55 protein-coding genes and 9 pseudogenes (1 of these 64 only partly in view) are annotated in these 56253 nt (G+C 69.3%); 31 read left to right on the top strand and 33 right to left on the bottom strand.

From position 1 onward, the window contains the following. From AOK01_RS14190 to AOK01_RS14170, 5 genes are all read left to right on the top strand, one after another. Positions 1-195: the 3' portion of a carboxymuconolactone decarboxylase family protein gene (locus tag AOK01_RS14190; RefSeq protein ID WP_107099813.1), read on the top strand. Its footprint begins 228 nt before the window's first position; 195 of the gene's 423 nt are visible here — the last part of the coding sequence; its start codon lies beyond the left edge, outside the window; its stop codon occupies positions 193-195. Between the two features lie 237 nt (positions 196-432). Beyond that, on the top strand, positions 433-1353 hold the full coding sequence (locus AOK01_RS14185) for an NAD(P)-dependent oxidoreductase (RefSeq protein WP_055511423.1): 921 nt from the start codon (positions 433-435) through the stop codon (positions 1351-1353). Positions 1354-1557: 204 nt separating this feature from the next. Further along, positions 1558-2616 (top strand): NADH:flavin oxidoreductase/NADH oxidase, encoded by a 1059-nt coding sequence (locus AOK01_RS14180; RefSeq protein WP_055511465.1) that lies wholly within the window; start codon positions 1558-1560, stop codon positions 2614-2616. Between the two features lie 38 nt (positions 2617-2654). Further along, on the top strand, positions 2655-3956 hold the full coding sequence (locus AOK01_RS14175) for an MFS transporter (protein WP_079103408.1): 1302 nt from the start codon (positions 2655-2657) through the stop codon (positions 3954-3956). Positions 3957-4020: 64 nt separating this feature from the next. Beyond that, complete coding sequence (locus AOK01_RS14170; protein WP_055511420.1) at positions 4021-4824, top strand: alpha/beta fold hydrolase; 804 nt, start codon at positions 4021-4023, stop codon at positions 4822-4824. 358 nt (positions 4825-5182) lie between these two features. Here the strand turns inward: AOK01_RS14170 and AOK01_RS43530 are convergent, their stop codons facing one another. Both AOK01_RS43530 and AOK01_RS14160 read right to left on the bottom strand, forming a co-directional pair. Next, on the bottom strand, positions 5183-5467 hold the full coding sequence (locus AOK01_RS43530; protein ID WP_157871303.1) for a hypothetical protein: 285 nt from the start codon (positions 5465-5467) through the stop codon (positions 5183-5185). Between the two features lie 1018 nt (positions 5468-6485). Then, positions 6486-7478: a LacI family DNA-binding transcriptional regulator gene (locus AOK01_RS14160; RefSeq protein ID WP_055511416.1), complete on the bottom strand. Its 993-nt coding sequence runs from the start codon at positions 7476-7478 to the stop codon at positions 6486-6488. A 327-nt stretch (positions 7479-7805) separates the two neighbouring features. Between AOK01_RS14160 and AOK01_RS14155 the strand changes: the two genes are divergently transcribed. The 3 genes from AOK01_RS14155 to AOK01_RS14145 all read left to right on the top strand — a co-directional run bounded on the left by AOK01_RS14155 (position 7806) and on the right by AOK01_RS14145 (position 11633). Then, a complete protein-coding gene (locus AOK01_RS14155) occupies positions 7806-9524 on the top strand; it encodes a discoidin domain-containing protein (RefSeq protein WP_055511414.1) in 1719 nt (572 codons plus the stop codon). A 187-nt stretch (positions 9525-9711) separates the two neighbouring features. Further along, a complete protein-coding gene (locus tag AOK01_RS14150) occupies positions 9712-11046 on the top strand; it encodes a DUF1996 domain-containing protein (protein WP_245702245.1) in 1335 nt (444 codons plus the stop codon). 11 nt (positions 11047-11057) lie between these two features. Then, a complete protein-coding gene (locus AOK01_RS14145; protein ID WP_169800136.1) occupies positions 11058-11633 on the top strand; it encodes a DUF305 domain-containing protein in 576 nt (191 codons plus the stop codon). A 202-nt stretch (positions 11634-11835) separates the two neighbouring features. On the opposite strand, the gene AOK01_RS45000 is transcribed toward AOK01_RS14145, so the two are convergent. The 8 genes and pseudogenes from AOK01_RS45000 to AOK01_RS14105 form a co-directional block, all read right to left on the bottom strand. Further along, positions 11836-12411 (bottom strand): FAD-dependent monooxygenase, encoded by a 576-nt coding sequence (locus AOK01_RS45000; RefSeq protein ID WP_055511408.1) that lies wholly within the window; start codon positions 12409-12411, stop codon positions 11836-11838. Then, positions 12363-13253: an FAD-dependent monooxygenase gene (locus tag AOK01_RS44995; RefSeq protein WP_169800135.1), complete on the bottom strand. Its 891-nt coding sequence runs from the start codon at positions 13251-13253 to the stop codon at positions 12363-12365. Before AOK01_RS44995 ends, AOK01_RS45000 begins: the two co-directional genes overlap by 49 nt. Before the next feature lie 57 nt (positions 13254-13310). After that, a complete protein-coding gene (locus AOK01_RS14130; protein WP_055511404.1) occupies positions 13311-14228 on the bottom strand; it encodes an RNA polymerase sigma-70 factor in 918 nt (305 codons plus the stop codon). Continuing rightward, positions 14225-15418: an NAD(P)/FAD-dependent oxidoreductase gene (locus AOK01_RS14125; protein WP_055511402.1), complete on the bottom strand. Its 1194-nt coding sequence runs from the start codon at positions 15416-15418 to the stop codon at positions 14225-14227. The genes AOK01_RS14130 and AOK01_RS14125 overlap by 4 nt, the downstream gene beginning before the upstream one ends. A gap of 244 nt (positions 15419-15662) precedes the next feature. Next, the gene (locus AOK01_RS14120; protein WP_055511400.1) at positions 15663-16427 is read right to left on the bottom strand and encodes an alpha/beta hydrolase family protein; all 765 of its coding nucleotides are present in this window, start codon (positions 16425-16427) and stop codon (positions 15663-15665) included. A 377-nt stretch (positions 16428-16804) separates the two neighbouring features. After that, positions 16805-17400, bottom strand: a pseudogene (locus AOK01_RS14115) (TetR/AcrR family transcriptional regulator). Between the two features lie 176 nt (positions 17401-17576). Next, a complete protein-coding gene (locus AOK01_RS14110) occupies positions 17577-17954 on the bottom strand; it encodes a hypothetical protein (protein ID WP_055511398.1) in 378 nt (125 codons plus the stop codon). Beyond that, positions 17954-18193 carry a hypothetical protein gene (locus tag AOK01_RS14105; RefSeq protein WP_055511396.1) on the bottom strand — a complete coding sequence of 80 codons (240 nt, stop codon included), beginning with the start codon at positions 18191-18193 and terminating at the stop codon, positions 17954-17956. Before AOK01_RS14105 ends, AOK01_RS14110 begins: the two co-directional genes overlap by 1 nt. 137 nt (positions 18194-18330) lie before the next feature. Between AOK01_RS14105 and AOK01_RS14100 the strand changes: the two genes are divergently transcribed. After that, a complete protein-coding gene (locus tag AOK01_RS14100) occupies positions 18331-18888 on the top strand; it encodes a TetR/AcrR family transcriptional regulator (protein ID WP_055511394.1) in 558 nt (185 codons plus the stop codon). 15 nt (positions 18889-18903) lie between these two features. Continuing rightward, on the top strand, positions 18904-19809 hold the full coding sequence (locus tag AOK01_RS14095; RefSeq protein ID WP_055511392.1) for a PNPOx family protein: 906 nt from the start codon (positions 18904-18906) through the stop codon (positions 19807-19809). Positions 19810-20264: 455 nt separating this feature from the next. Here AOK01_RS14095 and AOK01_RS14090 read toward each other — a convergent pair whose 3' ends face one another. After that, on the bottom strand, positions 20265-21149 hold the full coding sequence (locus AOK01_RS14090; protein ID WP_055511390.1) for a LysR family transcriptional regulator: 885 nt from the start codon (positions 21147-21149) through the stop codon (positions 20265-20267). A gap of 233 nt (positions 21150-21382) precedes the next feature. Between AOK01_RS14090 and AOK01_RS14085 the strand changes: the two genes are divergently transcribed. Continuing rightward, a complete protein-coding gene (locus AOK01_RS14085; protein WP_245702244.1) occupies positions 21383-22519 on the top strand; it encodes a M20 family metallopeptidase in 1137 nt (378 codons plus the stop codon). Positions 22520-22565: 46 nt separating this feature from the next. Continuing rightward, positions 22566-23366, top strand: coding sequence for a DUF6585 family protein (locus tag AOK01_RS14080; protein ID WP_055511388.1), 801 nt, complete (start codon positions 22566-22568; stop codon positions 23364-23366). Here AOK01_RS14080 and AOK01_RS46135 read toward each other — a convergent pair. The 6 genes from AOK01_RS46135 to AOK01_RS46315 all read right to left on the bottom strand — a co-directional run bounded on the left by AOK01_RS46135 (position 23357) and on the right by AOK01_RS46315 (position 25429). After that, positions 23357-23482 carry a hypothetical protein gene (locus tag AOK01_RS46135; RefSeq protein ID WP_281181351.1) on the bottom strand — a complete coding sequence of 42 codons (126 nt, stop codon included), beginning with the start codon at positions 23480-23482 and terminating at the stop codon, positions 23357-23359. The two genes, AOK01_RS14080 and AOK01_RS46135, sit on opposite strands and share 10 nt — an antisense overlap. Positions 23483-23861: 379 nt before the next feature. Beyond that, the gene (locus AOK01_RS14075; RefSeq protein WP_157871301.1) at positions 23862-24173 is read right to left on the bottom strand and encodes a hypothetical protein; all 312 of its coding nucleotides are present in this window, start codon (positions 24171-24173) and stop codon (positions 23862-23864) included. Positions 24174-24183: 10 nt separating this feature from the next. Beyond that, positions 24184-24516, bottom strand: coding sequence for a hypothetical protein (locus AOK01_RS43525; RefSeq protein ID WP_055511384.1), 333 nt, complete (start codon positions 24514-24516; stop codon positions 24184-24186). A 38-nt stretch (positions 24517-24554) separates the two neighbouring features. Then, positions 24555-24923, bottom strand: coding sequence for a hypothetical protein (locus tag AOK01_RS46325; protein WP_342671042.1), 369 nt, complete (start codon positions 24921-24923; stop codon positions 24555-24557). A gap of 81 nt (positions 24924-25004) precedes the next feature. Further along, positions 25005-25208, bottom strand: coding sequence for a hypothetical protein (locus tag AOK01_RS46320; RefSeq protein ID WP_342671041.1), 204 nt, complete (start codon positions 25206-25208; stop codon positions 25005-25007). Next, a complete protein-coding gene (locus AOK01_RS46315; RefSeq protein WP_342671040.1) occupies positions 25205-25429 on the bottom strand; it encodes a hypothetical protein in 225 nt (74 codons plus the stop codon). Before AOK01_RS46315 ends, AOK01_RS46320 begins: the two co-directional genes overlap by 4 nt. Before the next feature lie 253 nt (positions 25430-25682). On the opposite strand from AOK01_RS46315, the pseudogene AOK01_RS46545 reads away from it, so the two are divergent. Beyond that, a pseudogene (locus tag AOK01_RS46545) lies at positions 25683-25925 on the top strand (ISKra4 family transposase); the annotation flags it as partial. Between the two features lie 1138 nt (positions 25926-27063). Here the strand turns inward: AOK01_RS46545 and AOK01_RS14055 are convergent. Beyond that, the gene (locus AOK01_RS14055; protein ID WP_055511380.1) at positions 27064-27243 is read right to left on the bottom strand and encodes a hypothetical protein; all 180 of its coding nucleotides are present in this window, start codon (positions 27241-27243) and stop codon (positions 27064-27066) included. 170 nt (positions 27244-27413) lie between these two features. Between AOK01_RS14055 and AOK01_RS14050 the strand changes: the two genes are divergently transcribed. From AOK01_RS14050 to AOK01_RS14025, 6 genes and pseudogenes are all read left to right on the top strand, one after another. Beyond that, positions 27414-28097, top strand: coding sequence for a S1 family peptidase (locus AOK01_RS14050; protein ID WP_055511461.1), 684 nt, complete (start codon positions 27414-27416; stop codon positions 28095-28097). Positions 28098-28327: 230 nt separating this feature from the next. Further along, complete coding sequence (locus AOK01_RS14045) at positions 28328-28654, top strand: glycine-rich domain-containing protein (protein WP_245702243.1); 327 nt, start codon at positions 28328-28330, stop codon at positions 28652-28654. 173 nt (positions 28655-28827) lie between these two features. Further along, positions 28828-29541: pseudogene (locus tag AOK01_RS14040) on the top strand (class I SAM-dependent methyltransferase). Positions 29542-29628: 87 nt separating this feature from the next. Next, entirely contained in the window at positions 29629-29763 is a 135-nt protein-coding gene (locus AOK01_RS46130; RefSeq protein ID WP_281181353.1) for a hypothetical protein, read from the top strand. A gap of 76 nt (positions 29764-29839) precedes the next feature. Further along, a pseudogene (locus AOK01_RS42675) lies at positions 29840-30772 on the top strand (IS5 family transposase). Positions 30773-30881: 109 nt separating this feature from the next. Next, positions 30882-31313, top strand: a complete 432-nt coding sequence (locus AOK01_RS14025) for a hypothetical protein (protein WP_055511374.1) — start codon at positions 30882-30884, stop codon at positions 31311-31313. A 359-nt stretch (positions 31314-31672) separates the two neighbouring features. On the opposite strand, the gene AOK01_RS14020 is transcribed toward AOK01_RS14025, so the two are convergent. Next, positions 31673-32509, bottom strand: a complete 837-nt coding sequence (locus AOK01_RS14020; RefSeq protein ID WP_063792788.1) for a helix-turn-helix transcriptional regulator — start codon at positions 32507-32509, stop codon at positions 31673-31675. Between the two features lie 191 nt (positions 32510-32700). Here AOK01_RS14020 and AOK01_RS14015 point away from each other — a divergent pair, with 191 nt between their 5' ends. Then, complete coding sequence (locus tag AOK01_RS14015) at positions 32701-32886, top strand: hypothetical protein (RefSeq protein ID WP_055511370.1); 186 nt, start codon at positions 32701-32703, stop codon at positions 32884-32886. A gap of 169 nt (positions 32887-33055) precedes the next feature. On the opposite strand, the gene AOK01_RS14010 is transcribed toward AOK01_RS14015, so the two are convergent. From AOK01_RS14010 to AOK01_RS41070, 4 genes and pseudogenes are all read right to left on the bottom strand, one after another. Then, positions 33056-33307, bottom strand: a complete 252-nt coding sequence (locus tag AOK01_RS14010) for a hypothetical protein (RefSeq protein WP_245702242.1) — start codon at positions 33305-33307, stop codon at positions 33056-33058. A 5-nt stretch (positions 33308-33312) separates the two neighbouring features. Further along, positions 33313-33360, bottom strand: coding sequence for a hypothetical protein (locus tag AOK01_RS44990; RefSeq protein ID WP_245702252.1), 48 nt, complete (start codon positions 33358-33360; stop codon positions 33313-33315). A gap of 262 nt (positions 33361-33622) precedes the next feature. Beyond that, positions 33623-34123 (bottom strand): hypothetical protein, encoded by a 501-nt coding sequence (locus AOK01_RS43520; RefSeq protein WP_157871299.1) that lies wholly within the window; start codon positions 34121-34123, stop codon positions 33623-33625. A 273-nt stretch (positions 34124-34396) separates the two neighbouring features. After that, positions 34397-35207 (bottom strand): annotated as a pseudogene (locus AOK01_RS41070) (IS5 family transposase). 191 nt (positions 35208-35398) lie between these two features. Here AOK01_RS41070 and AOK01_RS14000 point away from each other — a divergent pair. Then, a pseudogene (locus AOK01_RS14000) lies at positions 35399-36189 on the top strand (TetR/AcrR family transcriptional regulator). Positions 36190-36697: 508 nt separating this feature from the next. Here AOK01_RS14000 and AOK01_RS13995 read toward each other — a convergent pair. Next, entirely contained in the window at positions 36698-38050 is a 1353-nt protein-coding gene (locus AOK01_RS13995; protein ID WP_169800134.1) for an FG-GAP repeat domain-containing protein, read from the bottom strand. Between the two features lie 122 nt (positions 38051-38172). Between AOK01_RS13995 and AOK01_RS43515 the strand changes: the two genes are divergently transcribed. The 3 genes from AOK01_RS43515 to AOK01_RS13980 are packed head-to-tail and all read left to right on the top strand — an operon-like array spanning position 38173 to position 39722. After that, complete coding sequence (locus AOK01_RS43515) at positions 38173-38523, top strand: hypothetical protein (RefSeq protein ID WP_157871297.1); 351 nt, start codon at positions 38173-38175, stop codon at positions 38521-38523. Positions 38524-38576: 53 nt separating this feature from the next. After that, on the top strand, positions 38577-39065 hold the full coding sequence (locus tag AOK01_RS13985) for a helix-turn-helix domain-containing protein (RefSeq protein WP_055511364.1): 489 nt from the start codon (positions 38577-38579) through the stop codon (positions 39063-39065). 33 nt (positions 39066-39098) lie between these two features. Continuing rightward, on the top strand, positions 39099-39722 hold the full coding sequence (locus tag AOK01_RS13980) for a transposase (protein ID WP_055511362.1): 624 nt from the start codon (positions 39099-39101) through the stop codon (positions 39720-39722). A 73-nt stretch (positions 39723-39795) separates the two neighbouring features. Here the strand turns inward: AOK01_RS13980 and AOK01_RS13975 are convergent, their stop codons facing one another. Beyond that, the gene (locus AOK01_RS13975) at positions 39796-40137 is read right to left on the bottom strand and encodes a hypothetical protein (protein WP_055511361.1); all 342 of its coding nucleotides are present in this window, start codon (positions 40135-40137) and stop codon (positions 39796-39798) included. Between the two features lie 166 nt (positions 40138-40303). Here AOK01_RS13975 and AOK01_RS13970 point away from each other — a divergent pair. Next, positions 40304-41745, top strand: a pseudogene (locus AOK01_RS13970) (NF041680 family putative transposase). Positions 41746-41887: 142 nt separating this feature from the next. On the opposite strand, the gene rox reads toward AOK01_RS13970, so the two are convergent. Then, positions 41888-43315 carry a rifampin monooxygenase gene (gene rox, locus AOK01_RS13965; RefSeq protein ID WP_055511358.1) on the bottom strand — a complete coding sequence of 476 codons (1428 nt, stop codon included), beginning with the start codon at positions 43313-43315 and terminating at the stop codon, positions 41888-41890. Between the two features lie 543 nt (positions 43316-43858). Between rox and AOK01_RS13960 the strand changes: the two are divergent. Further along, positions 43859-44441, top strand: a pseudogene (locus AOK01_RS13960) (YceI family protein). Between the two features lie 39 nt (positions 44442-44480). Here AOK01_RS13960 and egtA read toward each other — a convergent pair. Continuing rightward, positions 44481-45728, bottom strand: a complete 1248-nt coding sequence (egtA, locus tag AOK01_RS13955; RefSeq protein WP_055511356.1) for an ergothioneine biosynthesis glutamate--cysteine ligase EgtA — start codon at positions 45726-45728, stop codon at positions 44481-44483. A 112-nt stretch (positions 45729-45840) separates the two neighbouring features. Beyond that, entirely contained in the window at positions 45841-46233 is a 393-nt protein-coding gene (locus tag AOK01_RS13950; RefSeq protein WP_198427970.1) for a DUF427 domain-containing protein, read from the bottom strand. On the opposite strand from AOK01_RS13950, the pseudogene AOK01_RS44985 reads away from it, so the two are divergent. Beyond that, positions 46187-46457, top strand: a pseudogene (locus AOK01_RS44985) (hypothetical protein); the annotation flags it as partial. The gene AOK01_RS13950 and the pseudogene AOK01_RS44985 sit on opposite strands and share 47 nt — an antisense overlap. A 167-nt stretch (positions 46458-46624) precedes the next feature. On the opposite strand, the gene AOK01_RS13945 reads toward AOK01_RS44985, so the two are convergent. Next, entirely contained in the window at positions 46625-47371 is a 747-nt protein-coding gene (locus AOK01_RS13945; RefSeq protein ID WP_079103402.1) for an SDR family NAD(P)-dependent oxidoreductase, read from the bottom strand. Positions 47372-47557: 186 nt separating this feature from the next. On the opposite strand from AOK01_RS13945, the gene AOK01_RS13940 reads away from it, so the two are divergent. Continuing rightward, positions 47558-48466, top strand: a complete 909-nt coding sequence (locus tag AOK01_RS13940) for a LysR family transcriptional regulator (protein WP_055511354.1) — start codon at positions 47558-47560, stop codon at positions 48464-48466. Positions 48467-48533: 67 nt separating this feature from the next. Here the strand turns inward: AOK01_RS13940 and AOK01_RS13935 are convergent, their stop codons facing one another. Continuing rightward, the gene (locus AOK01_RS13935) at positions 48534-48893 is read right to left on the bottom strand and encodes an ArsR/SmtB family transcription factor (RefSeq protein WP_055511352.1); all 360 of its coding nucleotides are present in this window, start codon (positions 48891-48893) and stop codon (positions 48534-48536) included. Positions 48894-49043: 150 nt separating this feature from the next. On the opposite strand from AOK01_RS13935, the gene AOK01_RS13930 reads away from it, so the two are divergent. Next, positions 49044-50447: an MFS transporter gene (locus AOK01_RS13930; RefSeq protein WP_079103401.1), complete on the top strand. Its 1404-nt coding sequence runs from the start codon at positions 49044-49046 to the stop codon at positions 50445-50447. Between the two features lie 137 nt (positions 50448-50584). On the opposite strand, the gene AOK01_RS13925 is transcribed toward AOK01_RS13930, so the two are convergent. Further along, on the bottom strand, positions 50585-51001 hold the full coding sequence (locus AOK01_RS13925) for a (2Fe-2S) ferredoxin domain-containing protein (protein ID WP_055511350.1): 417 nt from the start codon (positions 50999-51001) through the stop codon (positions 50585-50587). Beyond that, the gene (locus AOK01_RS13920; protein WP_055511348.1) at positions 50998-53067 is read right to left on the bottom strand and encodes a heavy metal translocating P-type ATPase; all 2070 of its coding nucleotides are present in this window, start codon (positions 53065-53067) and stop codon (positions 50998-51000) included. Before AOK01_RS13920 ends, AOK01_RS13925 begins: the two co-directional genes overlap by 4 nt. Before the next feature lie 95 nt (positions 53068-53162). On the opposite strand from AOK01_RS13920, the gene AOK01_RS13915 reads away from it, so the two are divergent. Continuing rightward, positions 53163-53552 (top strand): ArsR/SmtB family transcription factor, encoded by a 390-nt coding sequence (locus AOK01_RS13915; RefSeq protein WP_055511453.1) that lies wholly within the window; start codon positions 53163-53165, stop codon positions 53550-53552. A gap of 424 nt (positions 53553-53976) precedes the next feature. Here AOK01_RS13915 and AOK01_RS13910 read toward each other — a convergent pair whose 3' ends face one another. Then, positions 53977-55017, bottom strand: a complete 1041-nt coding sequence (locus AOK01_RS13910; RefSeq protein ID WP_245702241.1) for an FHA domain-containing protein — start codon at positions 55015-55017, stop codon at positions 53977-53979. A 212-nt stretch (positions 55018-55229) separates the two neighbouring features. Here AOK01_RS13910 and AOK01_RS13905 point away from each other — a divergent pair. Beyond that, positions 55230-56253: serine/threonine-protein kinase (locus tag AOK01_RS13905; RefSeq protein WP_245702251.1), on the top strand; the 1024-nt coding region annotated here is incomplete at its 3' end.

The raw sequence follows: 56253 nt of genomic DNA, 5'->3' as shown, positions 1-56253 counted from the left end.
CAGAGCCACATCAGGGTCGCTCTCGACCTGGGGGTCACCGCGCAGGAAATACTCGAAGCGATCGAGATCAGCCTGCCCGAGGCCGGTGTCGTCGCCTTCCAGGCCGGCTTCGACGCCTGGCGCGAGGTCGTCGGCGCCGACGGCCTGGAACCGACCGTGCAGGCCTTCCAGGGAGGGTCAGGTGCCGGCGCCTGACATCCCGGCGCCCCGGAGCCGCCCGCGTCAGTCACCACGCCGTGGTGACTAGGCCGTCCTCGCCGGCCCGCCCACGGATCCGGCACGGTCGCGTCACCATGGCCCCGTCTGTCCGGGCATGAACGCGTTCGCCGGTGATCAGCGTCGTGAATCCCTTCCGGCGGCCGGGCCGTCAGCAAGTGTCGGGGCGGCCGGCTCCCAGGCCGCCCCGAAACCGACAAGGAGAGTAGGACAGTCATGCCGGACACAGTCACCTTCATCGGACTGGGCACGATGGGGCAGCCCATGGTCCGCAACCTCGCGCGATCCGTGCCGGTGGCGGTCTACGATGCCGACCCCGATGCGATCGCCGCCGCCGCCAGGAACGACGGTGTGACGGCGTTGGCGAGCCCCGTCGACGGAGCCGGAGCCGGTGCCGGAGCCGGTGCCGACACCGTGATCCTCATGCTGCCGAACAGCGCGGTCGTCGAGCGCGTGCTCGGTGATCCGGGAACCCCCGGAAGCCTCGCCTCCCATGTGCGGCCGGGCACGCTCGTCATCGACATGGGTTCCTCGGCGCCCCGGGCGACACAGGAGCTGGCCGATCGGCTCCGGGAGCGCCAGGTGGCGATGATCGACGCACCGGTCTCCGGCGGCCCGCGCAAGGCCGCCACCGCGGAGCTGACGATCATGGCCGGTGGGCCGGTCGCGGACTACGAGCGGGCCCTTCCCCTGCTGCGCGCGATGGGCACGTCGGTGACCCATGTCGGCCCGACCGGGTCCGCACACGCGTTGAAGGCCCTCAACAACCTGCTGTCGGCCATCGGCCTGGTCGGGGCGCTCGAAGTGCTCACCACGGGAGCCAAGTTCGGTTTGGACCCCCGGACCATGCTCGACGTCATCAACCGGTCCACGGGCCGTAACCAGTCGACCGAGGTCAAGATCGGACCGGAGGTGCTGGACGGACGTTTCCAGGTCGGGTTCTCCCTCCCCCTGACGGTCAAGGACATCACCAACGCCCTGGACCTGTCGACATCGCTGGGCCTGTCGCCAACGGTGTCGCAGGCCTGTGTCCAGTTCTGTCGGACAGCGCTCGCCGACCTCGGCGAGGAGAACCCCGATCAGTCGGAGATCGCCCGCCACCTGGCGAAGGCGACCGGCGTCGACCTGACCCGGTAACCGCACCACCACCTCAAGCGGGTCATCATCTCGGCCTGGCGCTCCCACGAGCGACTGTGTCCGGGGTGCAGACCGCAGGCCTACTCCCGACCTGGGGTGTTGTGCCGCGGGACCTGGCTTGCCCAATGCAACGACCACTGCGAGTCCTGTGTGTCTCAGGAAGTGAGTTCCCCTGTGTCCAGTACAGCTTTCACGGGCCCCGAGATGAGTCCCCTGCACCTGCGGGACGTCACGGTCGCCAACCGTGTGTGGATGTCCCCGATGGCCCAGTATTCCGCGGCGGCGGACGGCAAGCCGACCGACTGGCACCTCGTGCACTACGGGGCGCGAGCGGTCGGCGGAGCCGGGCTGGTCATGATCGAGGCCACAGCCGTCGGGCCGGCTCACCGGTGCACGACGGCGGACCTCGGAATCTGGAACGAAGAGCAGGCCGCCGCGCACCGGCGTCTGGCCTCGTTCATCTCCGAGCAGGGTGCGGTTCCCGCTATCCAGCTGCAGGCCGCGGGCCGTAAGGGGTCGCACCAGCTGCCCTGGGTCGGGCTGGGCCAGAACGACCCGGTGAGCGTGGCTGACGGCGGTTGGGAGACGGTCGCGCCGTCGACAGTTCCCTTCGGGAACCTGAGCCTTCCGCAGGAGGCGAGCCACGCCGACATCGACGAGGTCGTCGCGGACTTCGCCCACGCGGCCGAGATGGCTCACCTGGCGGGATACCAGGTGGCCGAGATCCAGGCGTCGCACGGATACATCCTCCACGCGTTCCTCTCTCCCCTGTCCAACCACCGGACGGACGAGTTCGGCGGAAGCCTGCAGAACCGGATGCGCTTCCCGCTGCGCGTGGCCCGAGCCGTTCGGCAGGCCTTCCCGGCGGAGAAGCCCGTCTTCGTCCGCATCACGGCCACGGACTGGGTCGAGGGCGGCGTCTCCATCGAGGAGGCGGCGGCATTCGCCAAGGAACTGGCCGCCGTGGGCATCGACTTCCTCGACGTCACCTCCGGGGTGCTGGTGCAGGACGCGCAGGCCCGGCCGCCGGTGCGTGAAGGGGTTCACGTCGAGTTCGCGGAGACGCTCAAGCAGGCCTCGGGGCTCCCGGTCGCCCCGGTCGGGCAGATCGGCGACCTGTCGCTGGCGGGCGAGGTCGTGGCGAGCGGCCAGGCGGACGCGGTGCTGATGGGACGTGCTTGGCTGCGCGATCCCTACCTCGTCCTGCGCCACCGGCGCGACGACCCCTCGTCCTGGCCGAACCAGTACTACCGCGCCCTGTGAGATCAGAGTCGCAACCGGAGATATGAGGGGAAAATCTGATGACAATCACACGCCGCGCTGCCGGGGACCGTAAGGCCGGCAGAGCGTACGGCACGAGGACACAGCACGTACCAGCGGCGCGCGGTTCGGCCCGCGGTCCGGGGAAGGGTGCCTTCCTCGCTGTAGCCGCCGTCTTCATGCTCTTCCTGGCCGCTTCCAGCGCGCCGTCGCCGCTCTACGTGATCTACCAGCAGCAGTGGCATTTCGCGGCGTGGGCGCTGACCGTCGTCTTCGCCCTGTACGTGTTCGGTCTGCTGGCCACGTTGCTCACCGTGGGAGGACTGTCGGACCACCTCGGCCGCCGGCCGGTACTCGCTGCCGCGATCGCACTGGAGGTGGTCGCACTGGTCCTGTTCCTGGTCGCCGGGAACGTGTTCGTCCTGTCCGCCGCACGGATCCTGCAGGGCATCGCGACCGGGGCGGCGACCACCACCCTGAGCGCCATGCTCGTCGATCTCGAACCCTCGCGCGGGCGGGCAGGCGTCGTCACCTCCATAGCGCCCCTGAGCGGACTCGCACTCGGTGCTCTGGGCAGTGGCGCGCTGGTGCAGTTCGCCCCGTCCCCGACCCGGCTGGTCTACGCACTGCTGCTGGCCGGAATGGCGGCGGCAGCGGTGATCGTCGCCCTCACCCCCGAGACGTCATCCCGTCGGCCGGGCGCCGTCGCCTCCCTGCGCCCTCGGGTCGCGATGCCCGCGCACCTGCGAGCGGACCTTGTCCCACTGGTGCCGGCGGGGATCGCCGCCTGGGCACTCGCCGGGATATACCTCTCGCTCGGCCCGTCCGTCGCGGCCCAACTGCTGGGACTGGACAGCCACCTGATCGGCGGTGTCGTCGTGACCCTCCTGGCGGGCACCGGAGCGGTCGCGATCAGCCTGCTCCGCTCCCGGCCGGCGTCCTCGCTGCTGGCCCCCTCGTCCGCACTGCTCGCGCTCGGCACCCTGACATCGCTCGCCGGAGTGACGCAGGACCTCGCCTGGCTGGCCGCCGTCGGCACCGTCGTTTCGGGTATCGGCTTCGGCGCGTCGGTGCTGGCGACCTTCGGCACCTTGGCCCGCGTAGCCGAGCCGCATGAGCGCGGAGCCGTGTTCGCCATGGCGAACGTCATCAACTACCTGGGAAACAGCGTGCCTTCCGTACTCGGGGGAATCGCCGTCACCAACATCGGTCTGAGGCCGGCCGCCGAGATCTCCGCGCTGGCCATCGTGGTGATCGCTTCGTCCGCCTTCGTGCTGCGCCTGAACCAGGTACGGGTGAAGCGCCACGCGGTCATGGTCCCGCGGAGCGTCCCGTGCAACTGAGGTGCCGAACAGCGTCACCGCACCAGCCCGTAGGTTTCTTCGCTATTCTCAAAAAGGAGACATTGTGACTACCGCACACAGGACCAGGCAGAACCTTGAGGTGCAGCGGGGGGACCACACGACCATCCGGTACACGGTCAGTGGCCCGGCCACGGGGCCGGTCCTCGCGCTCATCCACGGATGGGGATGCAGCCGGAACGACTTCGACGCGGTCACCGATCATCTGCCCGACACCTACCGCGTTCTCGCGATCGACCTCGCTGAGCACGGCGAGTCGCGGTCGACGCGGGACGTCTGGACGATCGAGGAATTCGCTCGCGACGTGGCCGCCGTGCTGGAAGCCGAATCGGTGGACACGGCGGTCGTGGCCGGGCACTCCCTCGGCGGGGCGGTCGCCGTCGAAGCCGGCCGACAGCTCCCGGACACGGTCTCGCACGTGGTCGCCCTCGACGCGCTGCACTACCTGAGCCTGTTCCCGGCGCAGAGCGATGAGCAGACCGAGGCGATGAAGCACATGTTCCGCGAGGACTTCGCCGAAACGGTGCGGGGCCTGGTCGAGGGAGGCTCGCCCGCCGGGACCGACCAAGCCCTCAAGGACACCTACTTCGAGAAGATGGTCGCCGTACGGCAGCCCGCCGGCCTCCGGGCCATCGAGGGGCTGGTGCACTGGGACATGGACGCGGCGCTGCGTGAGACGAAGCAGCCGATCACCGTGTTCGCGGTACGAGAACTGACAGACCAGGAAGCGATCGACCGCTACGGGGACCGTTTCGACATCACCCTCGTCGACCTGGGCAGCCACCACTTCCAGGTGGAGTCGCCCGAGGGCACGGCACAGCTTCTGGCGGGGGTGGTGGGCCGCGAGTAACCACAGGGGTACCGCCACCCACCTCTCCTGGATCTGGATCACGGCGAAGAACCCGCTGAGACACGGTGTGGGCCACGGGCGGACCGATGGACCACCCCGTGCCGAACGGGCGGGGCACAACCGCCGTCACCGGCCACGAGCGCGAGCACGATCAACTTGCTCTTCGCTCCGAGACCGCGCGGCGGCGCTCGCGTTGCCCGTAGACCGACGGCCGTAGACCGACGGAACTCTCGCTCCCACCCGCTCGGCGACGCCTCCGCCGTCGGCAGACGCGGTTTGCGGCTTCCACGGCAAAGGCGGTGGCCGACCGTATCGCCGTGCGGGGGACGGCCCGCGTCCCGGTTCCCGTGGCGCGACGTCAGAGCAACTCCAGCAGGGCGGACGCGACCTCCTCCGGGCGGTTCAGCAGGGCCATGTGTCCACCGGACGCCATGCGCGGCCCGGTACCGATGCTGATCGCCGGGTGTTTGTGCTGCTCATGGGGCTTTGCCTGGTCCGGAGTGCGGTTGGAGCTGCAGGTTGGGCTGGGTGCGGGGGAGTTGCGTTCGCTGCAGGGCTGGTTGCGTGCGGATCCTGTGGTGTGCCGGTCTGTGGTGGTGGAGGTGCGGGGTGGTGTGCCGGGGCCGGGGGAGATGGTGATCACGGACAGATCCCGCACCCTCGGCTCGCGCGGCAGCCCTCGCCCACCTGGCCCGCTTGCCAATGCCACGAACGCGCTCGATTCCACGGCCGACCGCACGCGGAGAGAGGGCGGACGGGTGCTGCGAGCGGTCGGCAGCGAGTCCGAGGCGCACCTTGGCTTCGCCGGCCTTCCTCAGATGCTCCGCCCGGTGCATGGTGAGCTGGACAGCCTGCCGCCACGGCAGCGCTCCGCGCTCCGGACCGTCCCGGGGCTGGACGAATGCACAGAGACCCCCGATGGCATGCTCGTCGGCCTGGCCGTTCTCACCTCCGACGACCCGGCCCTGATCGGCAGGGCCCCGCTGGCCACCGGGCAGCTCATGACCCTGCGCCCGAACCACGCGGCGGCCTTCGCCCTGCTGACCCACGTCGCCGACGAGGCGGCAGCCACCCCACCCACTCGCCTCGCGTGCTGGACGCGCTCGCCGCGGCGGCGGTGGTCCGCTACTACTCCGCGAGGAGTCCCAGCAACAGCGGATCGAGGACCTGCTGCCCGCCATGGAGGACTCCGGTGTCGGGGGCGCCAACCCCTCGCCCTCGCGCGTCGGTCGAGTGTGGAGAGGTATCTGATTCGTGGGGGGGGCAACGTCAAGGTGTGCGTGCAGGCGACACTGAACCGTGTGGCATGACGCCCACGGTCGTTCGAGGCGTGTGCCCGCTCCCGTCACAACTGAAGAGACTCCTGCCGGCCTGGTGCTTGCGCAGGGCCTGAGCGCGTTGGGTACCCCCGCTGCTGCTTGCGCGCGGGGTACGCCGGGCCTTGTGGAAAGCGCATGGTGTGTCGGCCAGGGGGCGCCCTCCGGTCTCGGACCGGCCGGTGAAGACGGCGGGCGGACTGGAGCCGGGGCGTAGCGGGTTCGGCTCCAGTCCGCGGGATCTGGGCGGCGTGCGGTTTCGCAGAGGTGGTGGAACCGAACCCTGCCAGGGGGTTGTTGCTCGAAATGGGCACGCTGCAGGGGGTTTCGGGATCAGTCGCGCGATCAGGTCGATTCGCGTACCACGAGTTCATTCGGCATGATCACCGGGTCTGTGGGCCCGCCGTCTATCAAACTGAGGAGCAGGTGGACGGCCGCGGTCGCCTGGTCCGCCATCGGGCTGCGTACCGAGGTGAGTGCGGGGCTCGTGTAGGACGCGGCCTCGATGTCGTCGAAGCCGATCACCGCCACGTCCTCGGGAACGCGTCGGCCCGCCTTCTGGAGGGTGCGCAGGGCTCCGATCGCCATCAGATCGTTGGACGCGAACACTGCGTCGAGGTCGGGATCGTCCTCCAGGAGTTGGCGCATGGCTTCGGCGCCGGAGACTCTCGTGAAGTCGCCCAGTGCCACGATCGAGCGACGGCCGGTGTCTCGCAGTGTCTGCCGGTAGCCGGCGAGGCGCTCACGCGCCTCGTAGAGTTCGAGCGGTCCGGTGATGGTGGCGATCCGGCGCCGGTCGCGCTCCAGAAGATGACGTACGGCCAGTGCCGCTCCGCCGGCGTTGTCCAGCGCCACGTACGGGACGTCCTGTGCGGAGGTGCGGTTGAAGGACACGACGGGCAAACCCTGCCGGGCGAGCGCGGCCGGCAGGGAATCCGTACCGTGCAGGGCGACAAGGAGCACGCCGTCCACGTGTCCGCCGGCGATGTACTGCACCACCCGGGTCCGGCTCTGGTCCGATTCCGCGAGCATGAGCACGAGCCGTTTGCCCGCCTTCTCCAGCTCTCTGCTGACGGCGCGGACCACAGCGGAGAAGAGGGGGTCGTCGGAGACGACTCCCTGTGGTGGGTCGGAGACCACCACGGCGAGGGTGTCGGTGCGGCGGGTGACGAGGTTGCGGGCCGCCCCGTTGGGTACGTAACCCAGTTCGTGCACCGCGCGCATGACGACGTCTCGGATCTCCGGGGCGACCGTCGTCTCGCCGTTGATGACGCGGGAGACGCTCGATTTGGACACGCCCGCCCGGGCGGCGACCACTTCCAGAGTGGGGCGTTTCATACCCGTCCGTCCCCTGTGGCGCCGCCCGGGCTCGTGCGCGGGGCGGGTTTTCTCATCAGGGCGACCTCCGGCTCAGCGTCATGACGTTGCAAGCAGCGTATCCGCAGGCCGGGGCGTCATGAGCATGTCCAAGAGCCCCTCGCCACCTGCGCCGTCCTCGGACCGACAGCGCGGAGCGGGCGTCGTGAGGGACCGCTCCCTGGAAAAGTCGTACGCGTTACACCACTATTTTTCCAAGGTGAAACTGCCCTTGACAGCCTTCACGCACGCCTCCATTCTCCCCTTCAGGGAGCGCTCCCTCACTCGCCCCCACTTGAGGAGTCGCCCATGCGCGCACTGCTGCGTCGTTTCGCCTTATTTCTGACACTCGCGGCCTCACTACTCACTTTCATCGCTCTCCCCGCCCCTTCCGCACAGGCTGCGGAGTTCCTGCTCTCGCAGGGAAAGACGGCCACCGCCTCAAGTACCGAGGGGGACTTCAACGCTCGGAGCGCCGTCGACTCGGATCCCGGGACCCGGTGGTCCAGCGCCTTCGCCGATCCGCAGTGGATCCAGATCGACCTCGGGGCAAGTGCCGAGATCACCCGGGTCGTCCTCAACTGGGAAGCCGCGTACGGCAGGGCGTTCAGAATCGAGGTGTCGAGCGACGCGCAGAGATGGACCACCGTCCACCAGACGGCCACGGGCACGGGCGGCACCCAGAACCTGGCCGTCTCCGGGACCGGCCGCTATGTGCGCATGTACGGCACGGAACGTGCTACCCCCTACGGCTACTCGCTGTGGGAGTTCCAGGTGTACGGCACCGCCGGCGGTTCCGGCGGAGAGCCGGGCCGACTGCTGTCCTACGGCAGGCCGGGCGCGGCCTCCTCCTCCCAGAGCGACGGGAACTGCTGGGAGTGCACACCGGCCAGGGCGTTCGACCGGGACCCGGCCTCCCGCTGGGCCACCAGCTCCACCACCGGATGGACCGACCCGGGCTGGATCTCCCTCGACCTCGGCGCGACGGCACAGATCGACAAGGTCGTCCTGCAATGGGATCCCGCCTACGCCAAGTCCTTCCAGATCCAGGTCTCACCGAACGGCACCGACTGGACGCCGATCTACTCGACGACGTCCGGTACGGGCTTCAAGCAGACACTGACCGTCTCCGGCTCCGGCCGCTATGTGCGCATGTACGGCACGGAACGTGCTACCCCCTACGGCTACTCGCTGTGGGAGTTCCAGGTGTACGGCACCGGCGGGGACCCGATCACGCCCCCGCCCCTGCCGAGCGACCCCGCGAACCCGCCGCGGCTGGTGTGGAGCGACGAGTTCGACGGCGGCGCGGGCGGCAAGCCCGACGCCTCGAAGTGGCGGGCCGACCCGGGCACCGGGCCGAACAACGAGCTGGAGTACTACACCGATCAACGCAACGCCTCGCTGGACGGGTCGGGACACCTGGTGATGGAGGCCCGCAAGGAGGCCACCGCCGGATCGTCGTGCCCGCGTGACCCGTTGAGCGGCAGCACCACCTGCCAGTACACCTCGGCGCGGATGAACACCGGCGCGACGTTCCAGTTCACCTACGGGCGCGTCGAAGCACGTATCAAGGTGCCCAAGGGCAACGGCCTGTGGCCCGCGTTCTGGATGATGGGCGCCGACTTCCTGACGGGCCGGCCGTGGCCGTACAACGGCGAGATCGACATCGTGGAGGTCCTCGGCAAGGACGTGAAGACCGCGTACTCGACCGTCCACGCGCCCGCCTACAACGGCGGAGGCGGAATCGGTTCGCCGTACACCCTGCCGGGGAACGCCGACTTCTCCGACGATTTCCACACCTGGGCCGCCGACTGGAACAGCAAGGGCATCACCTACAGCCTGGACGGCCGGACCGTCTTCTCCCTCGACAAGGACCAGGTGGAGCAGACTCGCGGGCCGTGGATCTTCGACCACCCGCACTACATGATCCTCAATCTCGCGGTCGGCGGTGACTGGCCGGGCCCGACGGACGTCGGCACTCCCTTCCCGTCCAAGATGCTCGTCGACTTCGTACGGGTCTATCAGTAGTCCTCGGTTCCCCGGCCGACGACCGAGCCCCGGCCACCGCGGCGGTCGCTCGCGGGCCGCTCCGCCCGTCCCTCGGGCGGAGCGGCTCTCCGGCAGGAAGCAGCTCCTCTGCCCAGTCCCTTCACCCCCCCGATGTTCGTGAGGAAGTGAGATGCGCAGATATCGCGTCCCTCTGTACACACTCTTGGTGAACGCCCTGGTGGTCGTACTGGCCGCCGCCCTGGGCCTGACCGTCTCGACCCAACGGGCGCAGGCCGCTACGGTCACCGTCCAGGCCGAGTCCTACGCGGCCCAGTCGGGCGTCGCGCTGGAGGCGACCGCGGACCTGGGCGGCGGGCAGAACGCCGCGTTCCTCGCCGACGGCGACTGGATGCGATTCGACAACGTCGACCTCGGTACGGCCGGCTGGCTGACGGTGTCGGCGCGGATCGCCTCCGCCGTCGGCTCGGGCACGGTCGAGCTGCGTACCGGCAGCCTCACCGGACCGCTGCTCGCGGTCGTCTCGGTCTCCCCGACCGGCGGTTGGCAGAACTGGGCGACCCGGGAGACCGAGACCTCCAGCCACCCCACCGGTGCCCAGACGGTGTTCGCCGTGGTGCGCGGCACGGGGTCCGGTGACTTCGTGAACATCAACTGGTTCTCCTTCGTCACAGAGGGCGGCGGCGCGGCGCCCGGCTGGGTTCCCGTCGACCAGGCCAAGTGGGACGCCCAGCTGAGCCAGTTCCGTGCGATGACACCGGCCGCGGTGCCCGGCGGAGTGGTCCGGGTTCCGGAGTTCAACGCCACCTGCACCTACAGTCACTCCAAGCAGGACGACCCCATCGTCCTGCCGGGCCTTCCCGGCGCGTCCCACATGCACAGCTTCTTCGGCAACAAGAGCACGGACGCCTTCTCCACGGCCCAGTCGCTGCTGGCCAACAGGCCGACCAGTTGCACCCCGGCCGACGATTTCTCGGCGTACTGGATCCCCAGCCTCTACGAGGGCGACCGGGCCATCGAGGCCGAGGGCATGATCGTCTACTACGGTTCCCGGCTCCCCGACCCCTCGGCGACCGTGCCCTTCCCGGAGGGCTTCCGCATGATCGCGGGTGACGCGAAGGTGCAGACGCCCACCCCGGCGGGATCGACCGGTCAGTACTGGTGCTCCGGCGAGGGCGGTGAGACCGGCCGCAGCGCTGACGGCAACTGGCCGGTCTGTGCCCCCAAAGCCCACCTCACCCACCAGCTCGTCTTCCCCGACTGCTGGGACGGCAAGAACATCGACAGTCCCGACCACAAGTCGCACGTGGCGTTCACCTACGACGGCAGGTGCAGCGGCGCCTACCCCGTCGCCATCCCCAACCTCTCCTTCGTCGTCAGCTACCCGACCAGCGGCAGCAGCGCGGGCTTCCGGCTGGCCTCGGGCATGGCGTCGTCCATCCACGGCGACTTCTTCAACGCCTGGGACAACGCCGCTCTCGGACACCGTGTGAAGGACTGCATCACCCAGAAGGCCAAGTGCAACTCCGCCGGCACGTTCTGACCCTGTGGTCGGTGTGCGCCGCGGCTCTGGCGCTGCTGGTTGTCGGCTGCACCGCGCAGCCGACAACCGGCGGTACGCCGCCGGGAGCCGCCGCGCCGCGGACATCGGCCTTCAACGCGACCGACACCGCCTGGATCCTGCTGATGATTCCCATGGCCGAGCGTGCCCGGCAGCTGACCGACCTGGCTCCGTCCCGCTCGGCGGACCCGGCCGTGGCCATGCTGGCGGCGAAGACCGGCTCGACACTGCGCGAGGACCTGCGCCGTCTGCGCGCCGCACTGGAGCTGTCCGGTGTACCGGACACGCGCCCCCACGAGGGGCACGACATGCCGGGCATGGTCAGCCTCGACACCCTCGACGAAGCGGCCGCCACGAAGGGCCCGCCGTTCGACCGGATCCTCACCGACGCGCTGCGCGCCCATGTCACCCAGTCCCGGACGCTCTGTGCCGGAGAGCAGAACCAAGGCCGGGCCGACGAGGCGACGGGACTCGCCGCGGCCATCGCGAAGAGTACGTCCCAACAGATTGCCGGGCTGGATCGACTGCGAGCAGCGCATCCTGCGACGCCGTTGGCAAGACCACGGTGAAGCCGCCCCGCCAGTGTCCGGTCCCGCGTGGCCGGAACGGCCTGAGCACGGTGGAGTGCGCGGCGGTGATGAGCCCGGTGGCATCAGTGAGATCGGCCGGCAGCCGTGCCGTGCGCGGCGGAGCGGCCGTAGGGTGCTGGACCCCGCTGTCGGCGCGAGTCGTCGGTGGTGTGCGACGGCGTCGTAGACCGGGGTAGTGGTGTTATGCCTGCAGCAGCGCTTGGTACCTGTGCAGGGGCTCGTCCTCGTCCAGCGGGGCGATCGCGGCGACGTAGCCGTCCGGACGGACCATGATCCGACCGCCGTTCGGCAGGCCGTAGCGGGCGGCCGTCACGCCGTCTGGGTCCTGGAACACGGCGTCGTAACCGGACGGGGCCGCTGCGGTCGCGCCGACCAGTAGCTGACGTGCCGTCACGATGCCCACCGGTGCCGGTGCGGGGCCGTTGACGATCACGGTGAGCAGCACGTGCTCGTGTGCTTCGGCGAGCGCCGCGCGCAGCTCCGGGCCGGCTGCGGGGAGGTGGTCGCCGGCGTGCAGGTCGCCGCGGCCCCGGTCGTGGACCACGATCGGGCTCTTCCGGTACGAGACGGCGGTCTCCTCCGTGCGGTCGGCCATCGCCTGGCGGACCGGGGCGAGGCCGGTGAGCAGGTGCATCCCTTTGTTGCGGAGTTTCTGCGCGACCGGCTCGGCGAGGGTGCCGACCCGGGTCAGTGTGCTGGCGAACCGGATCACCTGGGCGCCGACCGGGTGGCGCTCCGCGTGGTGGCTGTCCAGCATGGCCGGGCGGGCCTGGCCGGTACTGACCAGGGTGAGCTTCCAGGCGAGGTTGTGTGGGCGTCCTTGATGCCGGTGTTCATGCCCTGGCCGCCGGCGGGGCTGTGCACGTGCGCCGCGTCGCCGGCCAGCACGACCCGGCCGGCCCGGTACTCGGGCACCTGGGCGTGGTGCACCTCGCAGACGGTGAGCCAGCGCGCGTCGCGGATCCGGATCGGGTGCTCGGCGCGCTCGTCCACCACCTGCTGCAGCCACTCTTGGGTGGCGGTGCGTTGCTCGTCGGTGGATGTGTTCGCGATCAGCCGCAGCCGGTCACCTTGCATGGGGGAGACCAGCAGCGGTCCGTCGTGCGGCGAGAAGAAGGTGTACATGGTGTGCGGGTCGAGGTGGTGGGCGGCGTTCACGTCGCCCATCAGGAACTTCTCGCCCTTGAACTTCCCGGCCAGTGCGCTGCCCACCATCTGACGTGTCCGGCTGTGCCCGCCGTCGGCGCCCACCAACCAGCCGGTTCGGGCGGACTCGTGGGTCTCGTCGGCGTGCTTTAGCACCACCCGGACACCGTACTCGTGCTGCGTCAGGCCGGCGAGGGTCACCCCGCGCTCGACGGTGACGCTGTATTCGGCGAGCGCCTTGGTGAGAATGCGCTCGGTCTCGGTCTGCGCGATGGTCCATCCCAGCCGCTCGAACATCTCCAGGCTGCGAGCGTGCACGATGATGGCGCGCGACTCGGTGGTCGGCTCGGGCGACCGGTCCACGATCCGCACCGGCACCCCATGCCTGGCCGGCTCCAACGCGGCCGTCAGCCCCACGGGGCCCGCACCTACGACAATGATCGGCTCGCTCACAGCAGTCCTCACGGTCGTGCCAAGGATTTCGGAAGGGGTCCACAACGACGGTGTGGTTCAGGTGAGTTCGTGCCGAGTGCCGTCGGCGACGGCGTGCAGCTTGTCGGGGTTGGCCACGTTGTGGATGGCCGAGATGCGTCCTTCCGGGTCGAAGTCGAAGGTCATCGTGGCGACCACGTGGTCCGGGCCGCGGAAGACCAGGCCCGGGCCGCCGTTGATAGAGGTCAGTTCGGCCCGCATCTGCCCGGGCTCGACGCCCTGGTAGGTCGCGGTGCCGAGCGCGGCGAACCATCCGGCCACGGTCTCCAGGCCCACGACCGGCTTGAGGGCCTGGCGGACCTTGCCGCCGCCGTCGGTCCACAGCGTCACGTCCGGGGAGAGCAGTTCCATCAGGGTGTTGATGTCGCCGCCCTTCGCCGCCGCGAAGAACCGCTCGGTGACGTCGCGTTGCCGGCCGCGGTCCGCGCTGAAGCGGGGCCGGCGGGCCTGGACGTGTTCGCGGGCACGGTGCGCGGCCTGCCGCACCGCCGGCTCCGAGCGTTCCACCGCCTGGGCGATCTCCGCGTAGCTGAAGGCGAAGACCTCCTTCAGGACGAAGACCGCCCGCTCCAAGGGGCTCAGTGTCTCCAGGACGACCAGCAGGGCCATGGAGACCGAGTCCGCCGCGGCGACGTCGTCGGCGGTGTCCGGGCCGGTGAGGATCGGCTCGGGCAGCCACGGCCCGACGTATGTCTCGCGCTGGTGGCGAGTCGAACGCAGCCGCTCCATTGCCAGGTTGGAGATGATCCGGGTCAGATAGGCCTTGGGGTCGGCGACCTGGGAACGGTCGGCCGCCGACCACTTGAGCCAGGCGTCTTGGACCGCGTCCTCGGCGTCGGCGGCCGAGCCGAGGATGCGGTAGCCGACGGAGAAGAGCAGGGTGCGGTACTGCTGGAAGGCGAGCTGGTCGGGGCCGGCCGGTTGCGGCTGGGTCACTTGGCGCTCCTGATCCGGGTGTAGCGGCCGCCGTGCGGCCAGAGGGCGCCCGAGGCGGGCATCTTCTTCATGCGGGCGAAGGTCGCCCACGGCGCGGCGGAGACCGTCTCCTTGTACCTGGCGGCCCGCTTGCCGGTCAGCACGATCCGGCGCGGGCTGTCGTCGGGACGGGTGAACTGCACGACGGCGTCGCCGCGTCCCAGGCTGACGGGCGTGTGGTAGTAGCCGAAGCGGAAGGGCTTGGGCTCCTTGCCGGCCAGTACCCGCAGGATCGCCAGGGCCGCGTGCACGCCGGTGGGCATGCCGCCCTGGCAGGTCCCGTGCATCACGCCGTAGCCTTGGGGGATCGCCGCCGCGTCCCCCACCGCGTAGACGTCCGGGTGGGAGACCGAGCGCAGCGCGCTGTCGGTGACCACCCGGCCGCGCTCGTCGACGGTGAGGCCCGCGGCGCGGGCCAGCGGCGAGACACGGGTGCCGCTGGTCCACAGCACCGCGGCCGCGGGGATGCTGGAGCCGTCCGTGAGCTCGACGCTGTCCGGCAGCACCTTGACCACCTCGACGCCTCCGCGCACCTGCACGCCGAGCCGGGCGAGCGCCGCGTCCAGGTGGGTCTTGGCCTTCGGGTGCAGGCTCGCGCCCGGCTCCTGCCGGCCCAGCAGCACCACCTGGAGCTTCGGGTGCCGCTCGGCGATCTCCGCGGCGGCCTCGATGCCGGTGAGGCCGGCGCCGCCGACCACGACGGTCCCGCCGCCCGGCCGGGCCAGCCGGTCGGCGAGGAGGGTGGCGTCCTCCGGGCTGTTGAGGGTGTAGGCGTGGTCGTCCGCGCCGGGGACTGCGGCGGTGTCCGCGACGCTGCCCAGGCCATAGACCAGGGTGTCGTAGCGCAGGATGCGGTCGTCGTCGATCCGGACGGTCTTGGCCTCGGTGTCGACGGCGGTGACCCAGCCGCGGACGAATGCGGCGCCGGTGCCGTCGAGCAGCTCCGGGACGTTCATCTCGGTCGTTTCCTGGCCGGTGGCGGTCATGTGCAGTCGGAGCCGCTCGGTGAAGGTGTCGTACGGGCTGACCAGCGTCACTCGCAGGTTCCCGCGCTTCCTGGTGCGGGCCGCGAGCTGGATCGCGGCGGAGAGCCCGGCGTAGCCGGCGCCCAGGACCAGGACTTCGTGCTGCTGCACTGCTGTCGCGTTCATCGTCCATCTCTTTCGTGTCGGTCGTTCCCGCCGTGCGGACGACCACCAGACGCAAGCTGCCCTTCCGTTCGTGACATGGGGTTGATGTGACCCACGTCATGCCGGGAAGAGGGATGGGCGCGCGCGGCGACAGCCCTCCGAGAGCCGCGACGCAGTATGGGCGGAGTCATGATCGGCGCGGTCAGCTTCAACCTGAGCCGGTCGCGGTGTCCGGCTGGCCGGCCAGACACCGCAGCCATTCGCGTCAGGCCGGCGAGGTGACCGCGCTGCCGAGGTGCCGGGCGAAGAACCGGATCGCGCTGTCGGCCTCGAACCGGGGCAGTTCCCTGTGCTTGCCCGAGTTCACATGCAGGGGCTTCTCCTTGGAGGCGAAGGCATCGAACAGCGCGAGACCTTCCTCACGAGAGATGTGCTCGTCGTCCCACTGCAGGTCGAACTCGATCGGGACGGTGATCTGCTTCGCCTTCTCGGCCAGGAGATCGGGCCAGTGCTGGCCGAAGACCGCAGCCGTGATCCTGGGTTCCGCCGCCACGAACGGCACGCCGATCGCGGTACCCATGTTGATGCCCCAGAATCCGACCGGGTCGTCGATGCCGACCGCCGGGCGCTCCTGGAGGGTGTCCAGGAGCGCCCGGTACTCGGGCACGGCGAGCTTCGCCAGGTGGTCGTTGTAGCGGACGGCGATCGGGCCTTCCGGTTCGTCGGCCGCCCGCGCCGCGAACAGCGCGGCGATCTCCGCCTCGTCATGCTCCGTGCGCGGCCGGTCACCGTGACCGGGCGCGTCGATGACCGCGACGTGGAAGCCGCAACCGTTCACGAGCAAGCGAGCGCGGCCTGCCATCGCAGGGTGCTTCTTGTGGTTGCCGCCGCCGTGGCCCATCAGGACCAAAGGCGCACGTTCCACACCAGGTTCGGGGGACCGGAGGACACCGGGGACGCCGTTTACGGTGAAGTCCCGCTCGACGATGCCGTTGGAGGTCGCTTCGGCGGTGAAGTGCAGAGTGTTCACGGCATGTTGCCTTTCGGGAGTGTCTGAGTTTCGAGGCGCTCCCGGCAACGCTTACGCAGATCGCCCGACCGTGGCGGCAGGAGGGAGGACCCATACGAGTACTGCGGCCATGGGTCTCACCTCCTTGGACTGGATCACGGCCGACCGAAGGCCATCAGAACGATCATCATTCCGACCAGCCCTTTCCCCTGGCACATGATCACAGAGCCGCCAGACGGGAGGGCCTGTTTGTCTGCTGGGGGACAGCCCGCCCCTACCTCGGTCAACCCCGAAACGCTTCCGGAGCCGACCGCTTAGCCTGCGGACAGAGTTCGCTGCGGAGGCGTACCAGATCTGGGGACAGGGGCGGGCGGCGACGGGTGGCCTGGGTGCTCAGGTCACGATGGGGGTGGTCGCAAGGCGCCGGCGATGACGGTGGTCACCATCTTGCGGACGGCGGCGGTCTGCGGTGGGGCGATTGTCCGGTCGGCGAACAGCAGGTGCCCGGCCCCGACGAGGGTGGGGGCGAGTGTGTCGATGTCGGCGTCACCGGCCAGACGCCCCAACTTCCGCTCGGCGGTGAGGTATGCGGCGATCATGGCGGTGCCCTGCATGGCCAGTGGGATGCCGGTCAGGCCGGCCTCGCGCAGCCGGGCGCGAAGGCCGTCGCGGAAGGTGATGAGCGCGACGATCGCCACCGTGACCGGCCCGAACAAGTCCTGCAGTGCGTCGACGAGGTTGTCCACCACGCTCCCGGTGCCGGCGGCCGCGCGCAGAGTCGTGGTCCGGTCCTCGATGCCGCGGACGCGGTCGAGGATCAGTTCCGCCAGGAAAGCGTCGAAGTCGGTGAAGTGCCGGTGCAGCACTCCCTTGGCGCAGTTCGCCTCCTCGGTGACCGCCGGCTGGTCAACGCGTCGGGTCCGCCCCGAAGCAGGCTACGACCGCGCCCGACCGCCGTATCCCGAGGCCCTGGTGGACGGGATCGTCGCGGCAAGCCTCGGCCGGCACGCCGTGATCGATGCCTTCTGCCGCCGGACGGCCGGCTGTCCAGCGCCTTCAACGCCGCAGGCGAGACGAGGGCATCCGAAACCTGGTGGTAGCGGGCCCGAGGCGGCAGAGACGCGAAAACCCACGCACGGTTCCTCCGGAGGACGCCTCGGCCTGCGGGCGTCAGGTGGCGGTGGGCCAGGTCCGCAGCAGCGCGGCGATCTTCCCAGCTGTGCAGGTGGGGTCGAGGAGCAGGTCCTTGAGGGCGACGGCATCCTCGCGGGCGGGCTTGACGGCAATACCCGCCGCTTCCAGGTACATGACGCCAGAAGCGGCGGCGACGGCGAGGTTGGAGCGCTCCAGCCAACGGCACCGGCCCAGCGTGTGCGCCAGGGCGGCGGCCTTGGCGTAGGGGCCGTCGTAGACGGACTGCTCGAACAGCTCGGCCCGGTGGCGGGCGACTGCCGAGACGGGGACCCCGTAGTCGTCGGGAGCCGGATCGTCCGCTCCGGCGGCCTCCGCGACCTGGAGGATCCAGGGAACGTCGATGTGCAGGTCCATCAGGCCGCGTGTGCTCCCCGGGACGTCTGCTGGGCCTGTTCGGCTTGGTCGAAGACCGCCTGGTGTTCGGCCAGAAAGCGGGTCGCCGCGCCCACGGCTCGGGTGCGCAGGCCGCTGGCATCGTCCTCCACCAGCCTGGCCAAGTAGTCCCCGATGCTCAACCCGAGGTCGGCAGCGCGCTTCTTCGCGAGTTCAGCGACATCCTCATTCACGCGCGCGCCCAGCTGTGTCTTCGCCATGCCAGCATGGTAACAGCTGTTACCGCCATGAGGGAGGGGTCCTGCCGCCGGCGCCCTTACCGCCACAGTGGAGCGGCGGCCCCTCTCCTCACGCTTCGAGATTTCCAATTTTCCCGAACGTTCGGTAAAGTATCGGTATGGGGCGGACTGCGAGTGTCGACGATGAACTGATCCACGCCCGGCTCGCCGCGGTCTTCCGGGCCAGCGGGTACGCAGGAGCCTCGCTCTCCGACCTGTCGCGGGCGGTAGGACTGCAACGCGCGAGCCTCTACCACCGCTTCCCGGACGGCAAGCCCGCCATGGCGGCCGCCGTGCTCACGAGCATGGAGACCCAGTTCGGCGACATCCTCCAGCCGCTCGCCTCGGAACCGGACGTCGCCGAAGGCGTCGCCGAGATGGCGCGGCGGATGGCGCTCGTCTACAAAGACGGCCTCATGGCCTGTGTCCTCGACACGATGACGCTGAGCGGGGCGCCGCAGGGCATCAGAGACCAGGCCACCCGGCTTGCCCGGACATGGCTCCAGGCCATGAGCGATGCCGCCGCCAGGGCCGGCGCGAGCGAACAGGACGCGCAGAGGCGGGCCCGCGCCGCGCTCGTCCGTATCGAGGGTGCCCTGGTGGTGGCCCGAGTCCTGGACGACTCTTCCGTGTTCGAGCAGGTCCTCGGCGAGTTGCCCGACCTGCTCGCAAGCTGATCAAGGAGCTACCTCATGGCGCAGCCCGTAGATCATCCCGGTGAGCACGCGGTTCAACAGAAGGCTCACGAGGGCGGCCCCGGATGGGGATCGCCGATGTTCGGCCCGGAGATCCCGCACGGGTTCTACCCGTTCATCCGCGCCCAGCAGATGCTGATCATCGGAGCCGCCGACGACGCCGGCGCCGTCTGGTCGACGATCGTGGCGGGGCCTCCCGGCTTCGCCCAGCCGGTGGACGACCGGACCCTCGACATCCACGGGCTGCCCGCACCCGGGGATCCGCTCCGCCATGTCTTCGACGTGGAACGCGCCATCGGCGTGCTCGCCCTGCACCCGCAGACCCGGCGCCGTATCCGGGCGAACGGCGTGGCCAGACGCGACGGCGATGGCCTGCGGATGCGCACCGAGCAAGTGCTCGGCAACTGCCCGAAGTATCTACAGCACCGCGTCATCACCGCCCCGACGGATGCCGCGCCGGCCGGGAAGGCGAGCACCGGCAATGAACTCACCGACGACCAGCGGCACTGGATCGAGCAGGCAGACACCTTCTTCATCGCCAGCCGCGCCCCCGAGTACGGCGCTGACTCGTCACACCGCGGCGGTATGCCCGGCTTCGTCACCGTCGTCGGGCCACGCACGCTGCGCTGGCCCGACTACACCGGCAACCAGTTCTACATGACGCTGGGCAATCTGCACCTAGACCCCGCGTGCGGCCTGCTGTTTCTCGACTGGGAGCACGGTCACACCCTGCAACTCACCGGCACGGGCCGGATCGACTGGGACCCCCGCAGCGCCGCGGCGTACCCCGGGGCCCTGCGCGTCGTGGAGTTCGCCGTCGACACCGTGGTGGAGATCGACAACGCCAGCCCGCTGCGATGGGAACTCCAGGAATACTCCCGGTTCAACCCGCCCGTCGCGTGACCGCCCGGACCAGGGAGCCGCCCCGCAAGGAGACGGAAGCGGACGCGACGGACGCACGCTTCTGGTCTCGTCCTGCCTGCAGATCGGCAACTTCCAGGGCGGGCTGCTGAAGCAGGTTGTCTTGTCGGCCGCGATGATGCCGGAACATCGTGGGCAGAGCCGGGATCGTGACCATTGTGAAGCAGGACGGCACGGTGCGCCCGGGCTGAAGGCCGTCGTCCCTGGAACCAGGGGTCTGCGCCGATGCGGGGCTGCCGCGTCCTTCTCCGGCCGCTGCTGCTGAACGCACGTAACTAGCCTTCACGCTGGCGGGACCGCGACCAGCACCGGGGACCGGTCGTGGCCCCGCGCCGCCACCGCAACCTGTTCCGACTGCGTCGAACCGCGCAGGGCCAGGGGCAGCGCACCGGCCACGTCTGCGACCTTGTATACCGGCTGATCGCTCCGAGGACGGTTCAGTCAACGGCGTCGCGCAGCAGATCTCGCAGTTTCAGCGCCGCCGGTAGTGGGGCGGCAGGCAGCGCCACATGTACGGTCCGGCGCAGGGCTGGGTCGGTGAGGCTGCACAGGACGAGTTCGTCGGGGACTGCCCAGGCGGCCAGCGAGGGGACCAGCGCCACCCCCAGCCCGGCGGCCACGTAGCCGAACTTCCCGGACCACTCCGCGATCCGGATGATCTTCCTGGGGGTGAAGGCCGCCCTGGCGAAGGCGTCGGCGAGCATGGTGGGACGGTCGCCGTACGCGTTCTGGAGCCAGGCTTCGTCGCGCAGTTCACGCAGGTCGATCGTCCTGGCTCCGGCCAGGCGGTGCCCCCGCGGGAGAGCGACGAACAGCTCGTCCTCGCACAACACGGTCGTCGTGACGCCGTCGGCAGACGGCAGACCGGACGGGTAGTCGCTGACGACGGCGAGGTCCAGCGCCCCGTCCGCGAGGCGGGCCATCAGCGTGTCGGTCGGGCCCTCGACCGCGACGACCTCGACATCCGGCCTGGCGTCCTGGAGTGCCCGCAGGGCGGTGGGAACCAGCGAGATGTTGGCGGTGGCGAATGCGCCGATGTGCAGCAGCCCGCCGTGGCCCGCGTGCAGCACGGCCAGTTCCCGCTCCGCCCGCGACAGCCGGTCGAGCACCTCCATGGCGTGCCGCTGCAGGGCACGGCCTGCGGGATTCAGCCGTACGCCCCGAGGGAGCCGTTCCAACAGCGGCCCACCCGCCCGCTGTTCCAGCGCAGCGATCCGCCGGGACACCGCGGACTGCGTGTAGTTGAGCCGGGCCGCCGCTTTCGTGAACGATCCGGTCTCGGCCACGGCCACGAGCAGCCGCAGCGCGTCGATCTCGAACACGTTCCTCCCTCGTCCGAGGTCCTCTCCTCCGGCCCTCACCATCTTGCCCCAATGCATTCCTCAGATGCATAGATCCCATGCAATCCAGTCGCTGGTGGAATGCCTTGCCCCGCCCTAACGTCGTTCACGCGGCGGTGCTTTGAGGGGGACAAGCGCCGCCGCTCTCCAATGGCCCACGAGATCCGAGGGGGAAGTGTGTTTCTACGAAAAGGAGTTGAGATGGGTCGGGACCGATGACCCGCGGGGCCGCGCTCGCGTTGCCGGCGATGCTGGCCGATCTGGAGGACCTCGTACTCTGCGAGTCCTTCTCGGCGGACCACGCGGCGGTGGCGCGCAGCGCCGAGGTGGTCGGCGCCCTGGGGGCCAGGCTGTTGGGGGCCGGGCCGGAGGTGTTCGTGATCGACGGTGTGACCCATCTGCGGTGGAGCTTCGGCACTCCGCGGGTCCTGCTGGTGGGACACCACGACACGGTGTGGTCCATGGGCTCGCTCCGGAACCATCCCTGGTCGGTGGTCGACGGGGTCGCCCGTGGACCCGGGGTCCTGGACATGAAGGCGGGCCTGGTGCAGATGTTCCACGCGCTGTCCTCCCTGCCCTCCCTGGACGGGGTGTGTGTACTGGTCAACGGGGACGAGGAGGTCGGCTCACCGACCTCCCGGCAGCTGATCGAGGAATCCGCGCGGGGGTGCGCAGCCGCCTTGGTGATGGAGGCGTCCGCGGACGAGGAAGGCGCGCTCAAGATCGCCCGTAAGGGCACTTCGCGGTATGAGGTCGTAGTGCACGGCCGTGCCGCACACGCGGGCCTGGAACCGCAGAAGGGGGTCAACGCCGTGATCGAGGCCGCTCACCAGGTCCTGGCCGTCGCCGACCTCGCAGGCTCAATGGGCACTACCGGTGCCACCTGCCCCGTCCTGGGAGCGCCGACGATCACGCCCACCCTGCTGGCGGCCGGCACCACCCTCAACACAGTGCCCGCGCTGGCGAAGGTGTCGGTGGATGTGCGCGTGCCGACCCTGGCGGCGCAGGACCGGATAGACAAGTGCATGCGGGGGCTCGTCGCCCGGCTGCCCGGAGCCCGACTGGAGGTACTGGGCGGCAGGAGAAGGCCGCCGATGGAACCGGAGTCCTCCGCCGAACTGTTCGCCCTCGCCTCCCGAATCGCCGCGGAACTGGGCCAGGAACCGCTGCGGGGGCTCGGCGTCGGCGGTGCCTCGGACGGCAACTACACCGCGGGGGCGGGCTGTCCGACGCTGGACGGCCTGGGCGCCGTGGGCGGTGGCGCGCACGCGGACACCGAGTACGTCGAGATCGCCCAGATGGTGCCCCGCACCCGTCTGCTCGCTCGGCTCATTGACCACGCGACCAGCTGAAGCGGCCTTGACGAGTGTCGCTCCGAAACGAGACCGAGGCCCCTGTATGAGCGTGCCGGGTTCCCCGTCCCCTGAAGTCACGCAACTGGCTTCCCGTAGAGGCTTCGGCCGACTCGAACACACCTTCCTGCCGAGTAAGGAGGTCAACGTCCAGGAGAAGTACCGGGGACTGTTCATCGCCGCTTCCCTGACCGGCATCGCCGGCCTGGCGACCGGAGGCATCCTGTTGTGGGTCTTCGTGACCTGGGTGCTCGGGATGTACCCGCTGCTCTGCAGCGCACTGGCCATCGGTGCCCTACTCAACAGCCCCAACTTCCGGAAGAAACTCGGCAGCCAACGCCTGCACCTCTTCGAGCGGGGTCTGCTCGTGGACATGGGCGCCGGGCAGTTGTTCGCGGTCCGCTGGGACCAGGCGGTCCATTACCAGGAAACCGTCCAGGAAGTGATCATCTACAAGGGCACGAAGACCCCTTTCAACACCACGCACACCTCCACCCTGGTAGCGCCCAACGGCACCAGAGCGGTGATTTCGTCCCGCTTCGCCGACTTCGGGAGCTGGCTTCCCCTGATCTCCGAGGCCATCGCCCGCGCCCAGGCCCAGAAGGTGTGGGAGGCGGTCCGGGAGGGGCAGAAGGTGAGCCACGGCCCGTTCAGCGTGGACGCCACCGGTATCTCCACCGGACACGAAGGGGTCCTGCCCTGGTCGGCCGTCGCGACGATCGATGTCGGCGGCGGTTTCGTGGCCGTCCGGCAGCACGGACAGCCCACAGCCTGGGCGCTCGCCAAGGTCGAGACCGTGCCGAACCTCCTCGTCTTCCTGACCGTCGCCTCGAACCTCTACGGCTGACGCGCACGCTCGCGCAGGAACGGCTGGGCGAAGACCGCCGTAACGTCCTGGTCGAAGCCGACGTGGAGCAGGCGCGTCAGCCCAAGCCGTGACTCGTAGACAGCATGTTCGCGCATCGTGGAGGACCAGTGGGTAGATCTTCCCGTCGGGCGAGTAGCCCCAAGGCGGTCGGGACGACGTCGGCTCGCGTCCAGATGAGGTTCCGGGTGCATACGACGACAGAAGAGCCGTGCCCTCGCGGGCATCCCTTACCGCCGTTCAGCCTGCCACCGACTTGTACACCTGCCCCTGCCACCGTCGGTCGAAGCACTTCTCGCCGGCCGGACGGCCTCTGCAACGGTGCTGCCGAACAGGGTTGGTCTCATCCCCTCGACCTGCTGGAATGACACAGTGCGACACGACGGAGCGACGGGCGCCTCGGCCCAGAGGATCGCGGTCCTCGCGCCCGGTGGCCGGGGCGAGGAACAGGAGGCCACTGGGCGACCAGCCTTGGGGCTACGGCGCGATCGGGCGGTCGGACAGGTGGGCGAGCCGGGTGAAGTAGGCGCGATACAGGGGCTCGTCCGTGGCCGGGATCTCGACGTTGGCGAGCACGGGGCCGGACGCCGCCGAGCTCGCGTAGATCGGCTCGTCGAGCTGCTCGACGTAACCGAAGTACAGCCGGGTGACATCACGCCTGCGGGCCTCGGCGCACACCTTGACCCAGCTCAGCGGAGCCCGGTAGGGGCCGATGGTGTGGTTGCGCCGGAACAGTTCGAAGATGCCGTGGTCGACCCGCATGTGCACAATGCCGTGCTCGAAGACCACCGGCTCCACCTCACACCGCCCGTCGGTCGGCGAGCGCGGCCACTTCGGTGAAGTACGCCCGGAACAACGGCTCGTCGCTGCGCGGCACCCGGGCCGCCGTCGTGGAGCTGTACCCGAAGGCCGCCAAGTCGGTACCGTAGAGGGCGGCCTTCGGGTCACCAACGACACCGAAGATCAAATCGCCCGGCTTGTTCGGCTTCTTGTAGTGCACCAGCACCCCGAGCCGGTGCAGCGGAACCCGGAGTGTGTGCGGCATGTCGCTGCCCCTCAGCGGAAACAGCTCGAACACCCCCCGGTCCACGCGCACATGCAGGTCCTCGTAGTCGAACGTGAGTGGTTCCATGCGGTGACGATACCTCCGTACACAGCGCTCGTCGGGCGTCACAGCAGCACCGCTCCGACGACGACCGCCGCCACGCCGAGCAGGAGCGCCACGACGCCGAAGGCGATGTCGAGTGCGCGGGAACGGTGCGCGGGAACGGTGTTGTGCCGCGAGGTTGGGGGTGAACACGGCGGGTCGTTGGGCGTGTAGTGGATCGTGGCGCCCCGGCCGTAGGCGTTCGTCGGGTCGGGCAGCTCGTCGGCGCAGTAGGCGGTGACGCTCGTGCCCTCGTGGGTGCTGAAGGCGATGACCGGTGTGTGGCTGGTGGAGGTGTAGCCGTCCTCGTCGGTGCTGGTGTCCGTGAGCACGGCGATGACACGGTCCTGAACAGGGGGTCGGGAGCTCAGCGCGTCGATACGACGGTTCACCGCGCGTACGCTCGGCGGCAGGTAGCACGTACCGGACATGGTCCAGCGCCCGCCGAAGCCGATCAGTGCCCACGGCCGGCCTCAGTCGATCGTGGCGAAGACCACCAGACCTGCGTAGGTCAGGAAGACCGCGAGGTTCGGCCACCCGAGCCCGCGTCGGCCTGCCCGGAGGACGCCGACGAAGATGTAGGCATGAGGCCTCCCGCGCGGATAGCGGGCGCCGATCTCCCGGCCGCCCGCCCGGACCACCGTGATCCTCTCACCGTGGTCACGGTCGTTCGTCACGGTGAACTCCGCCCGGTGGACACGTCCCGGAAGAAGACGACCACGGGTATCCAGTCCTTCTGGGAGCTTCCGTGCCTGGGTTCGCGGACCTCCTCGATCCGCCCCATGACCCTCACCGCCCGCTGAGCCCGGGGCATTCCGGCCGGCGATCGGGCGTAGCCGACCAAGGCTACGATGCCGAACACCCCGCACCACAGCACCAGATGTCCGTGCAGGTCCATGTGTCTTCCTTGTCTCTTCTTCAGCGAGCCACGGTGCGCCGCATACCTACCGCGACAGGTGCAGTGAGAATGAGGCCAGCAAAGTGAGACCAAATCCCACGTTCGGAGGCAGAACCTCCGCTCCGGCCGCGATGCACTGAGAATCCGACACATCGTCTGAGACTCCGTGAGAAACCGCCAACTCGGATGCGACAGGACCAGAAATTCGTTTCGCTGAGCTGTCCCATGGGCCGTGGGCCGGACAGAGGCCACCTACGACCATGGCCTGTTAGCGGGCTGGCCGATTGCCGGCGGCGCCGTCGAAGGAGCAGCACGCCATCCGGTCGCCGACAGACTCGACATCACCGGCAGCCGGTGGACCGTCCCCGGCGCCGAAGCCGTCCTCACCCTCCGCACCGTCATCAGCAACGGTGACTTCCCCGACTGCTGGATCTTCCACACGCGGAAAGAGCACGAACGACTCCATCCTTCACCCGACCAGCACATATACGCACTTCCAACTGGCCCGGGAACTCACTCAGACAGAGCCGCGCCCGAAGAGGAAGGGGCGGGGCGGGCGTACGGGCGCACCTCAGGGGATCGAGTGCCGGGGGCTCGCGCGTCGGCGGGGCTCCGGGCGTCTCCGTCTACCCACCGCGATCTGACTCCTTTTGTCAACATGGGTGAAATGGCATACCCGTGGAACGGGGTTTTCACTGGAAATGACGAAGACATGAGTATCTGCTGTGAAGGAGGCTCTCCCTAGTAGCCGTCCACCACGGAGACGGCCATCGGGAGGGAGAACAGATGAGGCTACAGATAACCCGGCTGCGCGGGGCCATGGTGGCGGTTGTCGCTCTGGTCTGCGGGCTCGTGCTCCAAGTCTGTATGGCAGGGGTCGCTGGCGCCGCGGGCACCGCCCAGGCACCGACTACGGCGGCTGAAGTGCCGGCTTCGCCTTCGTCGGACGTGTCCGCCGCCTACTTGTCCTGTACGGTTCCGTCCGGCTACACGTACACCTCGGTCACGAACACCACGACCTGCTCCACCAGCGGCTTTGCCCCGCTCTATAACGTAGTGCAGCCCAGGACAGGCCTGTGGGCCTGCACCGTCCCACGGGGCTTCACTTACACCGCGACTTCGAGCACCATCGTCTGCTCCACCAGCGGACTCAGCACCAGTTACCTCCTCCGGGCAATCTGAGACCAACCCACCCTGACCTGCGGTGGTCGGGACCGTGGTCAAGGGACGGAGCGCCGGGCCTTTCACCGGCCGCCCGACCCCAGCCGGGAACATCAACGTTCTTCGGCGGTCGTCCACCAGCGCATGCCGAGCGGGTCGCAGTCTGCGCGGCGTTGGGGTGTGAGCCTGGCCGCCCGGCGGCGGGTGTTGTCGCGGTGGCCGCCGAGTTCGATCTCTGCCCGTCCACGTGCTCGACGTGCTTTCGGGGCATCGTCAGGTGGTCCTCACGGCGCGAAGCCGGCCTCACCTCCGCACCGTCATCAGCAACGGCGACTTCCCCGACTGCTGGATCTTCCACACGCAGCAAGAGCACGAACGACTCCATCCCTCACCCGGCCAGCACATATACGCACTTCAAGCCTGACGCGGGAACTCACTCAGACAGAGCCGCGCCCAAGTAGTTTCTGCCCCGGTCACCCGAGGGCGGCGGGTGGAACGAGCTGGCCAAGGATGTCGTTGCCATGGCCGACACTCGCGGCGGGCTGCTCTTCTTCGGCGTCACGGGTCATGACACCGAGCACGTCGGTATTGATCCGGCCGTGTCTGCCCGGGAGGAGGGCGAAGACGCTGACCGCCGTCTTCGGATTGATCAAGCCGTGGGACTTCCCGGGCGCGCTGGGTGGCACTGCTGGCGAGCAGCGCCACGAGATTCTCAGCCCGGCGGGTTGCGGGACGGCCGGAGTACGTCTGTCGCCGCGCCCGCCGTACCTCCACCATGAAGGAGCTGTCCGGTACCGGACCACCGATGACCCTGGGAGGGGCCGTGAGACGTCTGCGCACTTGCCTGGCGATGCTGACCACAGCCGTGACGGCCGTGGTCAGCCTGCTCTTCGGCACCGTTGCGTCCGCCGCCGCCCTGCAACTGACGACGATCCGGGGCGGCACCATGCTCTACGCGGCCACCGGCGCACAATGCGTCGTCGGCTTCAACGCGACGGGCAACGGCGTCTTCTACGGCGTGATGGTCGGCCACTGCTCGGGCACCCACACCACCACCTGGTACGCCGACGCCGCCCGCACCGTGCAGGTCGGGGTCACCGCCGGCGCATCTTTCCCCATCGACGACTACGGGGTGGTCCGGTACACCTCGAACACGCTGAACCTGCCCGGTGACATCGCGCTGGGCGGGGGCGTCTACCAGGACATCACCGGGATGGCGAGCCCGGCGGTCGGGCAGTCGCTCTGCCACGCCGGTCGCACCAGCGGGGTCCACTGCGGGAGGGTGACCGCGGTCAATGCCACAGTCAACTACTCCGAGGGCGCCGTCCATGGCCTGGTCCGGTCCACCACGTGTTCGGAGGCCGGTGACACGGGGGCCCCGGCGTACTCCGGCACCCTGGCCGTCGGCTTTCTGGTCGGAGCCAGTGGCAACTGCACCTCCGGCGGGGTCTCCTACCACCAGCCCGTCGCGGAGGTCCTGTCGAACTTCGGCCTCACCGTGTACTGAAGATCTGTCGGCACTCGTCAAGGGTCTGCCGCTTCACAGGACAGAAGCCTACCCTCCCGTCATCGGACGACATCGGCCTGGTCATCCTGAAACCGGGACAACCGCCGCATCCCCCTTGGCCGTCGTCCCGACGACCGGCACGGCCCGCCAGGCCCGGGACGGTTGTACCGGCGGCCCTGTGGGACAAGCAGGTCCAACTCCTGATGCGGGACTATCCCTACGACTCGGTCATGGCAACCGTGGTCCTCGACCAGGGCTACGCGTACTTGCTGACTGCGATGCGCCACCGGGGCGAGCGTCTCGGGCTCGCCCCGAGCACGCTGGTCGACATCAGCGTCCACACGGTCATCCTCGACACCGTCACCTACCTGCAGCTGTGCGAGCGCTTCAATGGCGGTCATTTTCTGCACCACGTACCCGAGGTCGACACCAAGGACGACGGCTCGGTGCTGCGCACGGCGGACCTGATCGACGCCGACGGCTGGGAGGCCGACTGGCCGCTGTGGACGGACGCCGCCAAGTGCGCCCCCTGCCACCCGGGCAGCGACTCCCACTGACCAGCACCTCACGAGTGTGGTGCTCCCGGACCTGCTGGATCTCGGAGTCCATCGCACCCCTTGAGGCGGGGTGTTGCGACGGCCACTAGAACTGGGGGATGGCCGGGGTCCGGCGGTCACACATAGGTGAGATCCACCTGAACGTGTCCATCCTGTCGGCGGTTCCCGTCAGGATGGGCCGGGTGACGACTCACACCGCAGACCTCTGGCACCACTACGGCCGCACCCGGCACACCACCGATCCCCCCGTGCCCGACCGCTTCTTCTGGAACTGGGGCCAGGACAGCGGGCCCGGAGCTGAAGCGCTCGGCGACGTCACCGGCCGGTGCGTCGGAGACCTCGGCGCCGGCACTGCCCGGCACGCCGCCCACCTGGCCGTCCACCACCAGCCCGCCCACATCACCGCTGTCGACGCCTCGCCCGCCCAGCACGCCATGGCCAGCGACCTGTACGGCCACCTTGCCCCACGGCTGCGCCTCACTCGGTGCGGCGTGCTGCCGCACCTGCGGACCAGCGCCCACACCTACGACGTGCTCTACAGCGTCTTCGGAGCCATCGACTTCACCGAACCGCACGAACTGCTGCCCGCAGCAGCAACAGCACTGCGACCCGGCGGGCGACTGGTGTTCTCCACCCTCGCCCACCACCTCGGCGGCGCACCCGCACATCCCCGACGTGCAGCACACCGACATGAGTGCGAAGACACCGGACGGCGAGGCAGCACACATGCACCGCTGGGTGCTCCAGGAGCACGTGTGGAGGCAACTCCTCGACGAGACCGGGTTCACGCGGTCAGCACCGAAGTACTGCACGGCCAACCGGGGCCGCGCGCCGTCGACACGCTCCTGGTGACGGCATTCCTCATGGTCGACCAGCGGGTGGTCTGACGCGACGGTCGACCGGCCTGCGGCTACATCGGCCCCAACTGCCACCTCGAACTGCGTCCAGCGGCCCGTTCGCCGAATGTGTGAAGGGTGAGCACCAGATCGCCGTCGGCTGCCCGGCACCGTACCACCCGATACGACAAGTCGCCCGAGTGCTACCTCGCCGGCCTCCATCTCCGCGCCGCAATGATCTGGATCGACGACCTCCTGAAGGTTGCCGACTGATCACAACCTCACACAGGCCCTAGGACTTGTCCGGCCGATCATGCGACTACTTCGTGTCCGGGTCGTTGATGCCGGCATGGGGCGGGGTGATCTGAGTGATGCCGAGTGGGAACGGCTACGGCCGTTCCTGCCGGTCAGCAACGGGCGTTGTGGCAGATGGCGGGACCACCGGCAGGTGATCGACGGAATTTTGCACCGGGTGCGGACCGGCGTTCAGTGGCGTGACCTGCCCGAACGGTTCGGGCCGTGGAAGACCGTCTACGAACGGCACCGACTGTGGTCGGGCGACGGGACTTGGGAGCGTCTGCTCCAGCAGGTCCAGGCCGAGGCCGAGGCGGCGGGTGAGATCGACTGGGACATCTCTGTCGACTCCACCATCGTGCGGGCGCATCAGCACGCGGCCGGCGCCCGCACTGACCCGCCGTCGGCACCCGTCCCAAAGGGGGCGGAGGTCCCAGAACACCAGGACGAAACCGCGTGGCAGAGCCTGCACGCCCGCCTGGTGGAGGTGGTACGGGAGGTGAGGGTTTGGGCCGCTCGCGGGGCGGGTTCACCACCAAGCTTCACCTGAGCGCGGATGGCCGCTGCCGCCCGCTCTCTTTGCTCGTCACCCCAGGTCAGCGGGCGGACTGCACCCAGTTCAAGCCTGTTCTGGAGAAGATCCGCGTCCCGAAGTCCGGCCCGGGCAGGCAACGCAAGACGCCGGACAGCGTCGCGGCCGACAAGGCTTACAGCAACGGCCCCTGCCGCGACTACCTGCGGCGCAGGGGCATCCGGCACACGATCCCGGAAAAGACCGACAGCCAGGCCGCCCGCCTGCGCAAAGGCTCACGCGGTGGACGACCACCCGGCTTCGACGAGGACCGGTACAAGAAACGCAACACCGTCGAACGGGCTATCAACCGGCTCAAGCAGCACCGAGCCGTCGCCACCCGCTACGACAAACGCCGTTATGTCTACCTCGGCACCGCGACCGCTGCAGCCCCTCACCATCTGGCTCCGAACATGACCGATCGGACAAGTCCTAGGCGGCGGACTCCGCATGCGGAAGGAGCCCCGACGGCTCCGGGTCCTTAAAACGATTGCCCTTGGTACCCGGCGCGGTGTGACATGTGAGCATGAGCAGAATGGCGCAGGTCATCGTGTTGGCGCGGTACGAGGACGAGGTGATGGAGCCGCTGACGCGGCCGGACGAGGCCCGCACCTGGCACGGCTGCTTCGTGCAGATTCCCTGGTTCGTAGGGGGCTGGCACATCGAGTTCGAGCGGTGGAACGGGCGCCGCGGCGTGCTCAAGGACCTGGAGTTCCTGCCGTGGAACGATCCCGCCTGCGTGCAGGTCATGCTGCACGACGAGGACGACGACCTGTTCGGTCTGTGGATGTTCCGCGGCGGGGTCCTCGTCGAGGTGGGCATCCCCGGCACCCAGCGGGTGCACACCTCAGCCCGGTCGCGCGACGCGAACCCCGGCTTCCTGGTCCAAACCGGCCTGGGCAGGGGAGAGGACCGGCACTCGCCAGAGCACGTACAAGACCCACGGTCGTGCTGGTGACCCGGTCCAGGCCGGGGCCGGACAAATGCTGAAGTCGCCGTTGCCGGTCCTGCCCGTGGCCGGCCGGTTTCATCTGCTCCGAACATGATCGGCCGGACAAGTCCTAGGTGGGCGTCACCCACCTTCAAGACCTCAAGCGCTACCGGCACGGGCAGCTGGGCGAGGTGGAGCTGTTCTGCCGGCGACTGGTGGACCCGATCAAGCCCAGGAACTGCTGGTCTTCTCCGCCACGTCCGGCTCACCGAGCTACGGAAAACTGCAACTCCTGGCAGCCGGAGACGCTTGGCTTGCCGCTGAGCGGTCTGCGACGCCTGCTGAGGCCTGTGCACCGCGGCAGCAGCCCGGCACCGCCGACAAGGTCACCGACCGCCCTGGCTCGCGCGGGACATCTCCAGCAGGGCCGCGGCGGACGGCGACCCGGGGGTGGTCGTGTACACGAGCACTATCTCGTCCGGGTCGCTGGTCAGTTGGAGCCCTTCCCAGGAGAACTCCAGCAGTTGGTGGGGAGGGCGGCAGCGTAGGACGACGGTCGAGTGCGTGGTCTCCAAGACGTGCTGTTCTGACCAGAGCCGCCGGAAGTCCTCGCTGTGGTACGCGAGTTCATCGATCTCCCGGATAAGCTCCGGGTCCCGGGGCCTTTTGCCGGTCTCGGTCCGTAGGTACGACACCGCCTCGCGGGCCTTCGCCTCCCAGTCGACGTACAGCCACCGGGCGCGCGGATCAGTGAAGACGAGCCGTCCGACGGTGCGCTGTGCGGCGGGGATGCCGCCGAAGTCGGCGAAGACGGCCGCCGCCAGGCGGTTCCACGCGAGTATCGAGCCTCCCCGGCCCACGAGGTAGGCGGGAGTGCCAGCCATCGAGTCGAGGATGTGCTGCACACTGGGCCGTACACCGCGGGAGCCCTCGTGGTCGGAGCCCGTGCTCGGCCTCGCCAGACTGCGCAGGTAGCGACGCTCGCCCGGGCTCAGCCGGAGCGCCTCGGCCACGGCGTCCAGCACGGCGTCCGACACCCGGGACGCCTGTCCGCGTTCGAGCCGTATGTAGTGTTCGACGCTGACGGCCGCGAGCGTGGCGACCTCCTCGCGGCGCAGTCCCCTCACCCGTCTGACTCCGTGGTCGGGTAACCCCACGTCCTGGGGGCGTAGTCGGGCCCGGCGGGAGATGAGGAATTCTCGTAGGGCGTCGAAGGTGTCCATGCCAGGCATCTTTGTCGCCGATCTCGGCGCCTGCCAGTAGGCACGAGCCTCGCCGCGTGATCCCGCCAGGGCATGGTGTGACCTCCCTCGGGCATCACGGTCGTTGCATCCTCGTACCGCGCCCCTGTCACCGGGGCCACAGACCGCGCCGCTGGCCGGCCCGGCGGCGCCCCGTCGAAAGGACGAGCACCATGCCCCACAGTGCACGCACCCGCAAGCAGCGAACGGCTTCCGCGATCGGCGTACTCGTCGCGGTGATCGGGATGACCGTAGGCGGCGGCGTGACGGCGTCCGCGGCCACCGACACCGCCAAGAAGTGCTACATCGAGGTCTTGGTCGACGGGAAGTGGACCAAGTACGAGGTGCAGTGCGACTGAGTTGACGATCCTGCCGGTCGCGACCGAGGGGGCGCGACCGGCAGGGCTCACGGTCGGGCCCTGTGCCGTCCGCCGCGCTGTCCTCGGGCATGACCTCGCCGTGGGTGATCGCGTAGGGGTGCCGGCGCGGGGCCCTCGTGGCTGGCTCCGCGCACCCGACGCGCAGGCACTACCAGGACTGGTCCGGTCGATCTTCGATGGCTCGTGCGATGAAGTCGTGGATCAAGAACTCTGCGGGCTTGCGGTTCTCTTTGAGGCGGGGCGAGTTGTCGGGGCAGAACCAATCGTGGGCGGAGCGCTTGGACCATTCCAATGTGGGGTTGTCCAAGTCGCCGTCGACCTCGACGAGATAGTCGGCCTCGTGACGAAGTCCACCACCGTCATCCTCCGTCCAGGCCGTGGTGCCGAGGAACTGCCGCACGTGGGTCAGGCGCCAACCGTTTCCTCCTCGACCTCGCGTGCGAGAGCTTCCAGGACTGTTTCACCGGCCTCGACGTGGCCGCCGTTAGGAACAGTTCGCTTGTCTCAGGGCTGCTGCTGTCTCAGTGGATCCGTTGCAGAGATGCCCAACGCGCCGCCGAACGGCAACCGGCGGTGTCTCACGCTGATCGACAAATTTTGCCTAGCTGTGACGCTTCGGCCTACCTGATGAAACAGCATGATTTGCTCTCCCACATGGGAAGAACCTCTGCTCCTATAGCTATAGGTGGATTTCCACCTCCCACGCACATCGTACTCACCTCCACGCCAGACGATCCCAATCGTGCGTGCAGCGAGGTACTCGAGCGTCGATCCTAGGAAGAGCCCAGTAATTGCTGAAACCAGTGCGCCGGCCACAACGCTGGAGATCGCTACCGATGTTGAATGCAGCATTCGTGCTATCCCCCATAGAGAGCGTTCCATTGTTGCGAGGACCACTTCCCGGACCGTAGTGATCGTGATTCTTGCTGTCGCGAAACTGCTCGTGCGTAATGTGGCCATCGGCCAAATATGTGTGACCGGCCTTATCGCCCCAGCCGAGGGCAAAAGTGACTGGGTGGCCATCGATGAATCCGTGCTCGGATTCCTCCATGCCCCCGGCGTGCTGACCTTGGCGGCGCTCCCGCTCCTCCCTCTCTGCCTTCGCTGCGAGGATGGCCGCGCGGTTGTGCCTGTACGAGGTCGACGCGCCATATTTCATCGATCCGACTGCTTGATCCCTCAGCGCGTTCTTGAGGTTGTCGAAGAACTTGCCCATGATTTCCGCCCCTCTCGCTTTCGCAAGATCACATAGCTGATTGATCGTCAGCGAGTCCCGCAACGCTACAGGCACGCGAAGTTGGGCACAACGGAGGCGATGTCACTTTCCCATCAAAGTAGATGAGTACGTCGGTCAACTTTGATCCACATTAATGCGCAACGGCCAGAGTGGCCATTGATCGGGTGACGGTGACGAGGGCTGAACGCACGAGGCTCCGGTGCCGTTGAAAGAGGTGTTCGATGCCTTACGTCATCAGAGCTCGTAACGAGATCATGGCTGGGTCTTCCTGAGACGTCGCCAGCAGATGAGGCTGCAGGCCAACGAGACAGAGGCGTCGTGGAATTCGAGTCGTCGTTCCCAGCGCACGGCCAGTCGTTTGAACTGGTGGAGCAGGGCGAAGGTCTGCTCGACGACGTAGCGGAGTTTGCGCAGGCCCTTGATGTTCGGGGAGCCCTTGCGGGAGATCACCGGCATGATCCTGCGGCGCCGCAGCTCGTGCCGCACGGCGTTCGAGTCGTATGCCTTGTCGCCAAGGACGCACTCGGGGCGCCGCCGCGGACGGCCTGGGCGCCCAGCCACCGGCGGGATGCCATCGACCAGGTTGAGGGTCTGCGTGATGTCGTTGACGTTGGCAACGGTCGCGATGACGTGGAGTGGCGTGCCCTTGCCGTCGCAGATCAGATCGTGCTTGCTGCCCGTCTTCCGCCGGTCGACCGGCGGAAGACCGGTCGCGGCTCCCTCTTTTTGGCGCGGACGTGGGAGCCGTCCACGCACGCGCGAGTCCAGTCGAGTTCGCCGGACGCGTGCAGCTCAGCGAGCAAAAAACGGTGCAATCGGTCGAAGACCCAGCCTTCTGCCCGCGATACAGGCGCCGCCAGCAGCACGTCTGCCTCGAACCGAACTCCAGCTCCGGGAGCAGCAGCTGCCAGGCAATATCCTGATGCAGGACCTACAGGATGCCCTGCAGACACAGCCGGTCCGGCACCGGCCTTGGCCCCGGAGACCGCTCGGGCCAGGACGGCAGCAACGGTTCGATCCGTGCCCACAAGTTATCGTCCACGATCCACGGCGAGGTACCCATGGCCCGGACAACGGCAACTGACCTGCCAAGCACGGCCACCAGAAGCGATACACCTCATTGTGTTAGCCGTTTGACGACATCACGCATTCAAGGTCAGTAGTGAGGCGGCAGAGGATTTGGCAGTGTTTGTTTTTCTTAACAGTGCCAAGGTTCTTGATGTCCCGTCGGGTTCACCGTCGTACGGTTGCCGCATGCCCGCAGACGAACACGTAGCCGCCCCGCCCTCCCTGCGCCAGCGGCGTCGGGCAGCGCCACCCAAGAGATCCTGGGTGCCGCTGAGCGCCATATCACCGAACACGGTCCTTCGGCCCTGTCCCTGCGCGCGGTCGCCCGGAGCCTCGGGATGACCGTGCAGGCGCTCTACCACTACTTTCCGAGCCGGGACGACCTCGTCACGGCGCTCATCGCCAAGGCCTACGACGACTTGACCGATGCCGTGCAGGCTGCCGTCGACGCCGCGGCGGACGACTCGGCCCTGCCGCGCCTGGTGGTCGCGGCCGAGGGGTACCGCCGATGGGCCATCACCCATCCCGGGCGATTCCAGCTCCTGTACGGAACGCCGCTGCGGTACTACGCGGCACCCGCCGACGGCCCAACCACCCAGGCGATGCGCCGGATGAGCGCCATCTTCGAGCGCGAGGTGTTCGACGGGTACACCGCGGAACAACTCGCCGAGGCCGACACCCCCACGCTCTGGCCTTCGCTCCAGGCGCATCTGGAACAGCTGCCACCGGACGGACTGGGAAATCTACCGCCCCCCGCGACCGCTCTCTTCCTGAGCGCGTGGGGGCACATGCTCGGCCTCGTCGTCCTGGAGGTGTTCGGGCACACCTCTTTCCTCGGTGACCACCAGGCCGAGATCTTCCGCATGGCGATGCGGAACCTGCTCAAGGACAGCCACAGCCGGATTCCTGTCGCCGGACCAGGTATGGCGGCAACGGAAACCCATACACGTGAGCAAGCCCCTTCGGCTGGTCAATGACCTGCATGGCGGCGGGCTTTGGATGCGCGGGGGCGTCCTTCGGCTCGATCCGCTCGTCCGCACGGACATCGACGACGACCGCCGAGCCATCCGCGCGGCGCACGAAGCAGTCCGGGGCGTGCCGACGTTCCCGCTCGCCGTCGTGCTGGCCACGACGGCGAAGCCGACGTGCTGCCCGGTCGTCGTCGACCAGTACAGCTCCGCAGCATCCATCCCGGCCGGTACGGTCCGCAGCACCCCCAGCGCGTTCACCTCACACGCCCAGGTTCGCTGGCAGGGAAGCCCGAATGACTGGGTTCACTGTCAAGCGCCTCGATTGGATGACAGCGGACAGCCGGGGCCAGATCGTTGGAGACGGGACACGATGAGACCGCACTCCGTCACTCCGCGAACCCCATATCGTCGCTTCCCCAGGCCTGGGGGCAGGGCTTCCTGGCCTGTCCTGTTCCGGGGAGGGCCTGTTGAGGCCTTCGAAGGGTTGCGCCCATGAAGTCCCCCTTGTCCGACGTCATGTGACGGACGCGTCAGTGAACGGCTGGTCCGTGAAGGCCCTTACGTCCTTGCCGTCCTCCACGATCCACCACTGCGAGGGGCCGTCGCCGGAAGGGAGGGACCAGCGCAGTACGGCCTCGGCGTGACCGTCGCCGTCGAAGTCACGGACGGTGGAGACGATGGCGTACCGGTTGTACGACGCCACGGCGCGCTTGGTGCCGGGAACCCGGGAGGGGCCCGTGCGGCGCAGGATGGAACGGGACCCGAGGCCCCCCGGGCTGCCGTGCAGCACGGTGATGTCGGGGCCGGTGTGCGGGTTCACGAGCAGTTCGTCGCAGCCGTCGCCGTCCAGGTCACCCGTAATGAAGTAGCCGAGCACATCCTTGAGTTGATGAGGCGTGCCGCCGTCGCCCGGGTAGACGGTGAGGGTGTCGTGGACCGCGGGCGCCTCGGTCTCGTCCACATCGTCTTCGTCGTCGCTGCGGTTGCCGTTGTGCCCGACGGCGATGTCCCCCTTGCCGTCGCCGTCGAAATCGCCGAAAGCCAACGAACTGCCGCTGCGGAGCCGCTGTGCCGGCGCATCGGATCCGGCCGGGCCCGTGTGCAGCAGTACGAGCGTGGGCTCTCCGTTGTAACCGCGCGCCGATGCGACGAGGTCGGTCTTGTCGTCGCCGTCGGCGTCCCCTGCGGACAGTCCCCCCTCACCCTCCGCAAAAGAACCGGTGATCGGAGCGAGGCCGTCGGGGTCGGTGCGGCTCGGCCGGGCCTTCCGGTCGAACGGCCCGTACAGGATCCGGAACGGATCCGACGCGGCGGCCAGGTCCGGATGCCCGTCGCCGTCGAAGTCGCCCGGCCCCGTGGTCCCGTCAGGCAGGGTCGAGTCCGGGGTGTCGGGCCGCGGGCCGGTGGGGCCTCCCCAGACGACGAACGCGCCGTACTTGATGTCCGCGTAACCGTCGCCGTCGAGGTCAACGAGGCTCGGGTTCCAGGTCGGATGCGCGTCCACGTACTTCGGCAGCGCTGCGTCGCCGGGTTCGAGGAGGGTGTGCACGGCGGGATCGAGCCCGTGGGCCGAGCCGTACAGGACGACGAGGCAGCTCTTTCGGTACGCCCTCGCCGGCTCGTAGGCACCGCACTCCGCGCTGTACGCGAAGTCGGGATAGCCGTCGCCGTTCACGTCGTCCGCGACTTTGCTGCCCCTGCCGCGGGGGACGGGCGCCGTAGCGGTGGGGGAGGTGACGGGCAGCGTGGCCGTCGGCGCCTTGTCGTCCGCCCTGCCGCCGCCCTTGTCCGTATCGCAGGCGCCGGTGAACAGCAGCGCCACTCCCGTCGCCAGTGCCGCTGCCCGTCGTGCTCCCGTGGCTTCCATGGAACGACGACACCCCATGTCCCCGACCGCTGTCAGGAACATGGGGTGCTTCGTTATGAGGCCGTGCCTCAGCGCGGCGACGTGCAGGTCAGTCGAAGGACGCGTGCGTGAACCTCTTGTCCATGAAGGTCATGACGCCCTTCTCGTCCGTCGCAATGGGCCTCGACGATCCACCACTGCGAGGGGCCGCCGTCGCAGGTGAGGACCCAGCACAGTACGGCCTCGGCGTCGCGGCTGACGGCACCCGGAGTCTTCCCTACCGGTCGACAACCGCTCGCGCCGCGCGGGCGGCGAAGATCTGGGCAAATGGGCTACGGGTTGAATCCATGCCTCCGGATGCCTGGCGCGACAGCGACCTGCCTGCTGCCTCCAGCGAGGGACTCCTGATCGGCATCAACTGGAGCGGACCCCGTTTCGTCGGATGGAGTTTCACGCCCGTCGAAGTCCTCAGACGACTCGCGGCGGCCGACTAAGCGGAGCTGGTGAAGTGGGTTGCGTTGGGTGGGCGTCCTTGGGGAGGGACGCCATGCCGAACATCCTCCGAGTCGCGCTGACCGACGAGCAACGCCGTGACCTGCACGCGCTGCTGGCCCGCCGCGATCTGACCCAGTACACGCGGCAGCGCGCCGAGTGTGTCCGGTTCCTCGACCAGGGCCGGTCCGTTGCTGAGGTCGCGGGCGTGCTGGAGTGCCATCCGGTCACGGTCCGAGCTACTGTCCACCGCTTCGAGAAGGGTGGGATCGCGGGGCTGCCGGATGCCCCGCGGCCGGGCAGGCCGGGCAGGCCGGCGAGGCTGCTGGGGGCGGAGGACCGAGCCGCGCTGGGCGGGCTTCTGGACGACTCTGCCCAGGCCGGGATCACGTGGACTGTCCCCGCCCTGTGTGAGTGGCTGCGGGACGAGCGCGAGGTGGAGATCTCCTCGGACTGGCCGGGCGAGCTGCTGCGGCGCGAGGGTTTCCGCTGGAAACGTACCCGCGACAGCCTGCGGCACAAGGCCGACCCCGTCCTCCAGTAGTCCGCCCCGGGCCCATTTGGAGGTCTTGCGGCCTTGCGGCAGGCCGCGCACGCGGGCGAACGCGATCTGATCTTCCTGGACGAGTCCGGGTTCGCTCCCACCATGCCCACCGGCTACACCTGGTCCAGGATCGGGCAGCGCGCTGTGGTGCCGAAGGAGGACACCCGCAATCGCCGGGTCAACGTGCTCGGCGCGAAGGTCCTCGGCAGCGAGCCGGACCTGGTCCGGCAGAGCACCAGCGGGAAGATCGACGCGGAGATACTGCTGGACTTCGTCTGCGCGCGGCTGGCGGGCCTGGGCGGTGGCGCGGCCGTGCTGGACCTGGCCGCCGACGGCCTCGGCGTCGACATCATGCCGGTCTGGGAACGGCGCAGGCCATGCACGGTCGTACTGGACAACGCCTCGGCCCACAGGGCCAACGCGTTCAAGGGCCGCCGACGTCAACTGGCGAAGACCGGAGTGGAACTGTTCCGTCTGCCGCCATACAGCCCGGAGTTGAACGACATCGAGCTGGTCCGGCGGCAGGCGAAGTACGAGGACTGTCCGCAACGCAGCCAGACCAGCACCGACTCCCTCGGCGAAGCCGTCGACCAGGCAATGACCCAGCGACGAAACCGAATCCGAGGATCAGCAAAGAACTTCACCCAAGCCGCTTAGACCCGGCCAAAGATCCATATGAGGGGATCAGACACAGGCTCTGAACTTGTTCTTTAACCTCTTGCTGGTCTGGCTAGTCTCCGACGAAGACCAGGTAGCTGCCGGGAGTCGTGGCACAGTCCTGCAGGTAGGTGGCTAGTTCGCGGACCGCATTGGCTTGGAGGTCGTCAGTACAGCGGTCCAGGAGGTCTGGGGCCTCGCGAAGTGCGGCTTCGGCCTCTTGCTCGTTGAGGACGGTGTCGTTGTAGGGGTCGACCGTCCAGAGCTTTCCAGAGGTGTTTGTCGGGAGCTTGGCGATCAGCTGAGCCAGTGCTTCACCGTACTCGCCGGACTGGCGGATCAGGCTCGGCTTGCGCTTCGAGCGTCGGCGGGGCCAGTACGGCCGGCTGTCGTGCAACTGCAGGTCAATCCCCATAGTCTGATTCTCGCGCGGCCATACCCGGCAACGGCATCGGGACTTCGCTCTCGAATGGTCACTCGAACTTGATCGCTCAAGGCGGGAAGCGCCGGACGTGGGGGCGGCCTTCGTCTGATCATGTGCTCCGACCAAGGTGCACGTGACCACGACGAAGGCCGTGAGGGTGAGTCTGCTGCCTGATGCTGTCCGAAGGAAAGCGCTCGCGGAAGCGTCACGCTTCCGGGGGGAGTTCTACGAGTGTCTGACCGCCCGGCGCGACGAGTTGTTCGAGCTGGCAGACCCGGTGCTGTGTGCGGACGGGCGGTGAAGTCCCCGGTGGACTTGACGCTGGTGCCCGAGCATCGGCGTGGGCACGGAGCGATGTACGGCGGCCTGAACCACGGCCGGCTCGACGTCGACCGGCTGCGGACGGTGCTGGCCGGCCTGCCGCTGCGGCGTTCCGACGGTGGGCGTCTGGTCCTGGCGGTCGACGTGTCGCCATGGCTTCGCTCGGACGCGCCGTGCTCGGCAGAGCGCCTGTTCTGCCACGTCTACGGTTGCGCGAAGACTGCGTCGCAGTTCATTCCGGGCTGGCCCTACTCCTTCGTGGCCGTGCTGGAGCCGGGCGCTACCTCCTGGACCGCGATCCTGGACGCGGTCCGGCTCGGCCCGGCGGACGACGCGACCGCGGTCACCGCGGCCCAGCTACGAGGTGTCGTCGAGCGGCTCACTGCCGCGGGCCAGTGGCAGGCCGGGGACCCGGCCATCGTGATCGTCTTCGACGCCGGCGACGACGTCACCCGCCTGGCCCGGGTCCTGCGCGACCTGCCGGTCGAGCTGGTCGGCCGGGTCCGCTCGGACCGCGTGATGCGGCTGCCGAATCCACCGCGGATGCATGGCGTCAACGGCCGACCGCCCAAGCACGGCCCGGAATTCCGGTTGACCAAGCCGGAGACCTGGCCCGAGCCCGCGATCACTACGGTCACCGACACCAACAACTACGGCAAGGCCGAGACCCAGGCATGGGACCGGGTCCACCCCCGACTCACCCACCGTTCCTCATGGCTTGACCATGATGGTGAACTTCCCCTGGCTGAGGGGACGTTGATGCGGTTGTAGGTCGAGCATCTGTCGAAGGACCGGGATGCTCCGCCGGTGTGGTCATGGTCCTCCAAGACCGGCGCCACCCCGGACGACGTGGACCGCTTCTGGCAGGCGTTTCTCCGCCGTTTCGACCTGGAGCACACCTTCCGCTTCGTGAAGCAGACTCTCGGATGGACCACCCCGAAACTTCGCACTCCCGAAGCCGCGGACCGCTGGACCTGGATCCTGATCGTTGCTCACACCCAGCTCCGGCTCACCCGGCCCCTCGCCGCGGACCTCCGCCGGCCCTGGGAGAAACCCACCACCTCCGACCGGCTCACCCCGGCCCGGGTCCGCCGAGGGTTCAGGAACATCCGCGCTCACCTCGCCTGCCCGGCCCGTGTTCCCAAACCCCGAGGAGCTGGCCCCGGGAGGCCACCCGGCTCCAAGAACAAGCGCTCGGCACCCCGCTACGACGTCGGCAAGACCGTCAAACGCCCCGAGAGCCTCAAGGCCATCGGCAAGCCCGGAAGAGCTTGGTAGATGAAGAACAAGCTCAGTAGGTGTTTTTGTTCCCTGAGTGAGCGTGTGACTGAGGGATTCAGTTGACGTTCCAGCACTTGAGTTGGTCGCGCTGAGCGCTGTGGTTGTCCCGGCCTGGTGCCTGGTGCCTGGTACTCAGCGCTCAGTTGGCGGTAGCGCCGAACCACGTGGGTAGCTGGCTGAGCAGATCCTGCTGATCTTCACCGACCCACGCCACATGGCCGTCCGGTCGTAGCAGCACCGCGGGCACGTCCAGTTCCTCGCTGACATCGACGACGTGGTCGACCCGGTCTGCCCACCCGGCGACCGAGAGCCGCCCGGTCTGGTCGAGCAGCAGTCCGCGGCCGCCGTGCATCAGCCCATAGAGGCGCCCCCGCTTCAGAGCCACGTCCCGCATCCGTCGGCCGAGCAGGTGATGCCCCTCGCCGAAGTCGTAGCGGACCCCGACCGCGATGATCTTCTCGATGAGGTACCGGTTCACTTCCTCGAAGTCCATCAGCTCCGACACCAGCCGGCGCACCGCCCGGGGACCCGGCGCGGTAGACATCAGCTCCATCTGCGCACGGGTGTTGTGCAGCACGTCGGCGGCCACCGGGTGCCGTTCGGTGTGGTAGCTGTCCAGCAGCCCCTCCGGTGCCCAGCCGCCGACCTCGGCGGCCAGTTTCCAGCCGAGGTTGAATGCGTCCTGGACGCCGAGGTTGAGGCCCTGTCCGCCGGTTGGCGGGTGGATGTGCGCCGCGTCGCCGGCCAGCAGCACCCGGCCGACCCGGTAGCGCTCGGCCTGCCGGGTGGCGTCGCCGAACCGGGAGAGCCAGCGTGGCGAGTGCACGCCGAAGTCGGTGCCCGCGAACTCCCGCAACTGCTGCTTGAACTCCTCAAGGGTCGGCGGGACGGTACGGTCCTCGGCCACCCCCTCGGCGGGCACGACTACGCGGTACACCCCGTCCCCGACAGGCCCGGCGCCGAACCGCTTCTGGGTTTTGCGGACTTCAGCCACAACGGTGGCCAGCGTCTCCGGCGGCACGGCCACCTCCATCTCGCCCAGCAGTGTCTCGACCCTGGAGGGCTCGCCGGGGAAGCCGACGCCGAGCAGCTTGCGCACCGTGCTGCGACCGCCGTCGCAGCCGACGAGGTAGCGCGAGCGCAGCCGCGTGCCGTCGGCAAGCTCGGCACTCACCCCGTGTTCGTCCTGGTTCAGCCCGACCAGTGCGCAGCCGCGGCGGATCTCGGCGCCGAGCTCGGTGGCGCGCTCGGCCAGCAGGCGGTCGGTGGTGGTCTGCGGGATGCCGAGGACATACCCATGCGCGGTGTCCAGCCGGTCGGGCCAGGGCTTGTCGATGGCGGCGAAGAAACCGCCGACCTTGTACTGCTGGCCGTGCGCGAGGAACCGCTCCAGCAGCCCGCGCTGGTCCATCACCTCGATGCTGCGCACGTGCAGGCCGAGCGCGCGGACATAGCTGGGCGGCTGCGCCTCCTTCTCCAGCACGAGCACACGCACACCGTGCAGCCGCAATTCGCTGGCCAGCATCAAACCGGTCGGTCCGCCGCCGACCACGATCACGTCAATCATCAAACCCCCCACTGAACAAGGACCCAGAGATCAGCACAAACACACGTGCTTTGTGAATCCACGATTTCCGCAGGTTCTGGCCTCGGCCGGAAATTTTGCAGCACAACCCGGGTCTCGCCGCAAGGCCCCCGGTGCGCTATAAGTTGAGAGTGGCAAGGAGTGAGTAACCTCCTTGCCTTTGCCTTTTGCCGTCGGTGTGGACGGACGCGCTCCTCCCGATGCCGTGACGCGCCGCCTACGGCGATATCACCGGTCCAGGAGACCTACGGGATGCAACCGCGGACCGCGAGGTCCACCCTCTAGCAAGGTCGGCTCGACCGTCGTCGATTGCGCATGATCGCCACCATGTCGGGCCAACCGCGATGCCCAGCGGGGCCAACTCAAGCGCCGAAGGGCCAACTGAAGCGCTCAGCCACAGGGCGTCACCGGTTGTTGCTGCCGGAGGTCGGCGGCCGGGTCCCGCATTGCCTGAGTTGCGAACGTAGACCGTCACGCTCGCCTTGGGCAGCAGCAGCGCAGTCGCGATCTCGGCCGGGTACGGCGATGCCTCCACCTCGGCCAGGACGAAGAACTCCTTCGTCTCCAACCCGAGCTCGGCCAGCTCCTCCTGCCGGTGATTGGGAACTCGATCCCCTGCACTCCGCGGTCAACTTCACCATCCGCCACCTCGGGATCGCCAAGGTGCGCGGCCGGTTCACCGAGTTCAAGACCGGGCTGTACGTCGGTGAGGCCCTCGACGACGTGCGGGTGACCGCCGAGATCGCTCTCGCCTCCATCGACACCGGCAACTCCGATCGCGACGCGCACACCCGCTCCGCCGAGCTGCTCGATGTGGAGAAGCGGCCGACGATGACGTTCCGCTCAACACGGGTGTCCGGAGAGGGCGAAGACTGGACGATGGCGGGGATCTGACCATCGGGGACGTGACCCGCCCGGTCACGCTCACCGTCGAGTTCGGCGGTGTGGTGGACCACCCCGTGGACCTGAGGAAGCACGCCGGGTTCGAGGCGGCGGGGGAGATCCGACGCCTCGACTTCGGACTGGACTTCGCACCGGGCTCCTCGGCGATGTCGTCAAGCTTCACCTGGACATGCAGTTCGTCGGACCGCAGGGCCAAGACGGCTGACCGAGGGCGGGAGCGGCCGACGAGGTGTTGCTGGTGCGGTCAGGTGCGGCGGAGGGCGTCCAGGTGGTCATGGGCGGGGGAACGGCGGCGCTCTGTGTAGCGCTCGGCGAAATCGGTCAAAGCATGCCGCAGGGCCGCCGGGGTGCCGGGAACGGCGAGGGCGCTGTCGGCTGCGGCGAAGCAGGCGCGGGCGGCCTTGGCGAGGTCCTGGTCGTCGAGGCCGGTGCGGGCCGCCCGCAGCCAGACGTCGTGGGAGGGGACGGGCCGCTGCGGGTCCGGGCAGAGTGGCTCGGTTGCCGCGTAGGCGGCATCGGCCGCCACCGGGTCGTTCAGGAGCGTCGCGGCCAGCACCGTCGGCACGGCCCAGTCGTCGCCGTTCTGCGCGTCGGTCATCCGCAACTCCAGCCGGCCGCGCGGCCTGACCGGCGGGAAGAGGGTGCTGAGGTGGTAGTCCAGGTCGGTCAGGGTCGGCGGCCGAAGCTCGGGTACGCCCCGCAGCCAGGCGCGGAAGGTCAGGCCGGAGGGCGCGGACCAGTCCCCGTCGAGGTCGCCCGGTATGCACATCACCTGCGCGTCGAGCGCATAGCGGGTCCAGGCCACACGTGGGTCGGAGTGGTAGCGGGGCGGGCGGGTGCGACCGGCATCCATCCGGGACCAGATGTCCTGCCGGCCGGACAGCCACCCGGTGGGCCACCCGTCCTGTATCGGGGAGTTGGCGAAGGCGGCGACGAGCACGGGACCGATACGGTGGGCGAGTTCCCAGCGGGAGCGGTAGCCGCCGACGCCGCGGGAGTCCTCGCCGCAGTCCAGGTTGATCTGTACGGATGCGGTGCGGCGCATCATGTCGCGGCCCCAGGGGCCCTCGCGGTCGAAGAAGCTCTCCATGGCCCGGTAGCGGGGGTGGTCGAGCACGCGAGACGGTTCACGATAAGGGTCGAGGCCCCGGCCGACGAGTACCAGGTCGGCCTGCTCGACCGCCGTGCGCAGTACGGCAAGATCCGCGGCCATCATCTCGACGCACGCGCCGAGCGAGAGGGCCGGCGGGGAACTCAGCTCCAGCTGGCCGCCCGGCTCACGGGTGAGCCTGCTGCCCCCGGGCAGGGCGCCGGTCACCTCGACCGGAGCGAGGGCGGCGGTCAGCCGGTCGCCGGATATCGGCAGCCGAGGGTTGTGGCGGTCCTGGACCAGCCACTCCGTCTCCACACCGATCCGCTCAGGGGGACCGGTCTTGAAACACACGCCGCGCACATGCGCTTCCGCTGCTTTCAGGGTCAGTTGTTCGGTCATTTCTGTCCTCCTCTCGCACGATCCGGTGCGGGTCAGGTGGGGCCCGGAGATGGGGGCGCAGAGGCGGAGCGGCGTGTCGAGGGGGAAACCGCTCCGCCCCCACGCGGGGCCGTCAGTCGGAGACGGCCTCAAAGGGGATTTCAACGTGCTCGGGGTAGAAGGCGACGCGGCCGGCGATCGCCTCCACGGCCTCGAACGGCTCCTCGTAGAACCACACCGCGTCCGCGATCTTCTTCTCGGGGGTGACGAGGCTGTAGTAGGACGCCTCGCCCTTGTACGGGCAGTAGGTGCGGGAGTCCGTCCGCTCCAGAAGTGCCTGGTCGACATCGGCCAGGGGGAGGTAATGAACGGCCGGACAGCCGACCTCGGTCAGGGTGACGGCAGAGGTCGTCTCGGCGACGACCTTCCCGCCGTCCTGAGTGACCACCCCGATCAGACCGGAGTGCTCGACGACCTCGATGGGGTGGTCCGGCCCAGGGATTCGCTTCTCACTGGACGTCAACATTCTCATTCCGGCCCTGATCGAGCCACGGCTACCGACACCGGCCTGCGAAAGGAGGACAGGCGGCCGTGCCGAGAAGCACCCTCGCCGGGAGATCGTGGACGCGCTCCACCATGTCGTGGACACCGGAGAGCCGTGGCCGGCTCCGTAAACGGATCCGCCGTGAGACGGGCAAGGCGCCCGGAGCCGTCGCCCCCGTCATCGACTCCCCGTCGATCCAGGATGCTGGCCATGCACCGGAAAGGCTGAGGCGGGTGCGTCGTCGGCCCGGCCGGTGGTCGGCGTCGTGACCTGGTTCGGTCTCCGGCCGCGCACGGCCGCGCACGGCCGCACACGGACGGGCGGGCGGCCGGAGGGCCGGAGACCTTCGCTGGGGCGGGGGTCGTCGCGTCGTTCAGACGGCGAGGCGACCGCCGTCGGCCACGATCACCTGGCCGGTGACGAAGCTCGCGCGCTCGCTCGCCACGAACGTGATGACCTCGGCGAGTTCCTCGGGCGTGGCGTTGCGCTTGAGGGGGTTGCCCTCGGACCAGGTCGTGAACTGGTCGGCGCCGATGAATTCCACCACCTGGTCGCTGTTCACGTTTCCAGGAGCCACCGCGTTGACGCGTATGCCGTACGGGCCCCACTCCGCGGCCCAACTGCGGGTGAAGGATTCGACGGCCGCCTTCTGTGCTCCGTACGTCGCCATGTGCGGCATGGCGATCGCGGCGGCGATACTGCTGATATGGATGATGTTGCCGTGGCCCCGCTCGATCATCCCCCGGACGAGTCGTGTGCTGAGGACGAAGTTGGCGCGCACGTTGGTGTCCCATGACTCGGCGTTCGCTTCGCTGTCCTGGTCGAGGGTCGGCTTGATGCTGGCCCGGTAGCTCGCCGCGTTGTTGACCAGTACGTCGATCTCACCCGCCTCCTCGGCCAACCGCTCGACGTCGGCGAGATCACTCAGATCAGCGAGGATGAACCGGGCCTTTCCTCCGCCGGCGGTGATGTCGTCCACCACCTCGGCCCCGCGCTCGGCGTTGCGGCCGGTGATCACTACCGACGCTCCGTCGCGTGCGAACGCGTGCGCCGTCGCGGCGCCGATACCTCCTCGCGACCCCGCACCCGTAATCAGAACGCTCTTGCCTTCGAAATCCATTGTGTGCTCCTCGAAAAGTAAAAATGTCTGACGGCGCGCGCCGAGATCGGGCCGGCAGTTTTCCGGCCCCGATGGCTGCGCTGGTGGACGTGCACCACGGTAGGACCGGCCTGACATAGAGGCAAATAGTGGCAACGTATACTCTGCATTGACATCTCCTATGTCATGTCGAAGGTTGGATTTCGAATGAACCTGCGCCAGTACGAATACGCCCTGGCCGTCGCCGACGAGGGCTCCATGACAGCGGCAGCAGAACGTCTGCAGGTCACTCAGCCCTCTCTGTCGCAGCAGATCGGCGCCCTGGAGAAGCACCTCGGGGTGCAACTGTTCACCCGCACCCCCAGCGGGGTGACGGTGACGGTGGCAGGGCGGGCCTTCCTTGCGGAGGCGAAGATCGCAACGACCGCCTCCCGGCGCGCCATCGCGGCCGCCCGCGCCGCCGACGGGGAACTGACAGGCGAACTCATCATCGCCGTCCACATGGGCCTGGGGGCACGCCAACTGCCCCAAGTACTGGGGCAGTTGCGCAAGCGCCACCCCAAGCTGCAGGTGACCCTCCATGAGGAGCCCGATCCCACGGACATGGAACGACTGGTCCGCCAGGGAACCCTCGACATGATCCTCGTGCACCGCTTCCCCGCCGGGTGCACCTTCGACACGCACACGCTGGGCGAGGAGGCCTACGTCGCCGTCCTGCCGAAGGGACACCCGCTCCTCTCGCACCGCGCCGCGCTGCGCGTGGAAGACCTGGCGTCGGAGGGATGGATCCGGTTCCGGCGCGCCAGCCTGCTCGACGACTACCTCGCCCGCCTGCTCGCCGACGCGGGCCTCAGCCCGCACACGGTGGCCCGGGCGTCACAGATCTCCACCGCGGTGCGGCTCGTGGCGCAGGGCCTGGGTGTCACGGTGGTCCCGGCCTCGGCCATCCCCGAAGGCTTCGAAGAACTGGCCTGCCCGCTACAGCCCTCCCTGACCGAGCCCGTCCTCGTCGGCGTACGACGCAACCCGGGTTCGGCGGAGACGGCCATGCTCGACCACCTCCACCAGCAGAACTGGTGCGGCACAGACCTCCTCCACCGGACCACAACTGATTGAGCGTTCACTTCCGGGACCGACGCCACCGCGTCTCCTACAGCCGACGCCGACGCCTCCCGCGTAACGGTCAGTCGTGCGGGGCCTGCCCGCTCACCCGGTGGTCCGCGTGGCTGAGCGCCTCCACGACCAGGCGTCGCAGGTGGCCGTCGCTGAGGCGGTAGTGGATGTGCCGCCCCTCACGACGGGTGTCGACGAGCCCGGCGAGCCGCAGCTTCGCCAGATGCTGGCTGACCGCCGTGCGCGACGCCTCGCACCGCTCGGCCAGCGATCCCACGTCCGACTCGCCCTGCGCGAGCAGCCACAGGAGATGCAGTCGGGTGGCGTCGGAGAGCATCGCGAACACCCCGGTCGCCTCCGCGAGCCGCGCACTGTCCGGAGCACGCAGGTGCACAGTGGACGCAGGTGAGACGGAGTGGCTTTCAGGCATGAGGTCAGCCTAGAGCCACCCGGCGCGGACGGGCGGGGCACCGTAGCCGCCGACTTCCAGCCATCATGTGCGCAGATGCGCACATGATGGCTATACTTGTCGGACCCGACCGGATCACTCACTCTGCCCAGGGGCCAGGGAGCCGCCCGCATGCTCGTCGTCCTGCGCAACCGCGCCTACCGCCGCCTTTTCGCCGCCCAGGTCATCGCCCTCGTCGGCACCGGCCTGGCCACGGTGGCGCTCGGGCTGCTGGCTTACGACGTCGCGGGCGCCGCGGCCGGCTCGGTGCTCGGCACCGCGCTGGCGATCAAGATGGTGGCGTACGTGGCGATCGCCCCGGCCGTCGGCGTGGTCGCCGACCGGATCCCACGCCGGGCGCTCATGGTGACCGCCGACCTGACGCGCGCCGGGGTCGCACTGCTGCTGCCCTTCGTGGACCAGGTCTGGCAGGTGTACGTCCTGGTGTTCCTGCTGCAGTGCGCCTCGGCCGTCTTCACGCCGACGTTCCAGTCCGTCATCCCCGATGTCCTGCCCGAGGAGCGTGATTACACGCGGGCACTGTCCATGTCGCGACTCGCCTACGACCTGGAGAGTCTCTTCTCGCCCGCGCTGGCCGCGGCCCTGCTGTCCGTGATCACCTACAACTGGCTGTTCACCGGCACCATGCTGGGCTTTTTCGCCTCGGCGGCACTCGTCGTCTCCGCCGTCCTGCCGAAGCCGGTCGCTTCCGCCGCGCCACGTGCCGGTGGAGCCCGTTCCGGGGCCACGGCGGGTGCCCGTCTCTTCTTCGCCGTCCCACAACTGCGCGCCCTGCTCGCCCTGAACCTCGCGGTCGCGGCCGCGAGTGCGATGGTCACCGTCAACTCCGTCGTCTACGTCCGTGACGTCCTGGAGCTGTCGGCGGGTGCCGTGGCCCTTGCGCTCGGCGCCTACGGCGCGGGTTCCATGGTCATGGCGCTCGCCCTGCCCCGTGTGCTGGACAAGGTCCCGGACCGGACGGTGATGCTGCGGGGCGCACTGCTGCTCACCGTCGTCTTCGCCGGACTCGGTGCCATCACGGCCGCGCAGGGCGGGAGTTGGCGATGGCCCGCGCTGCTGGCCGTCTGGGCCGCCTTCGGTGCCGCCTGCTCCATGGTGCTCACGCCGACCGGACGGCTCATCCGCCGCTCGGCCCCGCCCAGGGCGCGTACGGGGGCGTTCGCGGCGCAGTTCTCGTTGTCGCACAGCTGCTGGCTGCTGACGTATCCGTTGGCGGGGTGGCTGGGGGCCGAGGCCGGGCTGGGCGCGGCCGTGGTCTCACTGGGCGGGATCGCACTGGGCGCGTCCCTGCTGGCGGTACGGCTGTGGCCGGCACGGGAGCCGGGGCGGGAGCCGGCGCGCGTCGAGCACGAGCACGTCGCCCTCCACGACGCACGTCCCCGCCTCACCGGTGCCACGCGAGTGGCCATGCCGGTGGCCACGCGGTCGCTGCGAACAGGCCGGCCGGCGGCGGTGCTACGGCTCCGGGCGCGCCCACGGTCGGCGCCGGCGCGGCAGGACCCAGGTACGAGGTGAGGTACGGGGTGAGGCCGAAGGACGAGCGGAAGCCCTGCCCGGCCGGCACCACAGCGACCGGGCACGCGACGACGAAGAGGAACGCGCGTACGGTCGCATGCCGCATGCCGCATGCCGCGGGCCTCAGCCGGGGCCGGTCAGTCGTCGAGTTCGTGGCGGACGCGTCGGGACGGGCTGAACGTGTACAGGTCGAGGATGTCGGGCGGATCGGCGAGGCCGGGGCCGCCCTGGTCGACCCAGGCGGTGATGTCGGCAGCGGCGCCGGGATCGTTGACCTGCCCGAGCCAGACCGGACGCCCGCCGGCCTTGCGGCCTTCGGCGGAGGGCTGGACGACCATGACGTTGGCGCGCTCACACGCGTCGAGGCAGTCGGTGCGCCGGACCGTCGCGACACCGGCCAGCTGGGTGCGCAGGTCGGTGAGCTGGGCTTCGTGGTCCAGGTACGGCACTTCGGCCGTGGTGCCGCAGCAGCAGCCACGGCAGACGGTGACGGTGGGCCGGGCCGCCCGCACGTCAGGGGCGGCCTTCTTGGCGCGGCCGGCGCGGCGGCTCACCGCATGTCCTTCGCGGCGCGGTTCCAGGCGGCGTCGCGCAGCAGTCGCAGCCCGTTGAGACCGACGATGACGGTCGAGCCTTCGTGGCCGAGCACACCGAGCGGCAGCGGCAGGTGGCCCGCCAGGTCCCAGACGACCAAGCCGGAGATGAACACCCCGGCGATGACCAGGTTCTGCACCACCAGGCGGCGGGCCGCCCGCGAGAGCGCGACGACCTGGGGAACGGTGGCGAGTTCGTCGCGGACGATGACGGCGTCGGCGGTCTCCAGAGCGAGGTCGGACCCGGCTCGGCCCATGGCGATGCCGGTGTGGGCGACGGCCAGGGCGGGGGCGTCGTTGACGCCGTCACCAAGGACCAGCACCTTGCGTCCCTGAGCCTCCAGGCGCCGTACGGCCTCGACCTTGTCCCGGGGCAGGAGGCCGGCGTGGACCGCGTCGCCGGGGATGCCGACCTCGGCGGCCAGGCGGGCGGCGGCGCGCGGGTTGTCGCCCGTCACCAGCATCGGGGTGCTGCCGGTCAGCGTGGTCAGGGCGGCGACGGTCGCGGCGGCATCGGAACGCAGCCGGTCGGCGATGCCCAGCAGCCCGACCGGGACGCCGTCACGCAGGACCAGGACGGCTGTCCGGCCGCCGCCCTCCAGGTCCACCGCGACCTCGGCGGCACGGGCCACGCCGCCGCCATCACCGCCATCGCCACCGCTGCTGCCGTCGCTGCCGCCACCATCGCCGCCGTGGCCGTGGCCGCCATGACCGTGACCGTCGCCGCCGTCGAGGAGGCGGGCGGGAGCGCCGACCGTGACCGCGCGGCCGTCGACGGTGGCGGTGACCCCGACGCCGGGAGCGGACGTGAAGGTGCGCGTGTCGGCGATGGACAGGCCGCGAGTGCGGGCGGCGGCGACGACGGCGCGGGCCAGGGGGTGTTCGCTGGGGTGCTCGGCGGCGGCCGCCAGCGCCAGCAGGGCGTCCTCGGTCAGCCCGGAGCCGGGCAGCGGGCGGACGTCGGTGACGCGGGGGGTGCCCTCGGTCAGCGTGCCGGTCTTGTCGAGTGCGACCGCGTCGACCTGCCCGAGCCGCTCCATCACCACGGCGGACTTCACCAGGACGCCGTGCCGTCCGGCATTGGCGATCGCGGAGAGCAGCGGCGGCATCGTCGCCAGGACCACCGCGCACGGCGAGGCCACGATCATGAAAGTCATCGCCCGCAACAGCGAGCCGGTCAGGTCCGCGCCGAACGCGAGGGGGATCAGGAAGACCGCCAGGGTCGCGAAGACCATGCCCACGCTGTAGCGCTGCTCGACCTTCTCGATGAACAGCTGGGTGGGCGCCTTGGTCCCGGAAGCCTCCTCGACCATGGCGACGATCCGGGCGATCACCGAGTCCGAGGCGTCCCGCTCGACCTTCACCCGCAGGACGCCGGTGCCGTTGAGGGTGCCGGCGAAGACCTCGTCCCCGACCTCCTTCGCCACCGGCAGCGGCTCTCCGGTGATGGTGGCCTGGTCCACCTCGCTCGCCCCGGCCAGCACGCGGCCGTCCGCGCCGACCCGCTCACCGGGGCGGACCAGGACGGTGTCCCCGACCCCCAGGTCCTCCGTCGGAACCGTCGTCTCGCTCCCGTCGTCGGCCAGCCGGGTGGCGACGGCCGGCGCGAGGTCGAGCAGACCACGCACCGCATCCTGGGTGCGGGCGGTGGCCAGGGCCTCCAGAGCCCCGGAGGTGGCGAAAATGACGATCAGCAGCGCGCCGTCCATCACCTGCCCGATCGAGGCCGCGCCGATCGCGGCCACGATCATCAGCAGGTCCACATCCAGAGTCTTCTCCCGCAGCGCCATCAGCCCCGCCCAGGCCGGCTCCCACCCGCCGGCGACGTAAGCGGCGGCATACAGCGGGCCCCACGCCCAGGCAGGCGTACCGGTCAGCTGGAGCGGCAACGCGAGCAGGAACAGCGCCAGCGCCGCGGCGGCCCAGCGCGCCTCGGCCAGGGCGAACACCCGGGTACGCCGCCCGGGCGCCGTACCCGGGGCGGCCGCAGCTGCCCGTTCGGGCCGCTGGAGCAGGTCAGACGACATGACGGAACAACCCTTCACGGCGGAAGCAAGGCAACACATCCACCATACAGGAACACCTGAACAGGTCTTCATGTGTAGTCGGTAGGATGGGCGCCATGGGTCACGGAGCCGACGACACACACCACGCCACACCCCGCGAGCGCCTGGACGCGGCGGGGGCCACCGACGTCGCCGCCACCCTCCAGGCCCTGGCCACCCCCTCGCGGCTGTACATCCTGGCCCGCCTCCAGGAAGGCCCCTGCCCGGTCGGCGACCTCGCCGAAGCCGTGGGCATGGAAGCCTCCGCCTGCTCCCACCAGCTCCGCCTGCTGCGCAACCTCGGACTCGTCACCGGAGAACGCCGCGGCCGCTCCATCGTCTACGCCCTCTACGACAACCACGTCGCCGAGCTCCTGGAGCAGGCCCTCTTCCACGTCGAACACCTGCGGCTCGGCCTGCGCGACACCCCCGCGGCCGAAGCGGTGACCGCCGTGGTCCGGCCGTAGGCGGTCACGTTCCGCGACTCGCCCGGCAGGCCGACCGCGGTGCTGGAGGAAGCGAGACCACGAAGCTACGAAGCGTCGCCACATTCTCGCGCGGACCGACGACGGCCGGCTCGGCAGGCGAAGCGGCCCGACGGGAACAGCAGTTGCGACAGCAGTCGCGATCGCGGCCCTACCTGCCTGGCGTTTCTCGGGGCGACGCGGGAATCTCCGGCGGTTCGGCGCCGAACCGCTGCCCGGGTGGTCAGGCCCGGCGAGTGGGCGCTGCCGCGCTGGGGGACACCGGTACACGGGCGGCTTCCGTCCGCCAGGCATCGGCGAGTTCGGCGGGGAAGCGCCGGCCGCTGCGGGTGAGGACGACCCCGGGTGCGAGTTCGACCTCGCCGCCGGGGCGGAAGGGCCGGTCGGTCCGCGGGGGCAGTGTCTCTCAGGGGCCGAAACCGCCGCGCTTGCCGCCGCGGCGCATCCGGGTGCCGTAGGTGGTGATGTCACGGATCAGGACCGTTCCGTGACGGGCGGAGACGGCCACATGCCTGCGGCTGACCTGCTGGGCGACCGACGGGGCCAGCAGGCTGTGCAGGGCGATGCCCGCCGGCCCCGGCAGTCGGCCGACGTACGCTTCGGACCCCTCGTCGAGGGTGTACCGGGCCACGCAGGCACCGCCGATGACAACCTTGAGCTGGGCGGTGCCCAGGCGCGGGCCGTCGTCCTCCAGGGGCGAGCCGTGGAGCTCGCAGGTGGGCACGCCGCGCCGCATGCGGGGCAGCAGTATCCGGCCGCCGCGGCGGATGTCGTAGAGGGAACAGCGCGATTCCGGGCAGCGCCAGGCCCGCATGATCACATCGCTCAGCGGGGTCCGGGAAGGGCCGAGGAGCCCCTGCTTCTTCAGCGCGGACAGTTCCATCTTGTGGGAGATCTCGGCCGCCGAGCGCACACCCATGTCCATCGCCACGAGGGCGACGGACCCGTCGGGGCGCGGCTTGGGTCTGAGGAACTGCCAGGTGTTGCCCTGGAGCCACGGGTGTTCGACGCGGTGGTCGACGTACTGGTCACCGGTGATGACCGGGGTCGCGGTCATCCGGGCCAGTTCGAGGACACGCTCGTCGGCGTCGTCGACCTCCTCGACCAGCCCGGCGGCCACCCAGCCGCGCAGCCGCCGGACCTCGGCCTGATCGCCGAACTCCCGGTGCCCGCCCAGCAGGCTCCGGTCGGCGACCAGATGGACGGAGACATCGGGATCCCCGGTGAGTTCCATCAGGGCTCGCAGGACCAGCCCGAGGCGGCGCAGGGAGCGCGGGCCGCGTAGGCCGATGGAGGTGTCGCGTACGACGTTGGAGAGTTCCACGAGATAGTCGGCCCGCTCCGCCGACGCGGCCAGATGATGTTCCACGGACGCCTCGCTGTCCGACGGCAGAGGTGTCACTGTACCGGCCACCCACAGGCACCCACCCATCAGAATGAATTCCATCAACTCCCGTGATTCCTCACGAGCTTCGCCGTTCTTTCGATCTCCTCAGATGCCTACCACCGGCGGTGTGGCCCCGCTACGATCACGCCAGCGACAGAGAGGGCGAATCCTTGAACAGTGCCGGAACCGGCAGTCGGTTGAGCCCACTGGGCCCCGACGACCCGCGAGAAGTGGCCGGTTACCGCCTGCTCGCCCGGATCGGCGAGGGTGGCATGGGTTCCGTCTACCTCTCCCGTACGCGCGGCAACCAGCCGGTCGCCCTGAAGGTGATCCGCCGCGAATACGCCCAGGACGAGGAGTTCCGCCGCCGCTTCGAGCAGGAGGCGACCGCCGCCCGCCGGGTGCAGGGCTACCACATCGTCCCCGTCGTCGACCACGACACCACTGGCCCGCAGCCCTGGCTGGCCACCACCTACGTCCCCGGCCTCGCCCTGGACCAGATCCTCATCGAGCACGGGACGCTCCCGCTGCCCGCGGTGCTGCAGCTGACCGGCTGCGCGGCGGAGGCGCTGCACGCCGTGCACAAGGCCGGCGTGATCCACCGAGACATGAAGCCGAGCAACATCCTCATCGGCTCCGAAGGTCCCTGGATCATCGACTTCGGCATCGCCCGGGCCACCGACGCCACCCAGCTCACCCGCAGCGGCGGGCTCATCGGCACGCCCCAGTTCATGTCGCCGGAGCACGCGGGCGGCCAGGACCTCACCCCGGCGACCGACGTCTTCTCGCTCGGCCTGATCGCCGCCGTCGCCGCGACCGGCCGCCACCCCTACGGCGATGCCGGAGCCATCACCCTGGCCACCAAGATCGCCAACACGGAGTTCCGCCCGCCGGACCTGACCGTGTATCCCGAGCCGCTGCGTACCGTCCTGGAACGCACGTTGGCCGCCGACCCGGCCGCCCGCCCCACCCCCTCCGAACTGGCCGAGCTCTGCCAGGAGTTGGGCGAGCGCCCGCTACGGGACTTCACCGGCTGGCTGCCCGCGCCCATCGCGGCGGACATCGCCCACCGGGAGCAACTCGCCCGGCACCAGGCCGAGACGGAGCCCGGACCGGACTCCGGGGACGCGGCGGGAGCTGACACCGCGCCGCCGGGTCCCGCGGCGGGAGCCGCGACCGTGCCTCCCGGCGCCGCGGCGGCAGCCGGCACCGCACCGCCGGATGCCGTGACGTCCGACGGGTACACACCCACCCAGGCCTCCCTGCCCGGCGAGCAGCGGCCCCACGACCCGACAC

Origin of the sequence: Streptomyces aurantiacus, from assembly GCF_001418335.1 — a bacterium.
GTDB lineage: Bacteria > Actinomycetota > Actinomycetes > Streptomycetales > Streptomycetaceae > Streptomyces > Streptomyces aurantiacus.
This window is presented reverse-complemented; position numbering and strand designations above follow the sequence as displayed.

Coding starts and splice junctions, on each gene's coding strand:
- AOK01_RS14185 (WP_055511423.1), top strand. CDS start 433: ATGCCGGACACAGTCACCTTCATCGGACTGGGCACGATGGGGCAGCCC.
- AOK01_RS14180 (WP_055511465.1), top strand. CDS start 1,558: ATGAGTCCCCTGCACCTGCGGGACGTCACGGTCGCCAACCGTGTGTGG.
- AOK01_RS14175 (WP_079103408.1), top strand. CDS start 2,655: ATGACAATCACACGCCGCGCTGCCGGGGACCGTAAGGCCGGCAGAGCG.
- AOK01_RS14160 (WP_055511416.1), bottom strand. CDS start 7,478: ATGAAACGCCCCACTCTGGAAGTGGTCGCCGCCCGGGCGGGCGTGTCC.
- AOK01_RS14155 (WP_055511414.1), top strand. CDS start 7,806: ATGCGCGCACTGCTGCGTCGTTTCGCCTTATTTCTGACACTCGCGGCC.
- AOK01_RS45000 (WP_055511408.1), bottom strand. CDS start 12,411: ATGCTGGACAGCCACCACGCGGAGCGCCACCCGGTCGGCGCCCAGGTG.
- AOK01_RS14125 (WP_055511402.1), bottom strand. CDS start 15,418: ATGAACGCGACAGCAGTGCAGCAGCACGAAGTCCTGGTCCTGGGCGCC.
- AOK01_RS14110 (WP_055511398.1), bottom strand. CDS start 17,954: ATGGACCTGCACATCGACGTTCCCTGGATCCTCCAGGTCGCGGAGGCC.
- AOK01_RS14105 (WP_055511396.1), bottom strand. CDS start 18,193: ATGGCGAAGACACAGCTGGGCGCGCGCGTGAATGAGGATGTCGCTGAA.
- AOK01_RS14100 (WP_055511394.1), top strand. CDS start 18,331: ATGGGGCGGACTGCGAGTGTCGACGATGAACTGATCCACGCCCGGCTC.
- AOK01_RS14095 (WP_055511392.1), top strand. CDS start 18,904: ATGGCGCAGCCCGTAGATCATCCCGGTGAGCACGCGGTTCAACAGAAG.
- AOK01_RS14085 (WP_245702244.1), top strand. CDS start 21,383: ATGACCCGCGGGGCCGCGCTCGCGTTGCCGGCGATGCTGGCCGATCTG.
- AOK01_RS14080 (WP_055511388.1), top strand. CDS start 22,566: ATGAGCGTGCCGGGTTCCCCGTCCCCTGAAGTCACGCAACTGGCTTCC.
- AOK01_RS46135 (WP_281181351.1), bottom strand. CDS start 23,482: ATGCGCGAACATGCTGTCTACGAGTCACGGCTTGGGCTGACGCGCCTG.
- AOK01_RS43525 (WP_055511384.1), bottom strand. CDS start 24,516: ATGGAACCACTCACGTTCGACTACGAGGACCTGCATGTGCGCGTGGAC.
- AOK01_RS46315 (WP_342671040.1), bottom strand. CDS start 25,429: ATGGACCTGCACGGACATCTGGTGCTGTGGTGCGGGGTGTTCGGCATC.
- AOK01_RS14045 (WP_245702243.1), top strand. CDS start 28,328: ATGGCAACCGTGGTCCTCGACCAGGGCTACGCGTACTTGCTGACTGCG.
- AOK01_RS14025 (WP_055511374.1), top strand. CDS start 30,882: ATGAGCAGAATGGCGCAGGTCATCGTGTTGGCGCGGTACGAGGACGAG.
- AOK01_RS14020 (WP_063792788.1), bottom strand. CDS start 32,509: ATGGACACCTTCGACGCCCTACGAGAATTCCTCATCTCCCGCCGGGCC.
- AOK01_RS14015 (WP_055511370.1), top strand. CDS start 32,701: ATGCCCCACAGTGCACGCACCCGCAAGCAGCGAACGGCTTCCGCGATC.
- AOK01_RS43520 (WP_157871299.1), bottom strand. CDS start 34,123: ATGGGCAAGTTCTTCGACAACCTCAAGAACGCGCTGAGGGATCAAGCA.
- AOK01_RS13995 (WP_169800134.1), bottom strand. CDS start 38,050: ATGGAAGCCACGGGAGCACGACGGGCAGCGGCACTGGCGACGGGAGTG.
- AOK01_RS43515 (WP_157871297.1), top strand. CDS start 38,173: ATGAAGGTCATGACGCCCTTCTCGTCCGTCGCAATGGGCCTCGACGAT.
- AOK01_RS13985 (WP_055511364.1), top strand. CDS start 38,577: ATGCCGAACATCCTCCGAGTCGCGCTGACCGACGAGCAACGCCGTGAC.
- AOK01_RS13975 (WP_055511361.1), bottom strand. CDS start 40,137: ATGGGGATTGACCTGCAGTTGCACGACAGCCGGCCGTACTGGCCCCGC.
- rox (WP_055511358.1), bottom strand. CDS start 43,315: ATGATTGACGTGATCGTGGTCGGCGGCGGACCGACCGGTTTGATGCTG.
- egtA (WP_055511356.1), bottom strand. CDS start 45,728: ATGACCGAACAACTGACCCTGAAAGCAGCGGAAGCGCATGTGCGCGGC.
- AOK01_RS13950 (WP_198427970.1), bottom strand. CDS start 46,233: ATGTTGACGTCCAGTGAGAAGCGAATCCCTGGGCCGGACCACCCCATC.
- AOK01_RS13945 (WP_079103402.1), bottom strand. CDS start 47,371: ATGGATTTCGAAGGCAAGAGCGTTCTGATTACGGGTGCGGGGTCGCGA.
- AOK01_RS13940 (WP_055511354.1), top strand. CDS start 47,558: ATGAACCTGCGCCAGTACGAATACGCCCTGGCCGTCGCCGACGAGGGC.
- AOK01_RS13935 (WP_055511352.1), bottom strand. CDS start 48,893: ATGCCTGAAAGCCACTCCGTCTCACCTGCGTCCACTGTGCACCTGCGT.
- AOK01_RS13930 (WP_079103401.1), top strand. CDS start 49,044: ATGCTCGTCGTCCTGCGCAACCGCGCCTACCGCCGCCTTTTCGCCGCC.
- AOK01_RS13920 (WP_055511348.1), bottom strand. CDS start 53,067: ATGTCGTCTGACCTGCTCCAGCGGCCCGAACGGGCAGCTGCGGCCGCC.
- AOK01_RS13915 (WP_055511453.1), top strand. CDS start 53,163: ATGGGTCACGGAGCCGACGACACACACCACGCCACACCCCGCGAGCGC.
- AOK01_RS13910 (WP_245702241.1), bottom strand. CDS start 55,017: ATGGAATTCATTCTGATGGGTGGGTGCCTGTGGGTGGCCGGTACAGTG.